Source organism: Verrucomicrobium spinosum DSM 4136 = JCM 18804 (assembly GCF_000172155.1).
GTDB classification, from domain to species: Bacteria; Verrucomicrobiota; Verrucomicrobiia; order Verrucomicrobiales; family Verrucomicrobiaceae; genus Verrucomicrobium; species Verrucomicrobium spinosum.
In genome coordinates, this window is the sequence record NZ_ABIZ01000001.1 from 6,681,039 (window position 1) to 6,738,709 (window position 57,671).

The 57,671-nt window shown below is 58.8% G+C and carries 29 protein-coding genes (2 of these 29 cut by a window edge); 10 read left to right on the plus strand and 19 right to left on the minus strand.

The features are described from left to right. From VSP_RS27190 to VSP_RS27200, 3 genes are all read left to right on the plus strand, one after another. Positions 1 to 373, plus strand: the 3' end of a protein-coding gene (locus VSP_RS27190) for a sulfite exporter TauE/SafE family protein (RefSeq protein ID WP_009964713.1). The gene continues 395 nt to the left of window position 1, outside the view; the window shows 373 of its 768 coding nt (coding positions 396–768); its start codon lies beyond the left edge, outside the window; its stop codon occupies positions 371 to 373. A 166-nt stretch (positions 374 to 539) separates the two neighbouring features. Next, positions 540 to 2,867, plus strand: coding sequence for an FdhF/YdeP family oxidoreductase (locus VSP_RS27195; protein WP_009964714.1), 2,328 nt, complete (start codon positions 540 to 542; stop codon positions 2,865 to 2,867). After that, positions 2,864 to 3,469: a hypothetical protein gene (locus VSP_RS27200; protein ID WP_029190801.1), complete on the plus strand. Its 606-nt coding sequence runs from the start codon at positions 2,864 to 2,866 to the stop codon at positions 3,467 to 3,469. Before VSP_RS27195 ends, VSP_RS27200 begins: the two co-directional genes overlap by 4 nt. Before the next feature lie 273 nt (positions 3,470 to 3,742). Here the strand turns inward: VSP_RS27200 and vccD are convergent, their stop codons facing one another. The 7 genes from vccD to vccA (VSP_RS27235) all read right to left on the minus strand — a co-directional run bounded on the left by vccD (position 3,743) and on the right by vccA (VSP_RS27235) (position 15,743). Beyond that, on the minus strand, positions 3,743 to 4,366 hold the full coding sequence (gene vccD, locus VSP_RS27205) for a Verru_Chthon cassette protein D (protein WP_172682516.1): 624 nt from the start codon (positions 4,364 to 4,366) through the stop codon (positions 3,743 to 3,745). After that, positions 4,363 to 5,454, minus strand: coding sequence for a Verru_Chthon cassette protein C (gene vccC / locus VSP_RS27210; RefSeq protein ID WP_009964717.1), 1,092 nt, complete (start codon positions 5,452 to 5,454; stop codon positions 4,363 to 4,365). The genes vccD and vccC overlap by 4 nt, the downstream gene beginning before the upstream one ends. A 15-nt stretch (positions 5,455 to 5,469) precedes the next feature. Next, positions 5,470 to 5,982 carry a Verru_Chthon cassette protein B gene (gene vccB, locus VSP_RS27215; protein WP_009964718.1) on the minus strand — a complete coding sequence of 171 codons (513 nt, stop codon included), beginning with the start codon at positions 5,980 to 5,982 and terminating at the stop codon, positions 5,470 to 5,472. Between the two features lie 483 nt (positions 5,983 to 6,465). Then, a complete protein-coding gene (locus VSP_RS27220; RefSeq protein ID WP_009964719.1) occupies positions 6,466 to 7,599 on the minus strand; it encodes a substrate-binding domain-containing protein in 1,134 nt (377 codons plus the stop codon). Positions 7,600 to 7,918: 319 nt separating this feature from the next. Beyond that, positions 7,919 to 9,193, minus strand: a complete 1,275-nt coding sequence (locus tag VSP_RS27225; protein ID WP_009964720.1) for a DUF1501 domain-containing protein — start codon at positions 9,191 to 9,193, stop codon at positions 7,919 to 7,921. Positions 9,194 to 9,259: 66 nt separating this feature from the next. After that, complete coding sequence (locus tag VSP_RS37670; RefSeq protein WP_232289512.1) at positions 9,260 to 11,476, minus strand: DUF1549 domain-containing protein; 2,217 nt, start codon at positions 11,474 to 11,476, stop codon at positions 9,260 to 9,262. A gap of 250 nt (positions 11,477 to 11,726) precedes the next feature. Next, on the minus strand, positions 11,727 to 15,743 hold the full coding sequence (gene vccA / locus VSP_RS27235; RefSeq protein ID WP_081452753.1) for a Verru_Chthon cassette protein A: 4,017 nt from the start codon (positions 15,741 to 15,743) through the stop codon (positions 11,727 to 11,729). A 370-nt stretch (positions 15,744 to 16,113) separates the two neighbouring features. Between vccA (VSP_RS27235) and VSP_RS27245 the strand changes: the two genes are divergently transcribed. After that, positions 16,114 to 20,655: a beta strand repeat-containing protein gene (locus VSP_RS27245; protein WP_009964726.1), complete on the plus strand. Its 4,542-nt coding sequence runs from the start codon at positions 16,114 to 16,116 to the stop codon at positions 20,653 to 20,655. A gap of 408 nt (positions 20,656 to 21,063) precedes the next feature. Here the strand turns inward: VSP_RS27245 and VSP_RS37675 are convergent, their stop codons facing one another. From VSP_RS37675 to VSP_RS37680, 5 genes are all read right to left on the minus strand, one after another. After that, on the minus strand, positions 21,064 to 24,696 hold the full coding sequence (locus VSP_RS37675) for a PVC-type heme-binding CxxCH protein (RefSeq protein WP_009964727.1): 3,633 nt from the start codon (positions 24,694 to 24,696) through the stop codon (positions 21,064 to 21,066). Between the two features lie 225 nt (positions 24,697 to 24,921). Further along, positions 24,922 to 26,148 (minus strand): acyltransferase family protein, encoded by a 1,227-nt coding sequence (locus tag VSP_RS27255; protein WP_044135029.1) that lies wholly within the window; start codon positions 26,146 to 26,148, stop codon positions 24,922 to 24,924. A gap of 316 nt (positions 26,149 to 26,464) precedes the next feature. Continuing rightward, entirely contained in the window at positions 26,465 to 29,011 is a 2,547-nt protein-coding gene (locus VSP_RS27265) for a polysaccharide lyase family 8 super-sandwich domain-containing protein (RefSeq protein ID WP_156344992.1), read from the minus strand. A 203-nt stretch (positions 29,012 to 29,214) separates the two neighbouring features. After that, positions 29,215 to 30,654 (minus strand): FecR domain-containing protein, encoded by a 1,440-nt coding sequence (locus tag VSP_RS27270; RefSeq protein WP_009964731.1) that lies wholly within the window; start codon positions 30,652 to 30,654, stop codon positions 29,215 to 29,217. Then, the gene (locus VSP_RS37680) at positions 30,651 to 31,346 is read right to left on the minus strand and encodes a sigma-70 family RNA polymerase sigma factor (protein ID WP_053332397.1); all 696 of its coding nucleotides are present in this window, start codon (positions 31,344 to 31,346) and stop codon (positions 30,651 to 30,653) included. Before VSP_RS37680 ends, VSP_RS27270 begins: the two co-directional genes overlap by 4 nt. A gap of 224 nt (positions 31,347 to 31,570) precedes the next feature. On the opposite strand from VSP_RS37680, the gene VSP_RS27280 reads away from it, so the two are divergent. Next, the gene (locus VSP_RS27280; RefSeq protein ID WP_009964733.1) at positions 31,571 to 32,311 is read left to right on the plus strand and encodes an AraC family transcriptional regulator; all 741 of its coding nucleotides are present in this window, start codon (positions 31,571 to 31,573) and stop codon (positions 32,309 to 32,311) included. Between the two features lie 37 nt (positions 32,312 to 32,348). Here VSP_RS27280 and VSP_RS27285 read toward each other — a convergent pair whose 3' ends face one another. Further along, complete coding sequence (locus tag VSP_RS27285; protein WP_232289514.1) at positions 32,349 to 33,044, minus strand: helix-turn-helix domain-containing protein; 696 nt, start codon at positions 33,042 to 33,044, stop codon at positions 32,349 to 32,351. 321 nt (positions 33,045 to 33,365) lie between these two features. Then, entirely contained in the window at positions 33,366 to 36,053 is a 2,688-nt protein-coding gene (locus tag VSP_RS37685) for a PVC-type heme-binding CxxCH protein (protein WP_009964735.1), read from the minus strand. A gap of 789 nt (positions 36,054 to 36,842) precedes the next feature. On the opposite strand from VSP_RS37685, the gene VSP_RS27295 reads away from it, so the two are divergent. The 5 genes from VSP_RS27295 (at position 36,843) to VSP_RS41785 (ending at position 45,787) form a co-directional block, all read left to right on the plus strand. Beyond that, positions 36,843 to 38,297, plus strand: coding sequence for a helix-turn-helix domain-containing protein (locus VSP_RS27295; protein WP_172682520.1), 1,455 nt, complete (start codon positions 36,843 to 36,845; stop codon positions 38,295 to 38,297). A 340-nt stretch (positions 38,298 to 38,637) separates the two neighbouring features. After that, positions 38,638 to 39,642 (plus strand): hypothetical protein, encoded by a 1,005-nt coding sequence (locus VSP_RS27300; protein WP_009964737.1) that lies wholly within the window; start codon positions 38,638 to 38,640, stop codon positions 39,640 to 39,642. 206 nt (positions 39,643 to 39,848) lie between these two features. Further along, positions 39,849 to 43,514, plus strand: coding sequence for a DUF1800 family protein (locus VSP_RS27305; RefSeq protein WP_009964738.1), 3,666 nt, complete (start codon positions 39,849 to 39,851; stop codon positions 43,512 to 43,514). Between the two features lie 67 nt (positions 43,515 to 43,581). Further along, a complete protein-coding gene (locus VSP_RS27310) occupies positions 43,582 to 45,168 on the plus strand; it encodes a DUF1501 domain-containing protein (protein WP_009964739.1) in 1,587 nt (528 codons plus the stop codon). An 85-nt stretch (positions 45,169 to 45,253) separates the two neighbouring features. After that, complete coding sequence (locus VSP_RS41785) at positions 45,254 to 45,787, plus strand: hypothetical protein (protein ID WP_157211085.1); 534 nt, start codon at positions 45,254 to 45,256, stop codon at positions 45,785 to 45,787. Between the two features lie 46 nt (positions 45,788 to 45,833). Here VSP_RS41785 and VSP_RS27320 read toward each other — a convergent pair whose 3' ends face one another. From VSP_RS27320 to vccA (VSP_RS27340), 5 genes are all read right to left on the minus strand, one after another. Beyond that, positions 45,834 to 47,408, minus strand: a complete 1,575-nt coding sequence (locus VSP_RS27320; protein ID WP_157211086.1) for a sialate O-acetylesterase family protein — start codon at positions 47,406 to 47,408, stop codon at positions 45,834 to 45,836. Between the two features lie 87 nt (positions 47,409 to 47,495). After that, positions 47,496 to 48,434 carry a hypothetical protein gene (locus VSP_RS27325; RefSeq protein ID WP_009964743.1) on the minus strand — a complete coding sequence of 313 codons (939 nt, stop codon included), beginning with the start codon at positions 48,432 to 48,434 and terminating at the stop codon, positions 47,496 to 47,498. Next, on the minus strand, positions 48,431 to 53,209 hold the full coding sequence (locus tag VSP_RS27330) for a polysaccharide lyase family 8 super-sandwich domain-containing protein (RefSeq protein ID WP_009964744.1): 4,779 nt from the start codon (positions 53,207 to 53,209) through the stop codon (positions 48,431 to 48,433). Before VSP_RS27330 ends, VSP_RS27325 begins: the two co-directional genes overlap by 4 nt. 746 nt (positions 53,210 to 53,955) lie before the next feature. Further along, positions 53,956 to 54,267, minus strand: coding sequence for a hypothetical protein (locus VSP_RS27335; RefSeq protein ID WP_009964746.1), 312 nt, complete (start codon positions 54,265 to 54,267; stop codon positions 53,956 to 53,958). A gap of 153 nt (positions 54,268 to 54,420) precedes the next feature. Then, on the minus strand, positions 54,421 to 57,671 hold the 3' portion of the coding sequence (gene vccA, locus VSP_RS27340) for a Verru_Chthon cassette protein A (protein WP_009964747.1). Its footprint extends 742 nt past the window's final position; the window shows 3,251 of its 3,993 coding nt (coding positions 743–3,993); its start codon lies beyond the right edge, outside the window — the gene reads right to left on this strand; its stop codon occupies positions 54,421 to 54,423.

The window sequence follows — 57,671 nt, forward strand, 5'->3', positions numbered from 1 at the left end:
GCTGGCGGAGTTGCACAAGCACCCCGTTTTCACCGCCATCTTGGGAATTGCCGCCGGCGTCGCCACCATGCTGGCCAACGCTGCCGGACCCGTCATGACTGTTTACCTGCTGGCCCAGCGGTTTGAGAAAAGCGAGTACTTGGGCATTTTCAGCCGCTTCTTCCTTTTTATCAATCTGGTCAAGGTGCCCTTCAGTGCCCAAATCGGTCTGATCACCGGCCCCACCCTGCTCACCAATCTCTGCCTGCTGCCTGCGGTATTCCTCGGAGCCGTCATCGGCTGGCGCATTGTGAAGGTGCTGCCGCAAAAGATCTTCGAGTGGGTAATGTTCGTCTTTGCCCTGGTGGCAGCCATCCGGCTGGTGCTGGCGTAATCCCTCTAGGGGAGACAGGGCGAGCGCCCGCCTCCCCCCCGACGTCCATTGCGCATCCCGCTTGACGATTTGCGTTGCCCCGCAAAAAGGGCTCACGTTCCAGTCTTGTAAGCCCGGCAAACCAAGTCCAAAATAACTTCAGGTTCGCTATTTCCCCCTGCCCACCATGTCTTCCCGCAACGCTCCCGTTTCAGAGCCTGTCCTGCCCGCCGCCCAGCCGCCGGAGGAACACACCGGCATCCACGTCGGCAGCCCATCTCATGCTGCGGCCGGTCTGCCCGCCGTGCTCTCCTCTTTGAACCACGTCTTCGGCCAGGCCGGGGTAGTGCGCGGGACTGAGGCATTGCTCAAGCTGAACCAGAAAAACGGCTTCGACTGCCCGAGCTGCGCCTGGCCGGATCCTGACAACCACCGTGCTGCCACGGAGTTCTGCGAAAACGGTGCCAAGGCCATTGCGGCCGAGGCCACCACTCGCAAGGCCACGCGTGACTTCTTTGCCAGCCATAGCATCACCGAGCTGGCGGCAGAGTCCGACTACTGGCTGGAGCAGCAGGGGCGCCTGGTGGAGCCCATGCTCCTGGAGGCAGGCGGCACCCACTACCAACCCGTCAGCTGGGATCGGGCTTTCCAAATCATCTCCACAGAGCTGAACCAGCTCCCCTCCCCGGACGACGGCATCTTCTACACCAGCGGTCGCGCCAGCAATGAAGCTGCCTTCCTGTACCAGTTGTTCGTCCGCCAGTTTGGCACGAACAACCTGCCGGACTGCTCCAACATGTGCCATGAATCCAGCGGCTGCGCCCTAAAGGCGACGGTGGGTGTGGGCAAGGGGACGGTACGTCTGGACGACTTTGATCTGGCAGACACCATTCTCGTGGTGGGACAGAATCCCGGCACCAACCACCCGCGCATGCTCAGCACCCTCCAAAGTGCGGTGCGGAAGGGGGCCAAGGTTGTCGCCGTGAACCCGCTCATCGAACCCGGCCTGCTGGGCTTCAAACACCCCCAGGAAGTCAGCGGCATGATGGGCCTCTCGACCAAGCTCACCACTCAATACCTGCAGGTGAAGGTGAACGGCGACATGGCCCTCTTTCGCGGCATCGCCAAGGCGCTCCTGGCTCTGGAAGAAGCCTCGCCCGGCAAAGTCCTGGATGACGCCTTCCTCCGGCAGCACACCACTGGCTTTGCCGAGTACGCCACCCTGGTGCGCCAGACCTCGTGGTCGGAGATCGTCGATGGCAGCGGCATGGCGCAGGAGGAGATCGAAAACCTCGCCCTTCAGATGGCGGGCGGAGAGAAGCGTGTGATCACCTGCTGGGCCATGGGCCTCACCCAGCATCGCAACGCCGTCGCCACCATCCAGGAGGTCACGCATGTGCACCTCATGCTGGGAGCACTGGGCCGGCCCGGGGCAGGACTGTGCCCCGTGCGCGGCCACAGCAACGTACAGGGGGATCGCACCATGGGCATCTTCGAGAAGATGCCGGACTCGTTCCTGGACAAGCTGGGGCAGGTGTTTTCCTTTAACCCGCCCCGGCATCACGGGTACGACGTGGTCCTGGCCATCAAGGCCATGCACGAGAGCCCGGGCAAGGTCTTCATCGGTCTGGGGGGGAACTTCCTCTCTGCCACGCCAGACACGGAATTCACCGCCACCGCCCTCAGGAACTGCAACCTCACCGCGCACGTTTCCACCAAGCTCAACCGCAGCCACCTCATCACAGGCAGGCGCGCCCTCATCCTGCCCTGCCTGGGCCGGTCAGAGATGGACTACCAGAGCGGCATGCCCCAGTTCGTCACCGTGGAGGATTCCATGAGCGTGGTCCACATGAGCCAGGGGAATCTGCGCCCCGCTGGCGATCAACTCCTCAGTGAGACCATGATCGTCGCCCGCATCGCCGAGGCCACCCTTGCCAAGCAAACCACCGTGCCCTGGGCACAGCTCGCTTCCAACTACGATCTCATCCGCGACAAGATCGAGGCCGTCATTCCTGGGTTCGAGAACTTTAACGAGCGTGTCCGCCGCCCCGGTGGCTTCTACCTGCCCAACGGTGCTCGTGAGCGCAACTTCGACACCCCGGCCCGCAAGGCCACCTTCATCGCCAATGCCCTGCAGTCCGTGCAGCCCGAGCCCGGCCAATTCCTCCTCCAGACGCTTCGCAGCCACGACCAGTTCAACACCACCGTGTACGGTTTGCATGACCGCTACCGCGGCATCAGCAACGAACGCCGCATCATCTTCCTGAACCCGGAGGATCTGCGCGGTCTCGGCGTGCAGCCCCTGCGTCCGGTGGATATCACCAGCCACTGGCAGGGGCAGACCCGCCTGGCGCGCAACTTTCTCGCCATCCCCTATGACATGCCACGGGGCAGCGCTGCGGCTTATTTCCCGGAAGCCAACGTCCTGGTGCCCGTGGACAGCACTGCAGAGCAGAGCAACACGCCCACATCCAAGTCGGTGATCATCACCATCGCCCCCGCTGCTTCCGCATGATGAAGTGGGGCATCGGCGCTCTGGTGCTCGGGGCTCTCACAGGGTATCAGACCTACCGGGCCCCGGTCTCCCACGCCCCCGGGGTGCTTGCCGGCAATGCACCCGAGCAAGTCACCCTCGCCAAAGAGGCGCTTCCCATTCAGAATCAGGGTTGGACCCTGAAGCCCCTCGCCTGGTTTAACCTCCAGGCCAGGGTCCTCTCCAAGGAACACTACGCTGGAGATTTCCCCTCCCCTCTCGCCCCCTATGATCTCGCCCTAGGCTGGGGACCCATGTCAGACACAGCCGTATTGGAGAAGCTCGATGTCTCCCAGAGCAACCGCTGCTACCACTGGCGCTACTGGGGCACCAGCCCCATCCCAGAGGCGGAGCTCATCCGCCACAGTGCCAACATGCACCTCATCCCTGCCACGCCTGCAGTTGCGGGAGTCATCGCCTCGTTCCGCACAGGCTCAGTAGTGAAACTCACCGGTTACCTCGTCGAGGCCACCCATCCCCAGGCCAGTCATCCTTGGCGCAGCTCGCTCACAAGGGAAGATACCGGCCAGGGTTCATGCGAGATCGTCTATGTGCAATTCGCAAGGGAGATTGAAGGAAAGTAAGTCAGGCGATGGGCGCAGCAGCCTCCACGACCCACGACAGCCGCCGCCATGAGGCAGAGACTCATCGCCCCCTCCATCCACCACTGCGGCACGCGTCACCTTGACGGAGTCGCGGCAAGGTTGTCGGCAACCTGCTTGGGTACGGCGGTGGGCGACCAGCATCTTGTTGGGCCTTGACGGGCTACCGTCTTGGAAAAGCGGTTTCGTTGCCGTTGCGGAGGTGTGATTAAACCCAACCCCAAGCCGCCGGATTGTTGCAGCGCGGCTGGAGGATCAGTATAACACCAGGGAACCGGTGTGCGGATTGAGTACAAGGGTGCGGAAGTTTGCCGGAAGTACAGCCGGTGCCTTTTCCAAGTCTGTCGCCAGCGCCAGCGTTACGCACCACTTCGGGTCCGAGGTCCCCCTCGGCAGCGTTGTTCCGCCCTCCGGCTTAAACGCAAAAAGCGGAGGTGTCGTGTCTGCATCATCCACTGCCGCAGCCGCAACCAAAGGTGGACGGGTCAGCAGCGTTGACCACAGACTATTCTCAACCATGATGGTGGATCGCTCCAGGAGGTTGCTCTCGCTGAAAGCCTTCCACTTGCCCGTCACCCGGTCCTGCACCATCAGCTGCCACGCTTGATAGTAGCTCACCCCGGTGCCGCCGACCTCCGGGGCTCTCTTCAGAAAGCGGACGCCCACCATCCGGTTCTCCCGAGTGGCAAGTTGTGCAGCAAACGCCAGTTCGTTGGTGAAGCGATTGGCTGATGACGTGAGTTGCTGGGCCGACAACGCCCCTCCAATCGAAAAAGAGGCAAGAGCCACCAGCATCGCCACCAGGGCGATGACCACCATCATTTCAATCAAAGTGAAAGCTGCCTTGTTGGCAGCAGCGCAAGAGAGTTTTTTATTCACGACTGTGACATGAGTTTGGCGGCAGGCATTTGCACCGCCGTGGAGAATATGCGAAAGCCAAGCTTGAGGTTCACAAGCTCTGTCTCGAGTTTTTTGACGTCTGCCTCGTACTTCACCGCAGAGGTGAACACCTCGGTGTTGACCAGCTTCTGGAGCTTCTCGGCCAGCGCGTCAGAGGCGGACACATCAAGCCGGGACCAGTCCCGCTCATCCAAAGCAACAAGGGTCAGCCGAAGCACGGGGGGAAGCTGATGCCGGCTCAGTTTGGAAAGAGCAGAAGACCCCTGCCACTGGTGGCGACGCGTATCATACACATAGTCCGGCGCAGCGCTGACGTCGGCCCCCGTATCGCCGTCAAGGACCGGCCAGACCGGCTGGATGAATACTGCAAGGATGTTCTCGGCCACAGGTTGGGACTCCTGCGCCAAATCCATGCGAAACCATTTGTAGAGATCCGCCTGGGTCTTTTGAGCCTCTATCCATGGGATTCCGCCATCCAGTTGGTAGAGTGACAACTTCTCTGTGGGCTGGCGAAACTCCATGAGGCGAAAGCGCTTCCTCTCCGGCTGCGCCGGGGACGCTACCAGGAAAGGGGGGCGCCGTGGCATGTCGCTTTCATACCTCGCATACCAACCCCAGGCATTGAGCATGTTTTGCAGTCCATAGGGCTCCGTGGCTGAGCCACTCAGGGCTCCGGCTCCCATGTTCTCGCCAAGCGGAGCCTGGAAAAACACGGAATGTCCAGCCGCTGGCAGGCTAGCACCCAGCAGCGTTGTCGCCGGACCGCTTACGAAGTGCAGTTCTGACTGTCGCTCGTACGACACTGGATTATTATTAATGTCCAGCTTGTATCCCCAGTATGAATTGAGCGTCGCCTGGGATAGACGCGATGCCATGGCTTCAAAGACGGCCCTTGCCTCCCGAAACTCCTCGGTGCGAGCCTTTGCCCTGCCCCAGGTAGTCTGAGTGTCAGACAAGACCTGGGTGAGCACCAGCATGAGCACCGCAAGGACAGCGACCGAGACCAGCAGCTCGATAAGGGTAAATGCCCGTAACTTGGGAGACGGATAGCGTGACGCCATGGACATGAAAAGGAAAATGGACTAGTTAGACGCGACAGCTGGGGCGGCGGGAACCTTGTCTGTCTGGGCGAGCAGGGAGTTTGCCTGCTTGCAGGTTTCCGGCCTGGCAAATGCCGCCTCTGGATCAGCGCTGCCGGTGACCTGGATCAGTAGAGATCTGAGACCGGGATTGCTTGAAGCCTGCCCGGGGAGAGGCAGGGCGCTCGCAACCGTGACCCGGGCTGTAAAGATGGTGGATGAGTCCCCATCCTTCACCCGGGTTCCCTGTCCGTCGAAGCTGTAATCACGGGTGGCCCCTTCCTCCTGTTGCTTGATGACTTCACCCCAGTCCCGCATTCTGTAATCTGAGGATACGGATTGGATGATCCTGGCCGCAGCAGTGGTGTTGGAGGCTTCCCGCAAGGTGTCCAGCGAAACTGGAATCAAGCCCACCAGGGCGACAAGTACAGTGGCTGCAATACCGACAGCGATGGTGGTCTCCACCAGAGAGAACCCACGACCACCGGGGGACGAGGAAGGAATGTTGGTTTTCATGGCGCGTGAAAGTTCGTGGAAATACGTTGGATTGCTGGAGTGATGATGAGAGCGGTCAAGTGAACCCCCTCTGTTCGGACACCCTGCATCTCCTGGAGGCCGAAGAGATCAACAGGCGCACCCCTTCCGTTTTTGCGAGTGGGTGCATTCATTTGGTTGCGTGTTCCATGACGATTTTTTGGAGCCGTCCACGCTGACAGAGTGGCCAGCAGGTGGCATGGAGCCACCGGTTTAAATTCTCCTCTTCCATCGCATTCTGTGGAACAACCGGCGTGATCAAGTAGCAGGACTTGGCCGGCTGAAAGCACTGGCTCGCGGTGCAAAGACCGTTAGACAATTCTTCATGCGTCCCCATTAGAACAGGACGCTTTACGCAATGATGTTGATCGAAAACGAACCGCAAGGAAAACAGCGTGCCACATTCGGCATGTTGCCCCTGTCCCTCCTCCACCTTCACCGCCGAGCCAGCTCGAAACCGAGTTGCTACCGCCCCGCAAATTCACACTTTATCCGCCTGTGCTGCCCAGGGGTGTGACCCACTACCTTTTTAAATACCCTGCTGAAGTGCTCCAGGTGCTCGTAGCCACAGCGTTCTGCAATCGCCACCATCGTCAGGTCGGTGGTTTCCAACAAGAACTGCGCCTTGCGGCATTGCACGATGCGGATCTGTGTCAGCAGCGTGCGCCCCAGGGCCGCCTTGAATTTTGTCTCAAGTTGACGCCTGGCAAGTGGCACCCTGCTTGCAAGTTCCGCGACGCGGAGTCCTTGGCACGCCTCCCGCTCGATGATTTTCAGCGCCAGTGATACATGCGAATCGTCGGCGACATGGACGTCGGTGCTGCCGCGGAAGGCTATGCCCAGCGGGGCAAGAGCGGTGACACCTGATTTCTTCACCTGGTCGCCAGCCATCAATTGCTCAAGAGCACGGGCGGCCAGAAAGCCGGCACCTTCGCCATTCAAGATCAAGCTGGAGAGTGGCGGCGTGGTCATTTTCGTCAGCGTAACGTCATTGTCCACACCCAAGACCGCCACATCATCCGGCACCCGCAATCCCCCTCGCAAACACGCGTTCAACACTTGCAACCCCATGGCATCATCACCAGCCCATACCGCCAGGGGGCGCGGTTGCTTCCGAAGCCAGTCATGAATCATCTGAACCGCCCGGTCCGCATACAAATCATCCGGGTGCAGGAGCAGCCGACGACAGATGTCCCCACGCTCGCATAGCAAGCGATCAAAATGCCGCAGGCGATCCAGTGACCACTGCTGCAGCGAGTCGCCTATGAAGGCGTGATGACGATGCCCTCTCTCATCAAAACAGCCAAGCGCCAGGCGCGCGGCCAGGACGGGATCTTGGACGAATGTAGGGAAATACGGATTCTCCAAAGCACCACTGACATTCACGACGGGCAAGCCCGTCCGCTTAAGCGCCACCTCCACTTCCAGGGAGTCCACTCGGGCGATCACCCCATCCCCAGTCCAGGCATTCAAGCACTCTGGCGGTAACTCAAACCGACGCCGCCTCACCAGGTGGAGAGACCAGGGCTTCGAGCTTTCCCGCTGGTGCCGCGCGATACCCTCCAGAAGATCCCGTGCATAGGACCCCGTGTCGTCCATGAGAATGGCAACATGCTTGTGCCCCGCTGCATTTGCTGGCACACCCCGGACTGGAGGGGAGGGATCGGAAGATTGGATCAGGTGCACTTGAGGCGAATAGTTCGACAAGCAGATGTGCGGCTGGCACCCGCTGTTCCAAAAATCTTCAGCTAGTGGCGACTTTTACCGCACGCAGAAGCACCTCTGGCGGAAGCAATGGGTGCCAGCCACTCCCTTTTCCAGTGGTTCGCATACCCACGCACCAGGCCAAAAAAGCACCCGGCCCTTCGGCCGGATGCTGCGCTGGACACTGCTCCAAGGGAACGAAACAGACTGACTGTCACGCAAACAGCTCACTCACCACCTTGCCCCTGTCGCCTACCGTGAAAGGTCGCCCGGAAGGAGACATCACCACTTCACTCACGGGAAGCCCCATGGCCGCGCCGATCGTGGCAATGAAGTCCTGGACCGTGACTTGTTTATCCGCCACTTCCCGGCCATCTTTGTCGGACGCACCGTGCACATAGCCAGCCTTCACCCCGCCACCCGCAAAGACGGTGGAGAACACTTTCGGGTAGTGATCGCGCCCATTGTTTTCGTTGATGTCAGGGGTGCGCCCAAACTCACTTCCCAACACCACCATGGTGGAGTCGAGCAGACCCGTGCGTTGGAGGTCAGTGAGCAGAGCTGAGAATGCGGTATCCATCCCTTTGCCGGTGCGCTCCATGGCACCGTCAACCTGCGTGTGCATGTCCCAGCCACCAGCCGTGACTTCCACAAACCGCACCCCGCTCTGAACTAGCCGGCGGGCCAGCAAGCAGCCCTGACCGAAGCCATTCCCGTACATCTGGCGGGTTGCGGCATCCTCCTTTGTCAAATCAAAGGCCTCCAGATCTTTGCTGGTCAACAGGTTGATGGTTTCATCATAAAATTCCGTGTAAGCACGCACCTCCGGGCTGCGAAACTTGTCGCGGAACGCGGTGTCAAACTCGTTCACAAGTGACAGACGCTTCTTGAACATGTCTTCGCCAACCGTTGGCTTGGCATATTGCAAACCATCCTGCGGGCTGCTGATGGGAACTGGAGCGAGCGCCGTTGGGAAGAAGCCCGCGTTTGCAGAACCCGCACCAATGGTCACACTGGAAGGGAGCGAAGGGTGGGAGCGACCTTTGAAGTGCTGCGCCCATGAGCCAAGTGTCGGGTGCAGGATGGTGCCACGACGGTCGTAACCCGTGTGCATCATGTAATTGCCCTCCTGGTGCGCGCCGGTTTTGGACGTCATGGAGCGCACAATGCTCAACTTGTCAGCCATTTTCGACATTTTCGTCATGTAACCCCCAAGCTGGATACCTGAGACGTTCGTGCCAATCGGGTCTTTATACCCTTTGGTCACGCCCGTTTTGGGATCGAATGTGTCGATGTGGCTCATGCCACCCGCCATGTAAAGGTAGATCACGGCTTTGGCCTTGCCGCCCGTGCCGGCGGGCGCAGGCTCCGCAGCAGCAAAGGATTTGTCCAGCCCGGAAAGAACACTGACACCCAGCGCTGCCTGGGCCGTGCGAAGCATAAACTCACGGCGCGAGCCGGGATCGAGTTTGAGATATTGATTCTTCATGTTGGAATTCGATGGTTACAGTTTTAATGCACAAAGAGGTGTACCCTTGAAGCCCCCCTTCAGGGCTTACTGAATGAAGCTGAACTCCCGGGTATTGATGAGCGCCCAGATCATGTTGGAATATCCGTCCTCACCATGAGCACTGAGCTGCTTCTTCGCGATGTCCTTCTCACGCAGAGTCGGGCGACGGTTGAGTATGCTCAAGAACATTGCTTCCACCTTGTCAGCGGGAGAGCTCACTTTCTCCATGTTTCGGAAGATCAATGAGTCCTTGCTCGTCAACATGGCCTGGGTCGGCCCGTTCATCATCATCAACACTTGAGGAACGCTTCCCTCTTTTGCACCACCATCGATCAACATCCTGTCAGACTGTCCAAAGTCCCGCAGGAAATGGCCATCAGGGGCAGGCTGCTCCAGCTCAGAGGCACGCATGAGTTTCATTTTGCCATAGCGGAGCACCTTGCCTTCCATCATGGAGTCATCACTGCCGGCCATGGCCAGCCCACCTGTCATCACGTTGGCATTCAGTTTCTTGCTGATGTCCCGCACTGCGTTCGCCTTCAGCAAAACCGTTTTTACGTCCACCGTGGCCAGATTCATGTCCAAAGAGCGCCCATAAAGGTCGGCCCCCTGGTTTTTCACACTGTCAGGGCTGCCCATCACCAGGGTCATGTAGGAGTCCCAGGCCTGTTCCGCACTCATGCGACGCAGCACCGGGCCCTGAAAGTAATAGGGTTCACCCATTGCCAGTGCGGTGGTGGTTGCCTCTCTCTGATAGGTCTTGGTGTTGTAGAGGATCCGCAAAAACTCCTTGAGGTTGAATTTCACGCGAACCATCTCGTTGCTGAGATGCAGCAACAGCTCAGGATTGTAGGCCTCTTCAGGGTGGTCCATGCTGCGCACGCTCGGGGTGAGCGCCAGACCAAAGGCGTGTGCCCACATGCGGTTGGCTATCGTCATCGAGAACCGCGGGTTTGCCGGGTGTGTCATCCACCTGGCAAAACTTTCCCTCAGGTTCTCCGTGTTCGCGGCACCGTCATCTTTCCTGCCCTTTCTTCCCCCTGAGTTCACCACATCGTAAGAAGGGTTCTTTTTGTCCTTCTCACTCCACATGATGAGCTTGGGCGCCACCGGCTCGTTCGGCTTTCCATCTTTATACTTGTAGTCATGAGGCAGGCGGATCCGGTTCTCCGGCACGTCTTTGATCACCACCTTGTTTGCCCCCATGACATCACGGACAATCTCCCCGTGAATCTTGGGGTCCAGTCCGTTGCTCTGCATGATGCGGTCGGCCTCTTCGGCGAGATGCTTGGTGGGATCTCCGTTGGGAAAGTCCCGGTTGCCCATGTAAGTGCTCGTCGCACCGAAAAAGGAGGCCATTTCATAGAACTGCCGCTGCGTCCAGTTTGCAAAGGGATGATCATGACACTGCGCACAGGCGACGTCCGTGCCGAGGAACACCGTCAGAGTGACGGCCAGATTGTCCAGGCGCATGCCCGAATCACGCAGCAAGTAGCCAGTTGCGCCATTGTTCCAGGCCTTGCCGTCTGCCGTGATCATGTCGTACACCATCTTGTCCCACGTGGTGTTCGCCTTGATCTGGTCCTTCATCCACTGGATATAGGGCGTACCGGTCACGTAGTCTGCCGTCTCAAGCCCTTCCTTGATGCGAAGCATCTCGGCAAAATAGTTGTACAGGTGGCTGGCGTATCCATCCGATGCCAGGAGGGTGTCAATCAACTTGGCACGCTTTTCTGCCGAGGCATCCTTCAAAAAGGCCGTGGCCTCATCGAAGTTCGGGATGCGACCGGCAATATCCAGATACACACGACGGACAAACTGTTCGTCCGTCATCAGCGGGTTTGGCGGCACTGCCACATGGGGCTTGGGCTTGACTCCGGACTTCTGGTCTTCCAAAGCTTTCTTCCTTGCCTGCTCCGCCAGCTTGATATTCCCCTTCTGAAGCCCTATCTCCACCAGTTGGTCAATTTTCGCCGCTGCCTGCGCCACAGACGCATTGGTTGGGACAGACAACAGTGCATTCGCATTCTCTGCCGGCGTCAGCGTCCTGGCAGCTTCCTGGTCTGCGGGTGAGAGTCTCGCAAGAGGCAGCGGAAATACCGTGCCATTGGCCAGCTGGATATAGACGGTGTCTCCGTCCAGCTTTACAAAGGCGGCCTCAACTTTGCGCCCCTGGCTGTCCGTCCATACGCGGGCGGCCGCAGCCTGGGCCGTCATTACCCCGAACATGGCCATGCCAAGTCCGAGAAGCAGGTGTTTCATCTTCATGTTTCAAGTGCAGGTTCGATGCTATTACGATGCACAAACTTCGTGCAGTGCAGCCACCCTTGAACGCGCCCCCCGCGTTATCATTAGACATCTTGTTGCAAAATCATCACTCCATGTTCACACGCCAATACTTTGCGGTTCATGTAACTACTTAAACACCGCCCCGGCACGTGAACATGCAAAAATCCCCCGCCCGAAACCAGGCGGGGACATTTCAAACCTCCTCTTGGAGCGGGGTGCCCCGTCAGGGCGCAAACGTTGTTTTCGAGATCACCCGGAAGCGGTACAGGTCATCCAATGACCCGTCCTGGGAAGGGGTGTCAAAGAAGTCAGGCAGGCTGTCTTCATTGGGGTCGAGGTAGCGCTCAAGGACCACGGACCCCCGCTGTTCGGCAGAAATGGCATCCCGGGCCTCATCCCACACTACCGCTGCGCTCGACCGGGATTTCTTCAAGACCTGAACCCGGTAATGCACAGTGAAGACATTCGACTTGGTGGTGAGCAGCGGATAGAGCTGGTTGTAGGGGGACTCACGCACATTTTCGCCGGTGAGTTCGAGCCCGTCTTTTTGTGAGCCCAGATCACCGTTCCACCACCTGATCATGGATTCATAGGAAGGTGACGAGTTGGGCACACCGGAAAAGTAGCGGCGCCTGGGCAGGGGGCTTGGCACCAGAAATATGCTGCAGATCTCAGAGGCACTTCGGAAGACGTCCCCCTGGTTGAAACGACGGTGCAGTCCTTTGACAGTCTCCTGGGCATTGACCCCATACACGGTTTCATACTTCAACCAATAGTCCGTGGACTTATAGCACTCCGTCTTGTTGTCGGGAGTTACGGAACGCGTTGTCGCATTGGCAGCCCATGCTACAGAATGGGGGAGTGCGGTGACTCTGACGCTGCGCAACGCCGCATGAATGCCCGTATCCCGCTGTATGTAGGAGAAGGGCATGATCTGGGAATTGAGATTGATCTTCCCCGCAGTCGAGAACGGCTCGCTGATCGCATAAGGTTCCACCACGGGAACCCAAAAATGATCGAGCAGCAGGTGATCAAAGGGAGGCTGAAAGCCCCAGTGATCTTGCGCATTCGGTTCCGCATCTGCGGGAGTGGATCTGGAAGCGGGATTGGGGCAGAAAAGCAACGTCTGCCACGGTGCACTGCTGGTACCGCTGGTGGGATTGGGGTGGACACCCGTAGGCAGTGAACCAAAGGCCACTGCGGAACAGATCTGGCGGTTCGGCGAAAAGGTCCTCCCCGTCGTCTCACCTGGGATCCCGAGCCGCGCAAAGTACCCCGCTCCCGCTGCGGCCGTGTTCTTGGTTATACCATTGTCATCTGGTTTGTTGATATAGGGGCCGTCTTCGATGCGCCCGACACCTGTGTCCCAATCCCCCGGGTTCCCCCCCGCATTATAGGCCCCGTCCAGACGCCTGGGGCCGGCCGGCTGGCAGTCCTGCCAGTAACTTACATCTCGCAGCAGCCCGTAGGATTTTGTCACCTGCCCTCCAGGCGTGAACTCATACCCTGCTATCTGCCAGATGCTCTGCCGACCTGTTTGGGAATTGTTGAGATACCCCACCCCATTGCTGCGGCCGTAGTGACCAGCCCAGGTGGATCCTCCGTGACGAAGACCATGCGCCTCCTCCTTGGCGGGATTTTGGTAGTCAAAATGAGGGGCGTAACAAGTCGCAGGAATGTCACGCAAAGCACACAAGAGCCGGAAATCTCCTCCAGTGTCACCCTTTGGATCAACGGCAACAGATCGGACCGTGTCACCAAAGACAATCAAATATTCAAACGGCCCCCCTCCCGTGGTGAAGCGGCGTTGTAAATCCATGTACGCTTTGGCATTGCCCCATGTGTTGTTGGATGGCATGGAGTTAGTGCCAAGCCGCACCTTAGGAACAGGCCAGGCGCCAGTCGAATTGGGAAAGTCCATGGCGGCCGATTGCACCAAAGTTGATTCGTCCAATGCTCCGGGGGCCCCTGCTCCGAGGTGCATCTCGATCGTGATCGGACCACCAGTAAAGGTGAAAGAATCTGCTGTGGACACGTCCATTTCCAGACTCACAAAGGGAAAAGATGTCGATTCATCCGCCCCTGTTCCCCCGGGAACCATCGTCTTCGCTGCGCCGTCCTTGTAAAACTGGTTGTTCAGAAAGGTGTATGCCGTGGTCTGCCCGCGATCGCCTGTCACGCTGGAAGTCGTCCACACACGGTTGACCGCATCCGCGGGAAACCCGAGATTCTGGCCGTTCACTTTCCATTGCTCCAACCCCTTGATACGGAAGCGGACATTGGGAGTGAATGGCGGTGTGCCTACGACAGGGGTAAAGGGCTGGAGCACCAGGAAGGCTCGCATACGATTTGTCTTGTCCGCCTGATTCAGCGGAGCGACGACGTCCACCGGAGAGCCATCGGTCTTGAGCTCCACGTCCGTGGCCATAAAGATGATGGAAGCCTCTACAATAGAGGGATACCTGCCGAAGGCCTTGAGCTTTTTCCCAAAACCCTCAGCGGCTGTCCCCTCAGCCACAACCGGGACCGCGGAAGCCTCCGCAGTTGCACTCGAACCAGCCCCAGTATAGACACCGGGGGGCAGATAGTGATAAACCGGCGGCTCGAAGGCGTTGTTTCCATTTACCCCCCAGCGAACCAGGTCAAACATCTGCAACAGGATCTGATTGCGGTTCAATGAACCGTATTTGGTATCGAAGGTCTCAATTCCAAACCCAGGCACAGGTGCCCTCGTCAGCTTCTGCAGATAGCCAAAGATTTTTTGGTTTTCTTCAAGCTGAAAATCTTGCGTTGGGCCCTGCGAAGACCCCTGGGCGGCATTGCTCTGCCAGGTCGAGACCCTTTGAAAGCCCCCCAGTTGTTTGCCGTAAGTGGAGCAATACGCGATGAGCTTGTCCTTGGCAGTACGCTTGGACTTATCCACTTGCAACGGCCATAGCGACACGCGGGGACGGTTGTACAGATTCACTTCAGGCGCCCGGCTGTGGGCGGTCATGAAGAAGCGCCCCATCTCAAGATCTGTCGCATCCAATGCTCCTCCAGCGGCATTGGGCCTGCGCTGGCCCCCAGCAAACGCGGAACCATAAAACATCTCATCCAAGGAAGCGAAAAGGCGCTCCCTCTTCAGGGGAATTCCGGCGTCAGACGGCACAATCGTGCCTCCCATGGACCCCTGACCCGCATCTCCGAGCTGCACACGTGGCAGCAAGCTATAGATCCCCCTCAGCCAGTCTTGGTAGGAAGTCTTGTTGGATACGGTCCCATCAATCTGCACCTCGGGGAACTGATAGGCGTACTTGGGATCAAAGGCCTGGAGCACCGGACTGAGGCTCACCATGGCCGGATGGCCCGGAAACCGCTGGAACTCATTCTGGGCTGGTGGGAAGTAGGCAAAATTCCGGTCAGACCAACTGGTGGAGCGCGGCATGTTCCATCCCGTACCTTCGCTGGCCGTGTTGATGTTTATTTTGCAGCTTTCGTCATCCGTCCAGAACGCTATGCGGCCCACTACGGGGTTGCTGGACGTCACCTCCGCGCTGTTAAAGGTGGCACTCCCCCCGGTACCGCCGGACGGTGCCACAACCCTGCCGTCCTGCAGGACATAGAGCCACCGGACAGGCATGGGAAACGGATGATCCGCAGTCGCAGCGGGAGCGCCCCCAACGGAGACACCAAATCCTTCCAACTTCTCAGACTCCGCCGCCGCCGCCTTCAGCGCCCTGGCATCCAATACGGGAAAGACGCGGTGAATGTTGCCACCTGGATCCAAGCGCGTCACCGGTTCATTGATGTCCGTAAAATGCGCCGGATCACCCTGCCATGTAGCCAACGACGCAACCTCACCAGCAGCGCTGAAGGTTGCCCCATCTTCCGACATCTTGTCTGACGAATACAACCTCCATGCGCTATGGAGCTTGGACCTGCCCGCCACCGCACCAGCCTCTGTACCAAACACACGAATCATCCCAGGCTGGGAACTCCATGTTTTTGAGATTCCCAAGTTGGAAGTGGCCCCCCTGATCTGGGCCATGACAATGCTGACCGGCATATCCGTCAACTGGCGAGCCTGTGCCACCTGGCTGATGGCAGCAGAAGATCTCGCCTCTGATGAGCCCATCGAAAGCAACGCCAGCACCAAGCCCATAAGCAACGCAACAATTGCCAGCACCATCACCAGAGCCATGCCAGCACGGCGATGGACCCACTTGATTCGGGAGGGGCTTTCAGATGTCTCTCTCATGGGAAGTTGCTCTTTAAATTGGGACGCAACGCAGCTTTTCACGAAGCCATAAAGGACTCAAAATTTACGAGAGCCTTCCAGCCCCAAACAGGACGGATCACGAGTTTGTCTTGACCAATCACGCAGTCTTTAACTCCCCCCGCGCGCGCGTTCAGGGCGCAAACCACCGCTCCCTCAACTCGCAAACTCTGGAAGGCTGATCCGAGATACAAGCTCAACTGCTGCTCGCATTCCCCGCGAGCCCCACCTTCTGCACCCCAACTGCGCTTTCCGTCAATATCATCGCTTGGAGAGTCATGGCTTCATACGAGCGGGCGGGCCACCTTCAATGTCCCCCTGTCCACCCAAGTTCCTCCGGTTTCATCATGCCATGAACAATTCAAGCAATGCTCATAAGTTCTCCGTTTGGAGTTTGCCCGCAGTCTTTGCGTTGAGTCTGACAGGATTTACCCTCCATGCAGCAGACGTCAAAAAGGCTGACAATGCCAATGATTTAAATCAGGCAACCAGCTGGGTGTCATCCGCCCCATCCGCTGCCGACATCGCGGTGTGGGACAATGGTGTGACCACTGCAAATTCTGTCTTGCTGGGTGCAGATGTGAGCTGGGGAGGAGTGAAAATACTCGATCCCGGTGGCACAGTCACCATCGGCGGGCCCCATACTCTCACCACGGGTGCCTTTGGCATCGACATGTCCTCCGCGACACAGGACTTGGTCATCACCTCCAACCTCACCGTGCTGGCCAACACCCACCAAACTTGGAAGGTAGCCACCGGCCGCACCCTGCAACTGAATCCTGGCCTCTTCACCCGGAGCGCGGGTGCCACACTCAATGTGCAGGGAGCAGGAACTGTCGCAACCTCAAGCATTGCCAATGATCCCACAGGGATCATTGGGAGCTGGGCAAGCATCGGCACCGGTGCAACAACCCGGTATGCCACAGTGGGTGCGGGAAACGTCATCGGGCTGACGGGCACCGCAGCCGCCACTGCTGCTGACGTCACAGACACCACTGGCGCGCTCAACTACGACGTGGCAGCCGCTGGAACCTTGGGCGCAGGGGCATCATTCAACACCCTGCGTTACACGGGAGCCGCCGGCAGCATCTCTGGTGCCTTCACGGCCAATGGTCTGATGAACGTGGGAGGCGGCCAGCTGTCATTCAGCAATGGCGTCACGATCGGAGCGGCCAATGAGTTGGTGCTCAATGCCGCCAACGGCGGCATCACGCTTGCAGGGGTGGTGGGGAACAACGGAGCCAATGCCTCCGCGCTGACGAAGACCGGCTCAGGCACAGTGACCCTGGGAGCCGTGAACACCTACACTGGAGTGACCGTCATCAATGAGGGCACGATGAAGATCTCCGCTAGTGCGGCCACTTCCTCATCGGCAACATCCGCTCTGGGAGATGCAGCCGCCGGCACCGTCGTCGCCAGTGGTGCCACACTGGACCTGAACGGTCAGATGCTGGCAAAAGAAGTCATCACCATCAACGGCGCAGGGGTGGGCGGAAATGGTGCCCTTGTAAACACCGGCGGGACGCAAACCAATGCCCTCAGCTACATGACCTTGGGGTCTGATGCTTCCATCGGCGGAACAGGCCGCATGGATTTTCGCGGCAACAACCCCGTCATCAACATGAACGGATTCACCCTCACCAAGATGGGCTCAAACTACGTTGGCCTGGTGGGAGGATCAGTCACCAATGCCGGTCATATTGTGGTGGCGCAGGGCGAACTGGATCTGGCAGCCGGAGTCAATCTGGGTGGCAATGCCAGCAACTCCATCACCGTCCGGAACGGAGCCACCCTTTCAGTCTTCGGACAGTCAATCGCAGTGGCTTGGACCCTGAATCTTGACAACGGCTCGCTCCTTGAGGTCGAAAGCGGCAGTGGGACGGCCAACACGTTCTCGGGGCCCGTCAATCTTGGCGGGGTTGTCACCTTGGACACCCAGTTTGACAGGTCCCTGACCCTTACTGGAAATATCAGTGACATGCTCTCGCCGGGCCGTATCAACAAAATTGGCACTGGCTTGGTCATCCTCTCAGGGACAAATAGTTTTACCGGCGGAATCCAAATCAGCGGCGGTATCATCTCCCTCCGTAACACGTCCTCCCAGCCTGCGACGGGAAGCATCACCGTGGGAGCCTCCGCCGGACTGGCCCTGGGCGTAGGGGGTGCGGGATTCTACTCTGCCAGTGACGTGGACTCCCTCTGGAGCAACACTCTCACCGGAGTAGTGATGGATGCCACCTCTGCGGTAGGGATAGACACGACCGCTGGCAACTTCACGTACAGCACCTCCCAATCCACCCGGGCTCTGACGAAGCTGGGGGTGAACACCCTCACACTCATGGGAGTGAACCGCTTCACAGGGGCGACCACCATCAACCAGGGAACTCTCAAGATTGGCGTGGCGGGCGCCCTCTACGCCGACAACACCAAGGGCAATCTCGTTTTCGAGAGCACCAACGCGGGGACGCTCGACCTGAATGGATTTGACGTTTCCATCAACGGCCTGGTGCAGACCACCAACAACACCAACAGCAGGGTGGTCAACAATGCATCCGGCACGAACAGCCTCCTCTTCCTGGGGCATGGCGATGCGAACGCCATTTTCCATGGGGTGATCGCCAACAACACGACAGGAACCGGCACTGTCACGGTGACCAAAACCGGATCCGGCACCCAGACCTTTCGAGGAGTCAACACCTACACCGGCGGCACCACCATCCTGCGCGGGACGCTGCTTCTGGACTTTGCCAATACAGCCAACGGCGTCAACACCAACCTCCTTTCCTCCGCTGGCACGGTCACCTTGGGCGGGCGTGTTAGAACCCAGGGCCAGGTGGGGCTCACCACCGTGACTCCCACCTTCTCCATGACCGGCAAGGCCAGCACGACCCAGAGCCAGACCATCAATGGGCTGACACTGAATGCCGCCAGCAGTGTGGTGCAGGTGACGGCGCACGCGACCGCGAATTCGATTGTGCTGAACCTGGGCGACATCACCCGCCATCCTGGCGGCCTGGTTAATTTCATCAACCCGACCGGCACGCTTTCCGCCACCAACGGCATTACCACGACGAGCACCGTGGATGGCACGACCGGCATTTTGGGCGGCTGGGCGGCAGTGGGCGGCAATGACTACGCAACCAAAAACGGCAACAACATTGTGGCCTACTCCGGCTACACTGCACTGGCAAATGGCGGCACCATCGCCAGCAACACAGCGGGGCACCTGCGGGTCACTACTGCGGCAGTCAACGCCTCGACAGCGGATGGTGTGACGACGGACATCGCCACCCTGAGCCTCGGCACTGGTGCCTCAGGCGAAAACATCATGACCATCGGGAGCGCCGGTACCGGTAGCACGGGCATTCTTCGTCTGGGTGCTCAAGGAGGCATTCTCATAGGATCCGGCACAGCTTCCGGCACCAGCCTCACGATTGGGAACGTCGTCGGGAATGGGAAATTGACTGCAGGAGGCACTGACAACACTGCCGGAGAGATAGCCATCATGAACTTTGGATCGGGCGCGACCAACAGCGTCTCCATCAGATCCACCATTGTTGACAACGGGACGGGGGCGGTGCGGCTGGTGCTAGGACAATATTCTGGAGGCAATGCTGGATTCATTCTAGGAGCCGCAAACACCTACTCGGGCGGCACGTGGCTCAACTCCGGTCGGCTCCGTCTGGACAACGCGGGCGGTCTTGGAACCGGTGCGGTCCACGTGGCCACGGGAGGGCAGGTATGGCTGAATTTGAACAACGCCACCATCGCTAACAACTTCAACATTGCCGGTGGAGGCGCATCGCTGGGCAACGACACCCCTGTGGCGATTCGCCTTGGCAATAACAACACGCTCGCGGGCACGATCACTCTGGAGGCCGATGCGGCCATCGGAGGCGGCTCGGGAACCGTTAGCGGCGTGATTCAGGGTGACTATCAGTTGACCATAGGACGAGCGGGCACAGGGGGAGCCGCCACTTTGATCGTCACACTTACCAATGAGAACACCTACACTGGGGCCACCAATGTCACCGAGGGGATTCTGCAACTGGGCAATGGCGGGACCACCGGCAGCATCGCCAACAGCAGCAGCATCAGCCTCTCGAGCGGCGCGACTTTAAAGACCCATCGCAGCAACAACATCGCGCTCACCCAGGTCATCTCTGGCGCAGGCAGTGTGGAGGTGGCCAACACCACCTCAGGCATCACGCTGCTGTCCCATGCTGATAACTCGTACACTGGCACCACCACTGTGGTGAGCGGAGCCCTCCAGGTCGGCAGTGGCGGCACGGGCAGCACAGGCACGGGTGCCGTCACAGTACAGAACGGCGGCTCCATTTTTGGTACAGGCACGGTCAAGGGAAGCAGTTTCATCGCCCAAAATGGATCAAAGGTCTATGCGGGAGACAGCACCGCCTCAGGCACCCATGGCACCCTCAACTTTGCCCCCGTAACGGGCTCTGGATCGTTCACCTTTGAGTCCGGCAGCATGGTGTTCCTGGATGTGGATTCGGGCGGAGGCTGCGACAAGTTGGTCTTCACCGGCACAGGCAGCAGCGACCTTTCGTTCACCGGCACGCTCACCGTGGGCCCCACCATACTCACGCCGACGGTAGAGAGGATCTTCGATCTTCTGGACTGGAGCGGACTTGCCAGCACACCCTCTTTTGGCAGCCAGTACACTCACACTGGCCTGCTCTATGGCAACGGCGACGAGAGTCCAGGGCTTGATCTGGCGGACGTTTCCGGCACCGGCTTCGCTTGGGACATCAGTAACTTCACCGTTGACGGCACCATCGCCCTCGTCGCTGTGCCTGAGCCTGGCCGGGCATTGCTGGCACTTCTGGCACTTGCCTGCCTTGCAGGCCGCCGCCGTCGTAAGGCAGGCTGTTAATTTCCGCCCCCCGGGGCTCGGGCTCAAGCAAAACGAAAAGCCCTGGATGATGGATTCATCCAGGGCTTTTTGTTATTGGAGCTTCTCTGAAAGACGGCTCCCACCGCCGGCTGTAAAACAGGCGCCCTTTGCAACGCACCGGGTTCGATTGAAGCGTCAGCCAATACTTGTGCTGGCTTGACGCTGGCACCCGCCTTGGGTCTGCCCCTCAGTCCGCTTGCTGTCACCAGGACCTGAACGGCAACAGTGGAAGAAGGTTTCAGAAAGGATGGGACTCACATGCCTGTTGCCCCCCTCTCACTGCGGAGGGGGGGCATGGGCGCTTCACCAGGGAACAAGAGCCCGCAACAGGGCAGCATATTCTTGACGCTGCACCTTTGCGCCCGCCGGGAGGGGTTGACACGCCTGTTATTTCATCGTCTTCATGTAGGCGGCTAGATCTGCAAGATCCTGAGCGGTCAACCCCATCTCCTCCGCCGATAGCATGAGCGATCGGTTGAGCGGGGCCGTACGATCCCGCAGCATCTCCCTGGGGATCATTTGCGTCAGACCACCCGTTGAGCGCACCGTGATGGGATCTGCGGCGCTGATCACAATACCCTGAACCTCTCTGCCGTCCTTCAGTGGAACACGCTCCCCTTCAAATCCCAGTGCAATGGTCTCCGATGGATTGACGAGGGCCTTGATGAAGGGAACCGCCCCCTGGTTTGCCACCCAACCCGCGAGGTTTGGGCCGTAGTCAACCCCCGCCCCATCGATCCGGTGGCACATCATGCAGCGGGCAGCCACTTGTTTGCCCTTCTCGGGATCTGCAGGAAGATCGAGTATCTTCGCGACAGGCGGCAGCTTGAAGGTTTTCTGGCGCTCTGGCAGACGCATCTCCTGAATGACCACCTTTTCCGGATCATAGATGCCTTCGTCCTTGAGAGCGGCCCTGCCTCCAAACTCCTCCCACTCGTCGGTCGCGCGGATCAGAAGCCAGGCAGTGGCTTCCTCCGCGATGGCCGCCTCGGCCTTGCGCAGGGCAACCATGGCCTCCAAGGCAGATTTAGACCGGGTAAAGGCCAGTGTATCCATCGCAAGCTTGCGGTCGGCAAATGGCAACGCCGTGCTCCGCGCCCTTTGCAGCAGGTCCTGGACCGCAACCACCGGCTGCAAGCGCCAGGTGATGCGTGCAAACGCGGGAGTCCATGCCAGAGGCTGTTGTGACCCCAGTTCCTGCTTTACCCTCTTCCACACGTTTTCCTCGATGCCCTCCGCAGCAAGTCCGCACGCTTCCAGATAAGTTTTATCAATGCCATCATAAGTGAGAAAGAGCTTCACGGCCAGCGGCTCCCGATAGGCGGCGGGCAACTCACGCAACATCACCGCCACTTCGCGCCGCACCTCAGCGCTTGGATCCCTGACCAGCGCCTCAATCTCCGCAGCGTGGGCTGCAAAGTCATAGCCGGAGTTTCTTAGAACCCGTAGCGCCAGGAGGCGTGACCCGGCGTCGGGGGCAGTCAGACCCCGTTCGGCCTGAGCCACACCGCTCTCCCCCAGAAAAGGCAACAGCCACATGGCACGAGCACGAAATTCTGGAGCCGGATCCTTCAACATCTCATCAACAACGGGTCTCGCCGCCGAGGGGTCGCGCAACGCCAGCGCTTTGAGCGCGGTGAAGCCGTCGAAACGAACGTTGGGAGCAGGGCTCTTGATCAGTGTCGCTGCGCCTCTGGCTGTGAGAGAACCGTCCTTGGTCAACTCCGGCTGCTCAATTTGCGGGCGGTGGTTCTTGGGAGCGATACGATAGATGGCACCAGAAAGGCTGTCATCCTGGGTCCCGTGACCACCGACTCCCAGATCATACCAGTCTGCCACGTAGATAGCACCATCCGCTCCTACCATGACATCACTGGGGCGGAACTGGGTGCCCGGCACCACCTTAAGGAACTCAAAACGCTCCAGCTTCTTTCCGGAACCCTCCACTGCCGGGTAGTAGCCGTAGAGAGTCTGCCGTCGCGCCTCCGCGCTGAGAAGCAGCCCACGATACTTCTCCGGGAGAGCCCCGTTCTCGTAGAAGGCTATCCCCGTAGGCGAGCCATTGCCATAGACATCACCAGGCGGCAACGTCCCGGGATCTTCCTGCCGCCAGTGGGCGGTGGGTATGGACTGCCCGCGCCGCCGGTCTGCCTCCCAGGTCCGTCTCCCACTCCGCGAGAAAAAGCCCATAAAGCCGCCTTCCATCAGCCAGGTGGTCCGGCATGCGGGTGGATCATCATTGTCATTCTGATACACATCCCCATTGGATGACAGGCAATGCTCATAGCTGTTGCGGAATCCATGCCCGATCATCCGCAGTTTGGTTCCATCAGGATTCATGCTGGCGGCAAATCCCCCGGTCCAGATCCTGCCATCATCACTCCTTGCTCCCGACAGGGCTGTCCCAGATGCATAGGGCCCACCCACACGGTACCTGACCCCGTCCCGGGTGGTAAAGTCGGCACCGGTGTTGCCATGGTTGAAGTACCATCTCCCGTCAGCTCCTGCCACCACCGCGTGCAGGCTGTGATCGTGGTTGGACCCAAAAAATCCGCTCAAAAGATATTCCTTCTTATCCTTCGCCGCATCAAAACGCCTGTCGCCGTCCACGTCTGTGTAAACGATGAGATGAGGCGGCTGCGCAACCACCACTTTGTTGCCAAAGACGGAGACTCCCAAGGGAGAAATCAGCTCGGGATCTTGCACGAAGACATGCGACGTGTCGGCCTTGCCGTCACGGTCAGCATCTTCCAGCACCACAATACGGTCCCCTTGAGGTCGCCGGTCCCTCTTACGACGGTAGTTCACTCCTTCCGCCACCCAGATGCGTCCCTCCCTGTCCGTATCCATGTTGGTTGGATTGAACAACAAGGGCGAAGAGGCCCACAACGTCACCTCAAGGTCTTCAGGCACCACAATCTGGGCTGTAGGGACAAACGCTGCCGGCGGTGTATGGGTTGACGCAGCAGGCAGGGGTGCGGGTGCGGGTGCAGATGCTGCGGGCGGAGCGGATTCCTTGGCTGCCTTTTGCTCAGCCTTCGCCTTTGCCTCTCTGGCCTCTTTGGCGGCCCTGGCCGCTTCCGTCTGCGCCTGGTGCTCTTCCGGAGTCGGCACTGGCATTCGTTTGAGCTGGGTAAGCTCTTCCTCCTTGGGAAGAGTGATCCGCGGATTCGGGCGCCCGTAATCAAACAGATTGCTATTGAGTTCGTCTTCACTGATCGGCAGCGAGTGCACCCCGTCTGGCGGCACATCCATTCCTGCCACCCAGACGATGGCATTCAGCACCAACCGCCGGTAGTCATTGATGGCCCAGTTCCGGTGAAAATGACCACCTGTGAAACCCACCCCGCGCCCGCCACCTTCACGCTCGGTGCCCCACATCAATGTTTGACGGGTGCCCAGCGCTTCAAAACCCTCTTTGGTCCACAAGTTGTTTACACGCACCATGTTTTCCCGCGTGGGTGTGGCAGTGGCCAGGTCCAGCACCTTGGACCGGTCAGGCCGGAACCGCATGTTGTAGTAAAACTCATCATACGCTCGGATGGGACCTTTGATCCCGCGTGACACGGGATGTTCAGGCAGGGCCTGCATGTCCGCCACCCAGAATGGATTGACGGAAAAGCCGGACTCAAAGGCACCTCCCGTCCAGGGCTGGAAGTACTTTTCTCCGTTGGCCTTGTCGGGATGGACCGCATAGTGAAGGAACATGAGCCCGGTGCCCGCCTTGGCCAGCGCGTCCAGCCGCTGCCAGTTTCTGCCAATCAGGCCGGTGCCATTTTGATAAAATACCAGCGCGGCAGTTCCATCCAGAATGGCGTCGTTTTCAGGCCACGCCGTGAGAACCTCAGCACGTACCGGCAACCCGCTCTGTTCGTTCAGAGCCTTCGCCAGCAGGAGGCTGCCCGCCCGGAATTCGTGAAGGCCGGACCCATGGCCAACCGTGCCGGCAAAGAAGATGATCCGCCTTGGCTGAGGAGGCTCCACGGCCTCCACAGGCTTCAAGCCCAAACTCAAGGTCACCGTTCCCACAAGAAGCCCGCAACCCCATAGGGTGGCGCACCGCCTCAGGACCCCGCGCGCCCGGAGGCACCATAATCCACTGTTATAGGTTAGAGATGTCAACGTATTGCTCATAGTTCTACTGTCGTTTGTTTTTGGGGCATGACGCCCCACTGGGGGGAAAGCTTAACGATCGTGGACAGCAGGGTTCCCTCTGCACAGTCCGTTCGAGGCAGTTGTCCGGCATCACAGCCGGATGAAGAGGTTGCGCTTGTAGAGGAACCGCACAAACAGCACCGGCAGCAGGAGTGCGACCATGGCGATCACAAACCCGCCTGAGCCAGGTCTGAGGCTTGCATCGAGAAATCTTGCCACATCGCCACCGACGATCCGCGCCGCAAGCGCCTCACAGTTCACAACGCTGACAGCGATATAGACAACAAGCGCATTCCCTCCAATCCAGAGAAAGGGAGCGCACCACCGCTGCCATCTCCATAGATCAACGACCAGATAAAACAAGCCCAGCAACACGGCTGAAAATCCGGCGGCGACCATGCAGAAAGAAGAGGTCCAGAGCCGCTTGATCACAGGGAACTCCAGCCCCCAGAGCAGCCCTATCACCACACCTGCCAGGCCTGATCCAACCAGCCACCCCACTTTCCACCTGCCACTCCGCCGCCCATGCGTGAGCACCCACCCAGCCAGGACCCCAAAGAGGGTGCTCGCCACGGCTGGGATGGTGCTCAGAAGCCCCTCATTGCTGTAGTAGAGATTGCGTTTCCTGCCCGGCAACCAGCACGCGTCCACGTAGTGGGCAAGATTCAGCCCCTCTTTGAAGGTGCCCTTGGTGGTGCTTGCCGCCCCCGCAAACAACTCCTCGCGGGTCTTCGCCTCCACCTGCTTTCTGGCACCGGCCGGGGTCTTGATGTCAACGTTCGGAAAGGGCACAAAGAGCATCAGCGCCCAGTAGCCCAGAAGGCACGCTGCGGTGGCGATCACGATGCCCTTGCGAGGCAACAAGACATAGAGCGTGGCCGCCACCAGGTAACACAGCGCGATGCGCGGCAGCACTCCTGAAAGTTGCACGTCAGGCCAGGGGCGGGCAATGCCTCCGTAGTAGAACACCCCCACTGCAAAGAGGAGTGCACTCCTCCTCACGATGCGAGCCAGCGCCCTGCTCCGGCCAACACGCGCCACCATGCGATCCACCGACAACACAATCGACACACCGACCAGGAACAAGAACAGGGGGAAAATGGCATCGTAAAAGCGAAACCCCTCCCATTCGACATGTTGCAGCTGGGACGATATAAAGGAAACAACCGGGCCACCTCCCAACGCCTCCAGCGCCCTGGCCGCAGTCTCGCCTCCAATGATCCAGAACATGTCGAACCCACGAAGCGCGTCCACAGACAGATACCTCGTGGGGGGCTCTGATCTGGGGGCATCGCGAGAAGGCAACGGAGTTTCCATAGACGTTAGTTCAGATTCTTTGATGTTCATTGCAGCGGCAGGCAGGATCGCAGCCACATGGTCCCAAGGTGAAGGCGCACATCGAAGGGAAGCACAGCGGCACTGCCACCATGAGCAGGAAGCCCTGTGGAAAGTTGATCGAGTCCATGGATCGTCACGCCTGAAACAACGCGCGAACCACTGGCAGATTCCGTGATCAAACCGCCAGAATATATGGTGATCCTGCCAATCGAGCACCCGCATCGGGAGACGGGGTTCAGGAAATCTCCCCAGCCTCGTTTTACCTGCCAAAGCCGGAACTGAAGCACGTCGCGAGCTACTCTGCCGGGCGAAGGTGAAACTCCACACTGCGGGCATCAGCACACGGGACGGTGACCACCGTGTGGCCCATCGCATCCACCTGGCTCCGCAGCCCCCCTTCTGGCGCTTCCACCTGCCACTTTCCCTTGAGAGTAAGGGTAACGGGCGTTGCCACCGGCGACATAGGTTCAGCATCCCCCTGTTGATTCCACTTGCCGTACTGCAAGCCCTTCGTCCAGGCCAGGTCAGGATGACAAACGCTGATGTTCACCCCGCCCTGCGGATCTTTCCGCGTCATCAACAGGCAGGGCGCATCCGCCCGGTCCAGAAACGGGTCATCCAGAGGGGTGAAAGGCTTCATCACCGCATAACCGGTAAGACCAAGCCGGAGATGGCTGACCACATGGGCGACCTCATCCTTCCTGCTGACCCTGTATTCTTGCGCCGCCCGGGAGGCGAAGGCCTCCAGCCCCTTCTCTCCAGACCTCACGAGTATGACATACTCCGCTGAGTCGTTCTTTGGATCGGCACCATGATCAATCCAAGCTGTCGTGAAAAGCCCCTTCGTCTCTTTGGAGGCGGACTCATCCATCGAGACCTGCTCCATCCTGGTTACCACCACCTTCTGTCCCGCAGGAACATAGTAGCCGTTGTCAGCCGCATCAATGAGGACAGCCGCCTCCGCTCCAGACAGCGTCTCCCCACGGTGCAATCCTGCAATCGGCCTCCCCTGGACATAGGTGGAGTGCTCTGCGGATGGAAGCGCCGTCTGGAACAGGTGGGTGCCCACAGCATGAACGCCGTCACCGTCCCGGATGTTTGAGGTCAGCATCACAATCTGCTCATCAAAGAAAAATGACGACTTGATGGCACGAAGCGGCTTCACACGCCGGTCAGGCGCAACCTCTGAATAATCCATCGCAAAAACTCCATGCCTTCCTTCCAGGGTGACTCCGCCGACGAAGCCCGCATCGCTGTAGGGCCGGTTGAAGCTACGCCCCACAGTGTCCATCTCCAGCATTTCACTGACGGCAAGGTATCGCGTCGTCGTGCCCGGGACGCGGCACCAGTCCCAGCCCTGCCTTGCGTAGCCGCTGTCCGCAGCATTTACGAAAGGCTGGCCCGATGAATAGATCAGGATGCTGGCCGATCCATCGTGAAATCCAAACACATTTTCCTGCCGGGGATAGTTGCGATCATCCGTGAGGGACCTTTCAAATGCCCACCAGTAGCGGCTGTGCCCTTTGATGCTCACCATCCAGTTGTCACGGCGGTGAATTTCCAACGGCCCGTAGTTGAATGACCAATGGCCCTGCGGATCCTTTTCCGCGCCAGTCTTTCTGGCGGACTCCAGCGTCCGTATGAAATGCGAGATCGCGCCCGGCCCCGGCGGCACTTCATTGCGTGACGATCCGAAAGGCCGCCGCCCCAGAGGGCCATTCATGAACTCAGTATCTGCCAAACGTGCAAGGATGGCCTGGAATGTCGCCTGCCTCGGGTGGCGCATGTCCGCAAGATAGCCGTAGCTCAGCATAATCTCCGGGATCGACGAAAAATGGGAAAAACGCCCGCCGAGAGCCTGATGCATGTCATACTTCTGCGACACGATTCTCAACGTCTCCAGGCCATGCGCAATGTTGGCAACGGTTCCCTCTGTGAGGGCAAAGCCTGTGTCACGCATCAACCACGCCGCAAAGGCCGTTTGGGCCAGCGCGTTCGCGCCGTATCCACTCGGATAGACCCCGCGGTGATGAAAACAGAGCCCGTCCGGCTTCAGTGTGTCCAGGGCGTTGGACTCCGCAAGCATGGACCGATCCAGCTGGTGCTTCAGCCAGGCCAGCCGGTTGACATTGCCCTCAGCCAAGGCTGCGGGCAGGCTCAAATTGAGTACTACCCTCAATCCGTCAGCCTCGAGATAGCCTGCTCTGAGATCTCCGGTCTTCTCGCCATGGCTCTCGATCTCCCAGCAGGTTGCCAGGGTCCGCTCCAGGCGGCCTGTAGCCCGCAACTCGTCCCTCATGAGGAATGCGGCGATGGCATAGCCAGACATTCGCAGGTTGAAGTCCACGATCATCGCCTGGTCCGCCGCCGGGTTCTTTATCTGCGCGGCTTTCCACGGCAGTTGCATCGGTTTTCGGAAGCCTCTTTCATGCAGCCGGTCGAACGTCTTAAAGAGTGCCGCCTTCACCTTTTCGTCATGATAGTAAGGGTTGGGCCGCCGCTCACTCCCTTTCAGGTGGTAGGCGATGCTGAGGGTGGGCAACACCTCAGTGATGAGGCTCCTCAACTCCGCTTCATCCGGGCCTTTTTTTACCGTGTTGTAAAGTGAAGTCTCCTTGGCGGCCGGCCCAGGAATGTCCGCTTGCAGAAGTGCGTTTTTTACAGCTCTGGTCGCTGAACTCAGACGAAGTTCGCCATAAGGGGTTTCATAAGGGGACACAGTGCCCTCGAGAACCCATTCCAGATAGCGTCCACGCAAGACGTCCAGATCCTCCATGTTGGCCGCAGACAATTTTCCAAGCAGCATCAACGCTGCGACGAGGCAGCACGCGATATGTTTCATAGTGTTTTTCGAAATTGATTTCAAGGGCGGACACAAAGAGGTCATCCGCATCAAGTGCCGGATGCGGAGCAGGGTCAGACGCCCCTTGCCAGACTCGCGGAGCGCGCCCGGCAATCCTGCCCCGCTATTTCTGCGGGGACCGCTTGTCCTTTCACCTTACAGACCCACAGCTTCAGCCGCGGGCTCACGACGCATGCCGCACATTATTGATGGTTCTCTGTAATAACGGACACACGCAGTTTTGTGAATGAAAAGTCCCCGCCCTTGCCGTTCTTGACACGGACCCTGTCGAAGCGCAGGTCGGGGTCGGTCAGACCTTTGGCAATGGGCACGCCCCGCACCCCCCAGCCCCGAAAGACTTCAAAAGCCCCGGTCCGCTGGCGGTACCTGATCGTGAAAGTCGCTTCACTCCCCTGAATGGCCAGATCATACGCCGTGCGGCGCTCGTTGGGTCCACGGTAGCCCTTCCCATAAGTGAGCACCTCCCAAGAATAGGAATCCGAACCCTTGTCTCCGAAGAAGAGAACCTCGCCTTCCCCATCAAACAAACTCACCCCGGCAAACCCTTTTGAGTGGAAGAGGGAGCGGGGTGAAACTGACTCAAAAGAAAGCAGCACCACGGCATCGCTGCCTGGCTCGACCGCTCTCGAGAAGTGGCCCATCATAGAGGCATCCCGGCCTTGCGCATCAAAGCGCCCTTCACGCACCACCGGAGTTCCTTCCAGTACCGACCACGCCCCCTTCGCCGGCTGTTGCTCCGCAAACACCGCCGCCGGAATGCCAGCAAGGTTCTCGTCAAAGATCACCTCCATATCTGGCGCTGCATCGCGCAGTTTAAAGCTGGCATCACTGTTGCTGATCAATGTGCGGCCGGTGGCCAGGCTGAGCATGCTTTCCCCTTCACCAAGAGTCTGCGGCAGGGCGCTGTCATTTTTCATGCGGACTTCCACGCGCCCCTCTTCAACGTGAACTTCGTGCACCTCTTCTTCTGCTGAAACGGTAAATATGGTGCCCAAGTCCACCACCTCCATCCACGGCGTCTCCACCGTGAACCCTTTGGCATGATGGGGAACAACGAACCGCCCAGAGCCGCGTTCAAGCTTGATCTGGTTCGCACCGGTGACGGCGAATCGCGACGGTCCCTGGATCTGAGCCTCGACACCGGAGCCAAGCCGGATGTTTACTCCACCTTGCTGCATCACCATTTCTTCACCAAAGCGCAATTGCCCATCATCTCCGGCCCCACCAGCGACCATCTCAAAGACCGCTGCCGGCGTGAACTCCACCAGAGGCAACCTGGAAGCCGTCGGTGGAAGCGTTTGTCCGGATTCCGTTTTCATGAGCCACGCGACCGTGGCTGTCAACGCCAGCATCAAGACTGTCACGACGCCCAAAAGTCCAAGGAGGGGCCTCCGGGAAATGGCCTTTTGAGGCGCAGGCTCAGCGCTTCCCATTCCGTCCCAGTCAAGTTCCAGCAGGAGGGTGTCAATCCGCACTTTTTCGAGGTACTGCGCAAGCAAGTCATCGTCTGTCTTCAACCTCGCTTGCAAGTCCTTCGCTGAGGCGTCGTCCAGCAATCCCTCGATCAGCAAATCGATCGAGCGACTCAGTTTGAAGCGTTCATATGGCGTGTTTTCACTCATGAGCGTGGCAGGCGAGACTTGAGGCATTTTCCAAGGGCTTCCCTGAGGCGAAAAAGCCTGGCTCTCAGCATTCCTGTGCGGACTCCCTCGTGTTCAGCATATGTCTCCAGCGAGACGTTTGTTCCATAGCGAATGTGCAGAAGCTTTTGGTCCTCAGAGTTTAGTTTCTTTCTGCACATTTCCAGGGCAGCCAATTCGTCCTCGATGAAATCGGGTTCTTCCGCCACCAGCTGCCGGGCCATATGGTCCATCAATTCTTCGTCTATCAGGACCACTTTTGATCGTGCCAGCTTCTTCCGGTGATTCAGAACAAGATATCTGGCGGTCTGAAAAGCCCAGGCCTTGAAGTTCGTGCCAAGGGTGAATTCAGCGCGTTTCTCCCACAATTTCAGAAGAGTTTCCTGTGCAATGTCATCCGCGTCTGCGCAACCGGGCAATAGAGACCTCACATAATGGCGCACAGATGGGGCATGGCGGCGCAACGTTGCGCCAAACTCCTCCTCCCCCTTTGGACCTACGCCTGATGCAGGAACTGCGGGGGGGCAGGTCCCTCCGCCTCCACCCGACCCACTCAGCACGTTGCCCGTCGTCGGCCAGCATAAGGTGTCTAGAATGTTCTCCATACTCAATATCAAATCGTTGTGTCCGTACCACGTCGCCCCAGCAGGGCCATGCGCCTGAGCCCTCCGCATTCAACAAAGCCGTCCCGGCGTCATCTCATCTGTATGAGCCGACATCGGCATTCGTGTAACCATGCGGCTCCTGCAGCATTGCATTCCCACGGTCCGGAATTCAGAAATCAGCAGTCCGGCCAGTTCGATAAAATGAGAGTTTTCGACAATCACGTTCAAACAAACGCCCCCCTGAAACGTTGTTTTCGTGATCAATCTGCCATAATCTGTGATTATCCTGCCATATGAGGTGCCTCCTCCAAGACGAATTTTTCTCAAAAGTTGAAGAGCCCCAGGCCGTCAGGCACATTTTCGAGCACATCCCTGAAGTGTTCTTCTTTGTCAAAGATCGCCAGAGTCGCCTCATGGCGGGCAGCAACAACATGGTACAGCGGCTTGGGTTGAAGCGGGAGGCAGATCTTGTCGGGAAAGGAGATGAGGAGTTCTTCGATATTCACCTCGTCCAGGCGTTTCGCAGGGACGATGAACTCGTGTTTCGCACCGGAAAGCCTCTCATCAATCGATTGGAATTGTGGTATGACGAACAGCGGAACCACGCCTGGTTTCTCACCACTAAAACCCCCCTTCGCGGTAAAGGTGGTGAAGTAGTGGGTTTGATGGGAATCACCCGGCGGGACGAAAGTACTCACAACTACCACCCGGCGGGCGTGGTGGCAAAAATAGTGGATTATCTCAACAAGAACTCCACTCAAGCTCTGAGCACCGCAGATCTGGCCCGGACCTTTTTCATGTCTGAGCGTACACTCCATCGTAAAATTCATGAATCCCTGGGCATTTCACCTTATGAGCTGATGATTCGGATTCGTATTCAGAAGGCGGCCGAAGCCCTGGTAAAATCCAATGCCAAGGTGATCGAAGTTGCCATCGAACATGGCTTCTGTGACTCGAGCAGTTTTACCCAGCACTTCCGGAAGAGAATCGGCATCACCCCCTCCCAGTTCCGAAAGCGTCACCAATCCTCTTGAGACATCTCCAGTTGGCTACCCAGACCATTTCCAGCCCTCAAAGCTCATCCGTGTGGCGTACGCGCGTCGGGTTCAGCCTCGCCCGGCGGTAGGCGCGGGGAGTCTCTCCTGTGTACTTCTTAAATTGGGCGGTGAACACGCTCTGGTCGTAGAAGGCATGATCCACGGCTATCTCTCCAATAGGCTTGTCCGTCGTAGCGAGCTCATTCCCACTGGACTGAATTCGCAGCCGGATGATGTACTCCTGCACACTCATCCGGAAAGTCTCCTGGAATTTGCGGTTGAGATGCCGGCCGGACACATGGGCCATTCCAGCAAGGATGGAAACCGCGATCCGGCTGCGATAGTTTTGCCGGATGAAAGCAACTACCTGTTCAAGCTTCGAATCCCCCGAACTCTGGCTTGCTCCAGGTTGGAAAGGCCGGACCGTTCCCATCACTCCAATGACCTCGTCCTTTGAATTCACAATCGGGATTTTCGTGGTGAGGAACCAGTCTTTCGTCCTCGACCTTTTATAGAGAGCTTCCACCCGGTCAATCAACGGCTGCCGGGTCTTCATCACCTGCAAATCGTCTTCACGAATGGCCCTTGCCACATTTGCAGGATGAATCTTGTCGTCACCCGCACCAATCAACTCCTCCTCATGAGCCAGTCCAACCCTGCGGAGAGTACCCGCGCTGATGGCCACAAAACGACTGTCCCGGTCCTTTGCAAAGTAGTCAACATCCGGCATGAGTTCGATGAGCTTACGAAATTGCGAAAGCCCCCCCATTTCATTGAAGAACCTCGCTTGATACTCCCCGGCTGACATAGCCTGCCCGCCCGAACTCCTTGAGTCGCTCTGGACCTTCTGACTGGAAGTGCCAGGAAACGGGTCAACCGTGCCTTTGGTCGGGCCATAGAGCCCTAAAGGTCTCCTGGAGACTTCACCAGGTTCGGAATGGAGCATGTCACTCTTATCGTACGATTGCATCTGGTGATTCAGGATTGCTGAATGTTCATTGGGCAGCCTTCAGCCCCATCAGAGGAGCCAGGTCTGCCGGGGAAGGGTTGTTCAGATCGACTTCAGATACTCCACCAAGTCCCTAAGATCCTGATCGGTCAACCCCATCTCTGAGGCTGGCGGCATCCATGAATGATCCTTGAGAAACTCCACCTTGATGCCGCCCTCGCGGAACAAGATCTTTTTCATCTGCCCGCCGAACACTTTGATGTTCAACGAGCCAGCGTGGTGGCTGTAGTTTGAGACCAACCCCTCCACGATATGCTTGCCGTCCCGGGACCTTAGACGCGCAGGCTGATCAAACCCATGGGCGAGACGTTCGGAGGGGGCGATGAGATCTGTGAGGATCTGTTCAGTGGTGCGTGCAGCGGCCCAGCCGGCCAAGTTGGGGCCGAATGGGGTACCCTGGGCACCAACCTGATGACAGACGTAGCACACAGCGACCTTCGCCTCCCCTCGCTTGGCATCGCCATGCAGCCTGGCGATGGTGGGAATGTCGGACAGTTTCGTTCTCCCTCCCAGGCTCTGCGGGATTTGGAGACTGTGCGCAAGGGAGGATTCCCCTGGTAAGACGGTCAGGTCACGGGCCAGGACTTCACTGAGCGTTGTTTGATACCCTTCCCCCCCGAAAGAGGGCTCCTTCAACAAAGAGGAGAGTGCGTCATACCTCGCCAGACGCTCCTCCTCACTACGAAAACATGCGAAGGCCATGATGTAGTGCCGGAATGACGGGACGTCGGGCCTGGCAGCTTTGATCCAGTTCAACAGATCCTTGGAAGCTTGCGGTGAATTAAGGCGCCAAGCAAGGTTGAGCGCTGTTTCAGGCCACTCGGCTGCAGCCAGACTCGCGACCTGAGGGCGGACGAGCTCGTCATACACCTGAGCCTCCTTGCCCACTGACGCAGTGCCGAGAGCCTCCAGTGCCCACCGGTTCTTTCCATCATAGGCACGGAGAAGCTGAGTCAGCACCCCTTTGCACTGACTAAAAGGCATATCGCGCAATGAGAGTGCCACCTCACGACGAACCGCCATGGAGCTGTCTCCAGCCATCTTCCCAGCCAGCTCTGGCAAACCCGCAGGATCAGCCAGACGCAAGCACCGGAAAGCCAGCACCCTTTGTGATTCCACTTTTGAATCCAGCAACTGACGGACCCACTCACGCCCCTGTGGTGCGGCAAATGCGAGCGGCCACACTGCCCGGGCTTGAATGTAGGGATTGGTTTCCGTTTCAAAGAAGTGGATGAGTTGCGCGACAGCGTCTTCCCCCTTCTTCTGCAAAAGTGCTGCCGCGTGAGACCGCACGTTGACCACTGGGCTGCGCAGCGCCCCTACAAGCCCCTTGGTGGTCTCAAAATCGACTCTCTCCACCGCTGGCATCTTGACGTTCCGGCGGGAGATCCGGTAGATGGTACCCGGCGCTTGATTGGTCCGACGGCTTGTATCATTGTAAAAATCTGCAAGCAGAAGGCTGCCATCCGGCAGCAACGCCAGATCAGTCGGCAGAAAAAACTGCCCCCGCTGATCTCTCTTCAATGACAGGAAAGGAAACAGGCGGCCGATCTCCACCTGCGCCTCCCTCATCTCTGGACGGCAGGCCATGATCTGCTTCAGCACCATGTCTGTCACCAGATAGAGTCCGCGGAATTCTTCGCCAAGTTCATCCCCTTCAATGAGAACATTTCCAGTGGGTGAGCCTGTCCCATACACAGTCCCTGGCGGCATCGTTCCGGGATAGTTCTCCCGCCAGTGGGAGGATGAAGAGGCATTCCCGCCGGCGTTGGCAGGGCGTGGCTTTTCCCAGGACTTCACAATCTCCTCCCAGGACTTCACGCCATTTTCAATGTCTGCGTATCCCAGGTTGCCATACTCCATCAGCCAGGACACACGGCAGTGTGCTGGATCATCATTGTCACTCTGGAACATATCCCCAAACGAGCTCACAAACATATCGTGAGGATTGCGCATGTTCTCCCCCACAGGCACGAGGCCCGTACCATCGGGATTGATACGAAACGCCATACCAGCGACATAGAGCTGCCCATCCGAACTGCGCTGGCCGACCAGCTCCGCGCCACCGTAGTATGACCCGGCGATGAATTCACGACCATCCTTGGTCTTCACGCTCAATCCCTTGTTCCCATGGCTGAAGTACCACTGCCCGCTTGGCGCGCCGACGACAGCATGCAGGGTGTGATCGTGAGCCCCACCCAGAAAGCCGGTGAGAAAGACCTCGCGGGTGTCAATTCCCGGATCAAACACTGCGTTCCGGTTCGAATCCGTATAGATGATGATGGAGGGCGTAGCGGAAACGACAATCTTGTTGTCAAACACTGCGATACCAAGAGGAGCAGCGCGCAATTCTTTGTCTGTGATGAAAACATGGGAGCTGTCCGCCTTGCCGTCCCCGTCCTTGTCCTCCAGAACCATGATCGACTGACCGGCAGCAATCACAGGCTTCTGACCATAATCAATGCCTTCAGTCGCCCACACGCGCCCTTGCGCATCCACGTCCATCGCCACAGGCGTGTAAATTTGGGGGGTGGTGGCCCACACCTGGATTTGGAGGTCCTGAGGCAGTGAAGAGTCAAACTGGAACGCCTCCACCGGCACCCCGCCTCCTCCAGGATTCTTCTCCGCAAAAGTCAACCGATCAGGGGCGGGAACAATGGCCTCTGCGGCAGGAGCCGTCGAAACCAGCAGCAAACAACTGCCAAGAAGGATGGGAAGATGGTAAGACATATCAAGATTAAAATGGGCACCCAGAGCGTCAGAAATTGTTGGGAGCCACCAAAGTGGGACTAAGGGGTGTGCCCTCCCATCAGTTCTCCCACTACACATGTCCCCACTCCTACGCGTGTTTCAGAAAAAAGCGCCACCGGTGCCGGGGCCACGCCTCTGGCGACACCCGGGACACCGCAAACAGTCAAAAAATTCCGCGCCTATCGTCCTTCTCCCGGCAACCCAAACCTGAAAGAATGCATGGTATTTACTACTTGTTATTCTTTTTCAATAAGTTCTCATCACCCTTAAATCACGTGTACCAGATGCCAACAAGACTTGCCTCACACGTGCATCCGGAAAATCCGGCTCGTGCCACCTGGTTGCCGCCTGGATGCAAGTTCGCTCTTCACTCCGCCTTCTAACTCTGCTGCGGCTCTGGGTGGGCTGGATCTGCCGGAAAGCGCCTATTTTTTCCGGGAAGAAGCTGGCTGGGCCTGCGACATCGGTCACAGCAGCCGTCAGTGTCTATGGGAAGATTTCTGGTCCACCCTCGACTGTACTCCCCCACCAGACCTGCCCTCCCTTTCCGCCACGCGATTTCACCAGCTTTCAATCACACAAGTCGCAACCTAAAACCGGAACACTTCCGCTCTTCACATGCAAGCTGGCACTGATACTGCACCGCCACCGGCATCGGACGACACTTGTGGGGCTTCTCAATCAGAAGATGCGTCCGGCAGCGAGCTTCAGAAGCAGTTTTTTAGAAAGCTGGTGGGTACCTTCCACTTGTTCAAGCTTCTCTCACTGATGTCAGACGCAAGCTACTTCGTGAAAGACAGCAGAGGCCGGTTCATGGCTGCGGGCGGCGGTCTTCTCCAACACCTGGGCGTAAAGGGAGAGGAAGACCTGCTGTCCTCCACGGATTTCGCCTTCTTCCCACCTCACCTGGCCCACGCGATGCGCATGGACGATCTGCGTGTGATGCAAACGCGCCAACCTATGGTGGACCGGCTTGAGCTGCTCCATAGCAACCGTGGCACCAAACGTTGGCACTTGACCACCAAGTTGCCACTCATTGGCCCTGACGGCACCCCCATGGGCATCATGGGAGTGGTCAGGCCCTGCAACGATGCCAGCGATCCAGCCGTGCCTCAACAGGTCCGCAAAGCCGTCGCGTACATCCATGATCATTTTTCTGAAAGTCTCTCCACAGCTTTCATGGCGAAGAAGGTGCATGCCTCAGCCCGGCATCTCAACCGGCTTTTCCACAATGCTTTCGGCATGGGGGTGCAGGATTTCATCCTGCGCACCAGGGTGGCTGCAGTGTGCCAATGCCTCCTCTGCTCCAACAAGCCTGTGGCTGACATCGCCTATGAACATGGCTTCTACGATCAAAGCGCCATGTCCAGATATTTCCGCCAATACACCGGCGAGAGCCCCCACACCTGGCGCCACCGCCACCGGAGCGCCGGAAGCAGGCCTTTGCCGGCGAGTGGCACGGCACACTGTGCACAAGCGGCTGCCAAGACGCTCCAAGATGCTTTTTTCGCCCAGTTGTCCAGTCATCTGCCGCTCCGACAGTTGTTGGAACATCTCCCGGACATGGACTACTTCACCAAAGATTGTTCGGGCCGTTTCACAGCAATCCGGTCCGCCACGGTGATCCGCCTGGGATTCCGCTCCGAAGAGGAAGCATTGGGTATCACGGACTTTGATATTCATCCCGCGAAGGTGGCAGAAGCCATTCGCAATGACGACTTGCATATCATGCGCACGCGCCAGCCCATGATTGACCAGCTGGAAGAACTCTACACCCGCCCAAGCGTCAAAGGCAGGTTCCTCACGACAAAGCTACCCGTTACAGACCGGAATGAGCAGGTCATCGGCGTCATGGGTTTTATTCGCCCGGCCCCGGGGGAGTTGCTCCAGGTTGCCACTCGTACACCTGTGGAGTTAGTTGTGGCTCACATTCGTGAGCGGCACTTTGAGAAGCTTCTCATCAGCGATCTGGCATCCATTGGAAAGGTGTCGCCTCGTCAATTGAACAGAATGTTTCAGGAATCTTACCGCCTGAGTGCCCAGGACTTCATCATCCGCACCCGTGTCCAGGCAGCCTGTGCAGACCTGGTGTCCACGCGAAATTCGCTGGCGGAGATCGCCTGTGCCCACGGCTTCTGCGACGCCAGCACCTTCACCCGGCAGTTCAAGCATCATATGGGGGAGACCCCTCTCATCTACCGGCGGCGGCGCACCGCTGGCTAGCACCTTCACGATTACAGCGGGCACTGTCACACAGGGTTATTTGAACTAACACACCATGCCGGACGCCCTGTTGCACCGGACAGCCCTCCCATCTTAAAACGGGCACCTGGCCGACGGACACAAAAACTTGGCCCGGTCAGCCAATCAAAATTTCCGGGTTCCCCTCATTCTCTGTGCACGCAACAAGTCCAGCCGCGACGCCGGCACGGGACTCCTGGCAAAAGCTCGGGCCATCGGCTGCCAGCCGATGTCACCAAACCTCCTGATCACAACAGCACCCACTCCATGATTGTTGTTTGTTTCCTATAACTTAACCACAGCCACCCATACTCCCCACCCCATGAAACACCGCCTTACCATTGCCTGCCTCTTCATGGCCGGCCTCTCCTCCCTTGCAGCTCAAACCCCGGGCTCCGTCTCGTCCAAGCTCGCCGGCATCCAGCGCTTCACCGTCCCGGCCGCCTCCTCCCGGCCTATAGGAGTTAACTTTGTCCGTCCCCCGCTTGCTGCGGGCCGGATGGACAGCCGCACCTCCACCACCTTCACCGACAATCAGGTGAACTTCGGCACTCTGCTTGCCGGCAAAAGCAACCTCTGGCTGGAACTCACCAACGGAAACTACCGGGGCATGGCCACACCCGTCACGGTCGCCTCCGCCAACACCTTGAACACTGAGGACAGCCTCGTGCCCTACGCGCCCGGAGCCGCCGTCTTCGAGGTTCGCGAGGCCCACACGGTCGCCACGCTCTTTGGGGCGACCAATACTGCGGGGCTTCACCCCAGCACGACCCTCAACCTCTCGGGCAATCCGGATGAGATCCACATCCCCGATGGCGCAGGCGGCTACCACCGCGTTTTTTACTCCACTCCCGCCGGGGGATGGCGGCAGGACGGCGACGAAATCAGCGATGCCTCCGGCATCCCCATCTATCACGTCGATGCGGTCATCATCCATCGCAAACAGGCATCAGCGCTCACCCTGAGCTTTGTGGGCTTTGTGCGCTCTACCCCGACGTATTTCCCTGTCATCACCGGCACCACCACCATCTTCAACGCCGCCTACCCTACCGGGACCACCCTCACCAGCAGCGGTCTGGCGACCCAGGTCAAACAGGGCACAGAATTAACCGCAGACATCATCAGCATTCCCAACAGCAGCGGGGGCTGGGATGCCTGCTACTATGCCACCGCCTCACCGCCCTCCATCAGCGCAGGGTGGAAACAAGTCGGCCAGGGTAATACGGACAAGGGGACTGTCCCATGGGCCTCAACCTTTAGAATCGAACGCCGCGGTGTGACCGCAAACGTGAAGCTCCTCCCCGGCCCATCCTACTCAGGTCTGTAGGATACCCCTTTCAAATTTCAATCCGTCTTATCTTAACCCGGAGATCTCCCGGCCGGCACCGTCTTGGTGTCTTCTGGAGCTGAACCAGATCGACCTGGTCCAGCCCCATTGAGAGTCCATGGCTTCAGGCAGCCAGCCTGCTTGCCAGCCCGGCGTCCCTGCCACTCATCATCCACACCCCCTTCCATGCTCAACCATCACATCCTATGACGACCTCTCCGTTACCACCCACCAGGAGAACGCTCCTCGCAGCCCTAGGGCTCGCGGCGTGTCTGCTGCCCGCTGCAAACGCTGCCACTGACTACAACAACAACGGCTACGACGACATCTGGGAACACAGGTACAACATCCTGGGCGTCCCCAACCACCCCTATGACTCGGACCGGGACGGTGATGGTGCCACCAACCTCATGGAGAGCATCGCGGGCACCTCGCCAGACAACCCCCAGGATGTCCTCAAGATTCAGGAAATCACCCTCACAGGCAGCAACCTCCTGATCTCCCTCAAGACTCATGCGGGCAAACGCTACGTCCTGGAAAGCAGCGGCACCCCAGACGGGCCCGTCTGGACGGCGGAAGGCTCCCCACTGACCGGCACCGGCACCCTCCAGTCCTTCACCATCCCGGCGGGTTCGGGCACTGCCCCCAAGTTCTTCCGCGTCACCGCCTCCGACGTGGACACCGACGGCGATGGCGTCTCCGACTGGGCGGAGGCGCTCATGGGCACCAATCCCACCCTGGCCACCTCCCCCTCCAACGCCTCAGGCGGTGCTGCGCCGGATGGCGAGGTGCTTCGCAGCCTCGTGTCCTTCACGGCCACCGTGGTCACCCCCTCCTCCTATGAGAAGGAAGGCACCCGCGCCGTCGTGCGGCTGACCCGCACCTACGGATCCATGCCCCTGACCCTCAGGTACTCCGCTGCGGGCAACACGGACTCCACCCGTGGCTCCGCGTCCTCCGGGGACTACCTTCTCAAGAACTCCTCAAATACCACGCTGAACTCCACAGGGTTCCAGTTCCCGGCCAACACGAGCCAGTTTGACGTCCAGGTCGCACCGACTCTGGACAGCCTGAATGAGGTGCCTGAAATGCTGCGGCTTACCTTCCGGGCGACCAGCGGCAGCGTGAACTCACCACTGGGTACCACCCAGACGGTGGACATTCGTGATGCCACCAACACCCAGGCCAACCGGCGCCTCTTCGTCGCGTATCTGGGCAGGGAGGGCGGGGCCGTCACCACTGCCACTGGCCTGGCCACCCTGTTGCTCAACGGGGACAATACCCAGGCGGAGGTCAACTCCAGCTTTAGCAACCTCACCTCCCCACAGAGCGCCTCCCACCTCCACGCCGCTCCCGTAGGTGATCCTCTGGCCAGCGGTCCCATCATTGAAAGCCTCGAACTCGGTCAACTGACAGGACGCACCGTGTCCATTGACCCGGAGCCCGCCGGAGGCTGGACCACCGCGCAGGCCACGCTTACGGCCCTCTTTGATGGGTTCTTGTACATCAACGTCCACACCGCCAACTACGGAGCCGGTGAGATCCGCGGGAACTTCGCACTGGCCAACGGCTCCGTGGCCGAGCCCCCGGTGCCAGCCGCCCCACCCGCCTACGGCAGCCCGGAGTGGCCGGCCCTCACCGGTGCCGCCCTGGACCGCGACATAGCAAGGTTCCTCACGCAGGCCACCTACGGCCCCACGGCAGAGAGCATTCAGGAGGTGAAGGATCTCATCACCGCCAACGGTGGCAACGCCCTCGCGGGATATACCGCGTGGATCAACAAACAGATGGACCTTACCCAGACGCCCTCCCCCAACTTCACCCGTCTGGTGCAGGCCGCAGACATGGAGGAGTTCTTCCTTCGTGGCAACAAACCCATCAACTGGCGGAACGCTCCCTGGTTCGGCGATGGCGGATCCCGTTGGAACGGTTCGTCCTGGGTACAAGACACGGGCATCAAGTCGGTTAACTACACAGACAACTACAATCGCCGGAGAGAATGGTGGACGCTGGTACTCCAGAGCAGGGACCAGTTGAGGCAGAGAATGGCACTCGCCCTGAGCGAAATCGTGGTGGTCGCAGAAACCGACCTCAACATCCGGTCAATCCACTATGGAATGGCCAACTACTGGGACCTCCTCGCAGGGAACGCCTTCAGCCGATATCGCAAAGTACTGGGGGACGTGACGCAAAATCCGATGATGGCCCACTATCTGAGTTACCTCAAAAACGCCAGGGCTTCAGGAAACATCCTTCCTGATGAGAACTATGCGCGCGAGGTCATGCAGCTCTTCTCCGTGGGTCTGGTGAACCGCCACCTGGACGGCACCCTTAAGCTTGGGAACGACGGCCTGCCCCTGCCTACCTACGACCAGAATGATATTCGTGAGATGGCCCGGGTGTTTACCGGATTCGGCTACAGCAAGCTGCACGCCAACATCCTGGCCCCCCTCTATCCGAATCCCGGCTACCTGCAAATGGGCCCTCTACAGGACAACTCATCCTTCACCGCCAGCGCCTCCTTGTTCTCCTACTACTGGCAGGGCCCCTGGATTGAGCCGCTAAAACTGTTTGATGCCTATCATGACTTCAATGCCAAGACCCTTTTCAACGGAAAAACCGGTCAGGTGGCACTGCCAGCAAAGACGAATTCTGCCACGGAATCTGAAGGCCTGGCGGATGTCAATGACGCGCTCGACGCTCTGGCTGGTAAGGACTCGCCTTCTGCCGCCTATGATGGCCATCCAAACACTCCGGTCTTTATCAGCCGCCTGCTGATCCAGCGGTTCACCACCTCCAACCCCAGCGCCGGGTATCTTTACCGGGTGGCCACGACCTTCAAAAACACCAGCGGCAATCTTGGGGAGGTGATCAAAGCGATCCTCTTGGATCACGAAGCCCGCAGTATCGCCCTTGCAGACGGTTCTGTGGCCGTTGGCAAGATCAAGGAACCTCTTCTGCACCTCACAAACCTCCTCCGGGCATTGAAGTGCTACACCGGCCTGCCACTGGTGCACCTCACCACGGTGCCGCTCAACTTCACATCGCTCGAATCCCCGGTGACGGAGCCTTACCCTCTGTCGGAGTACAACAAGTTCCCTCCAGGGGCGGTGCGATTCAGGTTCTACGAGACTACTTTTGGCATCACGCAATCCGCGCAGCGCGCCCCCAGCGTCTTCAACTGGTTCCTTCCAGACTTCTCGCCGCCGGGCCCGCTGCCCCGGGTTGGGATGGTGGCACCTGAAATGCAGACCGCAACGGAGTCCAGCGTGGTAAATTTTGCCAACACCATTCATGGTCTGTCACTGGGCTCCAACCCGCCGACACACAGCTCGCCTGGGAGCGGGCTGGAGGACCTGCCCAGCCTGCTGGCGTACCGCAACGCCTCCGGTGTCCAGTTCACCCTTCCCCAGTGGGCGGTGGACAAGGGCTACTTTACCGCCACCCAGTTCACGCCGGGAACGAATCAGCCAGCCAGCCTCTACAAACAGGTGGACAACTTGGTCCCCCGGTTCGATGACCTGGTCAGCCTCTACACCAGCACTTACACCACCGCCCTGGCTGCCCAGTATGCCCCTGCTGCGGTCCCCGTCACTCCAGGCACGACAGAGAAAAGCGCCGCCCACGCGGAAGCGGTCAAAGCAGTGGTGGATCAGTTAGACCTCCTCCTGGCCTCAGGCTCTCTCAGAGCCACCACGGCCAGCTCCCCCGGAGGCCATCCACGCACGGCCATCCTTGATAGTCTCAATGCTATCGCGGCAAACAACCGGCACACAACAGACGCCACCAACTTTGCAGCAGACGCCCTCACCCGGGTGAAAAACGCTGTGTACCTGGTCATGACCTCCCCGGAAGGGCTCGTCTTGAAGTAGTGCCCGATGAACCGCTCTGGGGCACCCCGCCCCAGGGCTTTGTTTTAGAATCTCAGAACGTCTCATCATGAACTTGATCCTTCGCAAAAAGAACGAACTCACCCGGCGTCAAATGCTCGCCAAGTCGGGTTGCGCCGCCATGGGCCTGACGGGTCTCACCAGCACCCTCGCTCATCTCCGGCTCATGCAAGGCGCCCTCAATGCCCAGACCGTGGGGGAAGGCTATCGGGCTCTCGTCTGTGTCTTCCTCGCCGGCGGCAATGACTCCAACAATCTGCTGGTGCCCGCAGGTCCCAGCGCAGCCCGTACTGACTACGAGACAGGCCGGTCCATTCTTGCCCTTGCGCCCCCAGGGGCCAGCCAGGGGGTTCTACCCTTGAACCCCACCCACCTTGCCGAATGCGATCCCCTGGGGGGATATCTGGGCACCCTCGGCGTGCATCCCAGCTGCGCCCATCTCCAGACCCTGTTCAATGCCGGTGAACTGGCCTTCATCTCAAATGTGGGCACCCTCTCAGAGCCAGGAGTCACTCGCGCCACCTACGCCACCGCTCTAAAACCCAATCGTCTATTTTCCCACTCGGACCAAGCGGTGCAGTGGCAAAGTTCCGTGGCCAACGGTCCCTTCACCAGCGGCTGGGGGGGGCGCATCGCAGACCTCATTGATGCCGCACACAACACGGCCTCTGGCGGTGCCTCCATGTCCATCTCCATCGGCGGCACCAACTCCTTCCTGGTGGGCTCCACCGGCCAGGTGACCACTTATTCCATGAGCAGCGCCGGCATCTCCTCCCTCTCCGGCTACGGTTCCAACTACGCCTCTGCGGTAAATGACCCCAACCTCCTCTTCCAGTCCAGCAACTACAAAAACACCCAGGAAGGCTGGCGCTTGCGGGCGTTTGAGAACCTCATTCAGCTCACCGGCGCCACCATGATGGAGGACGCCTACAACAGCGTGAGGATGAGCGCCCGGGTGACGGACGGGCAGATTGGCACAGCCCTCCAGACTACAGTGGCCGGCGGGGGCTCCACTCTGGACAGTTATTTCAACAATGCCTTCAGCGGCTCCGGCGTGGGCTCCAACAATGAACTCTCCAATCAATTGAAGATGGTGGCGAGGCTTATCGCAGGCCGTAGCGCCCTGGGCAACAACCGGCAGATCTTCTTCGTCACTGACACCGGCTATGACACCCACGCCGCCCAGATGGGGGCCCATGCCACGCGGATGGCCACCCTCGCTTCTTCACTCAAGGGATTCCGCGACTCCCTCCAGTCCCTGGGCGTCTTTGACAATGTGGTGACTTTCACCGCCTCAGACTTCAGCAGGACCTTCGCTCCCAACAAGCCTGATTCCTCCGGAGGCAGCGACCACGGCTGGGGTGGCAACGCCGTGGTCATGGGCGGGGCGGTGAAAGGCCAGCGGGTTTATGGAAAGTACCCCGTGCTCAAGCTCAGTGACGCCCCTGACTCGATCGATGCCGTGGGCACCCGGGGAGTCTGGATCCCCAGCACCTCTGTGGACCAGTACGCCGCCGCGCTCGCCCGCTGGCTGGGTGTAGCCCCCGGCATGCTCGGCAGCATCTTCCCAAACCTCAACCGCTTCGTCACCCTGCCCACCATCACCTCGGGGAACATGGATTTCCTCGAGGCTTGAGATTCCTCCCCCTGGCGGCCTCCTCCCTCCCAAGTCCGGAATGGGGAGGCCGCCAGTCCAGAAAATTGAAGTGCCCTCCCATCTCATGGCCCCGCCTTCCCCCTCACGCCTCACCCTGTTGACGGCATCCGTACTCGCTGTCGCTTTTGGAGTCATCTTTGTCTGGCTGCGGCACAGCGCGTTCCGTCCCTCGCCCCCCCCCACAGAGGTCCTCCCCAATGTCAAAGTTCCAGCGCGCCCACCAGCCCCCCCTCCAGTGGTCCTGCACGAACTGGCCGCAGAATACTCCCAGCTCATCAGCAACCCGGACCAAACCTCCGAAAGCCGCATCAACAACCTCATCTCCTTGCTGGAGCTGTACCGGCGCGCTTGCGGCGGCACCCCTTGCGGGCACAATGAATTAATTGTTTCCTCTATTCTTGGCAGCAATGAGAAGAACGTGCAATTGCTGCCCAGCGACAGTCCAGCGATCCAGCGCGGAGAGCTGGTGGACGAATGGGGCACACCTTACTGGTTCCACACCCTCACGGACCGCTATATCGAAGTGCGGTCTGCAGGCCCGGACAGGGAGCTCTTCACCTCGGACGACATCACAACACACCCCGGCACAGGGAGTTGAAAGGGCGGATGTTAAAGGCCTCGGAGACGCCTACGCGCCGTCCTGTTCAACGAGCAGGGCGGCTTTTGCTGCTCCAGTCATCCGTGCGGAACGTTTGTGCCGGCAGACCAGCCTGGTTGAACAAGTTTGCCCAAGGAATTTGGCTGGACCACGCGTAACGCACCGCCACGGGAGTGGGCACGTTTTTGCTGGAGACGATGACCTCATCCCCTGCAATCACCGCATCCGCCCAGAAAAATTTCCTGTCCTCTCCTGCAATCTGGAAACCTTGCAGCTTCTCACTGTGCCGGACGGCCAGCCCCTTGCCCACATGGGTGAAGGCAATCCGCACCGTGTTCCCTTCGATCTTGTGCGATGAATAAAGGGGACCGCTGTACTCTGCCGCGTGCCCATACACGAAGGCAAGCGCCACCCGTTTCGCCCGCTCTCCGTAGCCAGACTTATTGGAGGGGTGAGTCTCCCCACCCAGATCAGTGCTGCTGACCATGGCCGTGTTCAGATAGGTCTGAATCTTCAGGTACATCTCCCTCTGTTCTCCCCACACGAGAGGCGGCACCTGAGCTGGCAAAGCGGCAAACGGGCTGGCATTCTTTGTGATGGCATCTGCCAAATCCCACGCTGTGCCGCCACCACTGGGCTTTTGCACGTAGAGGAACGGGAAATCACGACCCCACGAATCACGCCAGCCTTTGATGAGGGCACCCATGGCATGGTACTGGTCGAGACCCGTAATCCCGGTTCCACCCTCCCCCTGATCCCATAGCACCCCGCGGATCCCATAGGGGACCATGGGCAGAATATGTTTCTTGTAAAGATGCCCCAGCTCCGCCTTGCTGCCCCCAGGTGGCAGCGGACGGTCAGGCTCGATGCCTGGATTTTGTCCAGCCGCTCTGGCTGCTTCAGCCTTCTTCTTCCAGTCAGCCAGCTGGATGTCGTACTTTTCCAACGCAAGGTTGAGGTCGTACGTTTTGGCAAACTCCTTCACTGCGGCTTGGGCAGACTCGTCAGCCAGATACATGTCCTCCGTAAACCAATAGCCGGAGGGCGTGCCGCTGACTGCTCCCACCATGAGCCCCACCGGTCTTTTGAGTTCAGAGAGGAGCCCTGCGCCAAAGTGGAAGAGCAATGCGGAAAAATTACCGACAGTAGTCGGCGTCGCCTCTGTCCAGCGGCCAGTTTCCTGGTTGAACAAGCGCAGCCCTGGAAAGGGTCCGGCAGCGAGCGCTTTCTTTGAGCCTTCGTCTCTACCCTTGTAGTCATTGATCCTGCCCACCATGTTCGACTGCCCGGCACCCAGCCAGACTTCGCCCACCAGCACATCCTTGACCTCGATCTTCTTTGACCCCTGGACGGTCAGCACCAAGCCCTCCGCGGTCTGCAGAGGATCCAAGTTCACCCGCCACTTCCCATCGGCCGCGCCTTTCGTGATCTTGGTCTGCCCAGCTAACGATACAGTCACGGTTTCACCGGGGTCAGCCATGCCCCAAATCGGCACCTTGATGTCCTGCTGCAGGACCATGTGGTCAGAGATGACCGGCGGCAATCGAAGCTCCGCATGAAGAAGCGGCGTCGTTGCCCAGAGAAGAACAAGAGGAGCGTAGGAGAGGGTTCGCGAAATCATCTGCACAGGTGATTTCCACCCTCCTGTGTTTGTTGCACAATATTCCCCTCTGGAGTGTCTCGTTCATTTCAGGCAACCGCCCTGTCTCTACCAGTGCCTGGCAACTTCATCCATCGTCGTGGCGCGCAGCGTCTCATCGCCAATGGCACGGGCCAGGGAGAGAGCGGCAGCCCTGTCTGTGGCGGCCAGGATCGAGGAAAGCACCCTTGCAGACTCGTCCCGCAGGCTGCCGCCGTCCTGATTGGCCAGCCACGTGCCAGGTCCGGATGGGTCCTGGTGGATCCAGACCCGGAAGAGTGCCTCAAGATTGCGTTGGCGGAGATCGGTCTCCGGGAATGCTGCGGCCCATGCCCATGCAGCGGGTGCATCCGATTGGGCCCAACGCTGGATGATTTCAGGAATCACTGCCCTGCGGGTGTCATCATCAGGCATTTCAGCCCTGACATACTGGGCGGCAAAGCCGGGATCCTGATCCGCCACCGCAGGCACCACCCGGCGCTCAATGGCTGCACGGAGCGGGCCTTCGGGAAGAGAACGCACCCACTCGATCGCGGCAGCAGGGTCTTCTGATGCCCATTGGGCGCTGACGAAGGAAAGCGTTGCATTTCGCTCGGGAGTGTCCTGCATTTTCATCGCCACCCTGCCTGCGGCCTCAAAGTCGAACCCCGCCAGCTCTGTGGCAAGGGTGGCGAGAGCCAACTCCCGCTCCCCCTCCGCAAGCGACAGCGCCCAGCGCTCCGCGGCTTCGGGATCGGACTTCGCCAGGTTCGCGGCCTGCCGGGTTACCACAGCCCATCTCTGCTGTGTCGAGGGAGGAGACTGCCCCTCGGATTCTCCGGGTCCCGCTCCGCCATCCTGTTCACTCCACGAACTCCGGGTGCCCCCCTGCCAGGACCCGCGCTCGGTCAACACGACCGGCACCACGGGCACGACCTCTGGCGAGGTTGAGAAATCCACGCCTCGCCAGATCACGACTCCAGAGAGACAGCATCCAGCAAAGGCGATGGCAAAACGCAAGGGATTCACGGAATGATGGTAAGGTTGTCAAAGGTCGCTGAAGCGGCGGCAGCCGCATCCCCGCTGCTCACCACAAGCCCGACGCCAATCTCCGCAGCCATGGAGAGGGTGTAGCTGGAGACGGTTGTCCAGGCCAGCCCATCTGTGCTCTTGTACGCCGTAACCGTACTCCCGCTTCTCACGATTCGAACCCAAACAGGGGGGCTTTGAGTCCCGTTCTGCGCCGTAAAGACAGATCCACCAGGCGTGACCCGCACCTTCGTGTGGATGGTACCGGCACCGCTGCGACCGCAGAAGTAAGATTTTGCATTCACCGCCAGGGTCTCGCGAATCATCACTCCTGCCACTGGGTTTGGGGTGGTGCCACTCATCGACGCGATTCGGGCCCGGACCTCTCCATCCCCACTCATGGTTTGCCAGGTAAAGTGGATCTGCTCGGCAAGGTTGACGACACCGTTCCCCGCTCCGGTAAGGGTGAAGGTGCCGCCGCTCTCTGACGAGAAACCGGGTACCTGAGAGGAGCCGATGTCCTGTGCCGTCCAGCCCGCCGGCAACCCGCTGACCACATGGATCTGCAGGACAGCCGTGTCCGACAGCCCTTCCGGGTCGCTCGCTCGCACAGTGAAGGAATTGAGCCCCACGTTCGCACTCGCCGGTCGGCCGGACAGCTGGCCATCTGCAGTCACCGCAAGCCAGCCAGGGCCGCTCACCTTGGAGTAAGTCAGGGGGCTGGAGGCGTCCACATCCGTGGCTGCGCCCAGGAGCGTTCCCGAGTACAGCCCCCCCTGCGTGGCACCCGGCAGCTGCACTGGGTCCACGGCAAACACTGGCGCATCATTCACCGCATTTACCGTCACCGTCACGACAGCCGTTGCAATGACCCCGCCATCAAGAGCAGCCACATAGCTGAAAGTGTCAACGCCACTCCAGTTTGCAACAGGGGTATAAGTAATAACACCTCCTCCGACTGACACGGCCCCGTGTGAGGGTGCCGTTACGGATTGCACATCGAGCGTGCCCCCCACTCCTGCATCATTCGTCAGCACAGGGATCGCTACGGGCGTATCCTCTGCCGTATTCGCACTGTCGTCCTCCGCGCTGATTCGGTCGTCAATCGGGACCGTTACGTGAATGGGCACACTCGCATACAGCACCGCCTGGTAGTTGAGCGCGGCATCATCCGTGGGATCTGGCAGGGGGACATTGACCATGACGCCTCCTGACACCTGACTGACAGTCACGGTCTCACCTGGACGCTGCACAAATCCGGGCAGGGTGTGACTGTAGGATCCCGTTTTGAGGGGAACATTGGTGGTGATGTTGATCGCCGTGGCGTTGAGTTCGTGGATCGGATCCGTCACACCCAACTCCCAGTTCAAGCCGTTCCGGCGCAACTGTACGAGTGCAGGACGATCTACCGTGACGCTGTATCCAGAAGCTGCGACAGCGGTGCCCGCAGCATGGAATGCCAGTTGGATCACCTCATTCTCATGATCATAGATACCCTGCACGTTGTCCCCGTTGGATATCACCTCGATTTGGGCCATTGCCGAAGCCAGATGGCCGGGCATTTGCCCAGCCGTCGCATTCGGTATCACCATGTAGTGGTACTTGGTGAGACCGGCGGCAACAGGGTCTGTACCATGCCCGAGGGCAAAGTGAATGACACTGGCGGATGAGGTGGTGGCGGGCGCGGCATCGATCACGCTGGCACCTCCCCGAATGTAAAGCTGCTGAGCACCGTGTGGGAAAACGAGGTACCCTATGCCCCCCTGGTGAATCCAGGTCGGTCCCGTGATGGGAACGGCCATGTCGGTACTGACCCCCTGAGCGATGGATACAGAAGGGGCTCCACCGACCGAATAAGTCACCGCACCGACCCAACGGGTCTGATCAAGTGTCGTAATGATGGGCTGCCCCTGCCCCGCCGCCCGGCGCGCCACGTTGCTCCCGAGGGCGACAGCTTTGTCACCACTGAAGAAAAAGCCCTTGTCAGCCTGGGCTGCGGCATACGTCACGGTGGACTTGGGTCGATACCGCATGGCCGCAAACCCAGTGGAACCATCCGAGGCCATCCCCGCATACGGGTTGCCTGTGGTCTGCTGCACATTCTCCCAGATCATGGCATCCGTACGCCATTCCTCCGTCAGCCCGGGCAGCGCGTGCCAGTCCCAGCGGTTGCGCACGTCGAAGTCGTACTCCGTTCCGCTCACCTTGGTCTGAAGCACCCCGCTGGCGATGTGGTACGAGTGAGTGCCATCATCCGAGACGGCGACGTTGTTCGCCATTTTGACAGAGAAGTAGTGGGACTGGGAACTGGCATTCTGCCCGCCTTTGCGCTGGACCATGGAATGACCTACCCAGAAGGGGAAATTCCCGGTGGCTTCCTGTGTACCATTGGCAATGGCGTTCCGCCAGTTGACCAATTCAGCCTGTTTTGTGATCTGGGTCGTGCCTTGCTTGGCGTTGATCAAGCGGTCGATCACGCCAGGAAAGCCCTTCACAAGATTATTTCTGGTGTTCTCGTAGTAAGAAATGCCAACGGTGGCCATGTCAAAATCACCCTTGTAAACGAGTTTGTCATAGGCGTAGAGCAATCTGTCCGCAATGAAGTTAAACCCCTCACTGCCCAGGTCATAACCACTGTTCTTCAGCATTTCATAGCCGTCAAAGGGAGCAGTGAGCCAGCCATACCCATAACCCCACATGGCCGAGTCAGACGTGCCCGCAAAGCAATGGTGGCTGACGAACCCATCCGGATGGAAGCCGGGCTGACCCCACTTGTGCGAGTCACGGTGCGGATTCTTCGTCCAATACACGATATCTTCCAGCACACCTTTGGGAGTCCAGCCCGGTTTGAAAAGCGCCCCGGGATATTTGGAGTAGTAGTCTCTGTACCAATAGGGGGCATAGGTGATCGGCCGGTTGTAGTCCGCCCAGATGGCGGGCAAAGTCAGCCAGCCACGAACTCGAAGACCGTAGTTGGCATCTGAATGAGCTCCTCCAGTATGATTGGGATCCGTGAGGGGCCCCCATTCTCCTCCGCTGTTGGGATTGCGGTAGGAAGCGCGGAGCATACCGAAACTCAGTTGAAAGAAATCCAGCAGCTTCTGGTGCACCTGTGTGGCAGCGGCATCCCCATTTTTCATTTCGGCCATCAGATCAGGCATCAACCACACGGCGGGGCCGGTCATAGGATCTGTCCAGATCCACTGGTGCGAAACATCCGTGTACGAAGCGATCCCTTTTTCATTCAGGGCAAAAACGGTGTCCCCAATTTCAGTGCCAATGGGCTGCCCATTAATGATCACTTTCGCGGGGTCCATCGGTATCCGGTCTAAAAACGTGTTGATGGCCAGATAGAGGGCGTTCTTGAGACGGAGCCGCTCCGCAGGAATGCCCGCCGGCCCATACTTGGACGACTTGCGGTAGGCGTTGGCAAGGCCGCCGATCTTGATGGCAACGCCCTGCCATTGAGTGGATAGATTGGGCGCAACGCTCACCGTGCTCACGTAACTTGCAATTGATCGGGTGTAAAAGTCGTAGCCGCTGAAGCGCCCACCGTTCGTTTCCAGATCCGTGATCCAGCTCGCCACGGTGGCATCATCAGGATTACTGCGCCCATAAAGCCGGTCCCACGACTGGCATAGGTTGGTGGCAAAGGTCAGGAACCCCGCATGCAATGTCTGAGGCACAGCCCGCACAACCACGGGCACCGTCCCGAGGGTGGCAGCACCGTCGGAAAGTTTCACCGTCAGAGGATAATCGGTCGCCGTGGCCGCGACCGTCTTTCCCGGCTTGACACGGAGCATCCCGAAAAGGCGGCTCTCCGAATCACGCTGGTTCACCAGCTCAAAGATATCCGATGGATCGGAGGTGATGGAGAAGGCAAAACCCGCGGGAACAGGAATGACATGCGCATCCATATTGCGCATCAAATTCACTTTTCCCATGACTTCTGTGCCTGCGCCACTGCCGGTTTGGATGTCAAAGTAGCTGGCCAGAAGATCGTGGGACACGGCGCTGACAGTGAGATTGTCCACATCGAAAGTCTGAGTGCCGCCTAATCCCGTAACAATCCGGATGCCGTCGTCCGCACCATTTTGCCAGTTGAGAGCGCTGGCCATGTTGACGGAGAAGTTTACTGGCGGGTTGACACCCGCTGCATCCTTGATCGTCCCAGCGACGTCAGCGCTGCCCTGCCGAACGGTCAAGGTAACACGATAATATCCTGCCGTATCATTCTCCGTGGCTGTGGTGGAATAGTTTCCAAAATCAAACCCTGGTGCCCAGTTACCGCCAGAAAGCCCCATGGGATTGGCCGCGACACTGCCAGCACTTTTAACTGCATAAAATGCCAGATCTTGCGCAGAAGCATCCGCATCAAAATTCCCGTAGCCGAATCCAACAGTCACGAGCTCCGTATCCCCATCGTAAAGGCTCACGCGGGGCACGGAATTGCCTGCAGAGGACAGCAGGCTCCTGACCCGGATGTCGAAGCTGACGACAAAGGTCATCTTGTCATCGATAGGTGCCATGCGGCTGGTTGGAATCCGGATCGATGTCGCGGAGGCAGTTGAGTCCATCAGCACAAGCGCACCTGCACTGGGTGCAGCAGTGTGGCCACTGGCAATGGCGGCATTGTAGTCGTCCCCACTTGACTCCCGATAAAGGTAGGTCAGGGCGGACCTACCATCATAGTTGTCCGACCAGAGGGTGTTTGCAGTGGAGGATGTCGCAGCCAGGAGAACCCCGCACGCGATCAATGGCAGTGTGCTTTTCATGGTAGGTCGAGGATAAACTTGAAAAAAGGCCACTCGCTATTGGCAGCCCAGTTTGTCGGTAGTTTCGGGTAAGGAGGACACAGCAGCATGGAGTCGCCCCCGGTCGCAGCACCTTGACCGTGGATGTTGGCTGGAGCGAAATGCATGCACATTGAAAGGATGTGGCATCATGCCAGAAAGCATAAAATCCCGCTTGGCTCCCCAGGACATGTAATTGTGCCCATCCGCCTGACTCAAACAATGGCAGATGGATCACAAGGATTTGAGGGGGCAACCTGGCGAAGCCCTGAAGTTGCTTGGCAACTTAATTCAGAGATCGATGGAGGCTTCTGTAAATGGAAGCATCCTTTTCGTCGGCTGGGGGCAGGTCATTTTTCACGAACATCGTGGCTGACAGATGTTGACGACCGGTTGGATTCAATAAGCTGAAACAACATCCAAAACCCAAGTGCTACGGAAGCGGTTGCTGCCACCAGGAGCAAGAACGCAAACAATGAAGCCAGAAAAACTGAGCGCTTGCCCCTGCTGGCCTCCCCCCTTTTTACGTACCTTCGTGAGGAATTGAATGTAGTTGTCTTTGGCTCCATCATCCAGTTAGCCCGTCCCAATTCACTTCATAGACAATGAACATTCCAGTGCCATAAAGCCTGCGCTAGAAGCTGGGTTGAAGCGCCGATTGCGGCCTTTTCCCGAAAACGCAGCAAGGTTGCAACACTCTTCAAAAGCAAGCGCGACGCCCCCTTTTCTCAAGTTGGCCAGCGCCTCGCGATGCCACGCGACACGGCTCGACGAGTACCGGCTTCGAGCCGCATGGGCAAGGTCAACCCGGGAATGCCCCAGTGGACGAATCTCGCCCGCACGTAGTTGATGCGGCTGGTACTTAGACCTGTTTCGTGGCGGATCTTGGAAAGGAGCTCGCCGCTGGCGAGCATGATGATCGCAACGGCATGACACGACTCGTGGTTCTGCAACGTTTCTTTACAATAGCTTTCCGCCAGCCGATCAAGCTGGGTCTTGAACCGCTCCGCCATGATATTAAAGGTGGTTCGCGCTTTCATGCGATAAAAATGCCTCGTAGCCGGGTGCGTATTGGGTCAGACCAGGGTTGGGCTTCACCTTGAAACAAGCTCTGAAGCGATCCAGGCAGCACTCCTGTATTCACTCCGTCATCTTGCATCTCTGTTAGCATGCTGTGTCAGGGCCGGCGTGCGTTAGGGGGCGAACGTTTTCTTGGAAATAACACGGAATCTGTAGTAATCATCCAACGATTCCCCCGGCAGTTCCGTTTTGATGAAATCTGGCAGCTTCTCGTTGTTCGGATCAAGGTACCGCTCCAGAAGCACCGCCCCCCTCTGTTCTGAGGAAACAAAATCTACCGACTCATCCCAGGTGGCGGGGGCGCTGGAACGGGCCTTCTTCAATGTCTGCACGCGGTAGTGCACGGAGTAGGTGTTCGACTTGGTGGTCAAGCGCGGGTACAACTGGTTGTAAGGCGACTCACGCATATTGTCTCCCGTCAGCTCAAACCCGTCCATCTGGGTGTTAAGGTCACCGTTCCACCAGGCCACCATGGACTCGTAGTTGGGAGAGGAACTGGGCAGCCCCCCGGGGCGCGGGTAGTAGGTGCGGCCCGCGAAAGGCTGGGGAACTAGGAAGATGTCACAGATCTCAGAGGCACTCCGAAAGATGTCCCCCTGCGCAAAGCGGCTCCTGATCCCCTTCATCGTCTCCCTGGCATTGACCTCATACACGGTTTCGAACTTCAACCAGTTGTCATAGGCCTTGTAACATTCCAGCTTCTGTGTCCCATTGGCACCGCTGGCCGAGGCATCCTTGGACCAAGCCACCTCCGCGGGAAGGGCCGAGATTCTCGAACTGCGCAGCACGGCATGAAGGCCGGTGTTTCGCTCGATGTAGGAGAACGGCATGATCTGACTATTCAGATTGATCTTGCCCGCCGTGGATCCCGGCTCGCTGATGGCATACGGCTCCACCACCGGCATCCAGAAGAAGTCGAGAAGCAGGTGGTCATGGGGGGGGCGGAATCCAAAATGGTCCCCTGGCTTCGGCTCCTCAAGCGCGGGAGTCTCGCGAGAAGGCGGATTGGGGCAGAAAAGCAGCGTCTGCCAGGGCGCAGGGGCAGGGATGCCCTTCGGAGGATCGGCATGGATCACAGAAGGGAGCGAGCCGAAGGCTACCGCCGAGCAGATCTGGCGGTTGGGAGAGTAGAACCGACCCGTTGCCTCCTCCGTAAGACCAATTCGCGAGAAATAACCATTTTGAACATTTGTGGTATCTCCAGTGACCCCGGAGTCATCGATCTTGTTGATGTACGGGCCATCCTCGGTCCTCCCAGTGCCCGTGTCCCAATCCCCTGGCTTCCCATCCACATTATACGCGCCGTCCAGCTTTCCAGGAGTCGCAGGTTGGCAGTCCTGCCAGTACTTGACATCCCGGAGCAGACCATAGGACTTCAACACCTGTCTGCCGGGTCCTATCTCATACCCTGCTATCTTCCACGCATGCTGCCTCCCATGTGTGTAGTAATTTACGTCGTGGCTGCGACCATAGTGGCCAGTGAAGGTTGTCCCAGCGTGCCGTAGGGACTGCGCCTCTTCCACCGCAGAATCGAAGTAGTGTTCGTGGGGAGAGAAGTACTCCTTCGGCACCTGTTTGAGGGCGCAGAGAAGGCGGTAGTCTCCTTTAATCGGGCTGGACGAGCCTGAGACAACTGAACGCACCGTGTCTCCATAGCAGATGATGTTGTTGAGGATGTCTCTGGTATTCAAACGGTTCTGGATATCCATCCGATTCACTGCTGTGGCCCAGTTGGCATTGGAGGTCATTGCCGCAGCGACCCTCACCGTCGGCACCGGCCATGCCACAGCATCGGGAAAGTCGAGCCGGATCGTCTGCACCAAAGATTCATCAAGAAACGAACCAGGAGCGCTTGAACCGGTGCGAATCTCAATAGTCAGGGGCCCTCCGCCAAACTGGAAGGTCTTGCCAGCAGAGACGTCCACCTCCCTGCTCACAAACGAAAACGAGGCATCCTCATTGGCGCCCACCCCACCGGGAGCCACGATCTTCATCATTGCTCCAGCATCTCCAGTACGTGCCTTGTAGAATTGCGAGTTGAGTGAGGTGTAAGCCGTGGCAGACCCGCCATCACCCGTGGCACCAGAAGATACCCACGCGCGGTTGGTCAACCGCGGGCCAAAGCCCAAGGGACGGTTGTTCACCTTCCAATTCTCCAACCCCAACACCCGATAGCGCACATTGGGATTTCGCGGCGGCATGCCTACAGCCGGTATGAAGGGCTGCAATACCAGAAATGCCCTCATTCTGGTGGTCTTGTCAGACACATCCGTGGGGGCTTCCACGTCCTTGGGCTTCATGGTGCCAGTTCCGTCATCGACCATCTCTACTTGTGTGGCCATGAAGACCACTGCCGCCTCCACCACAGAAGGGTAGTGGCCGAAGGCCTTTAGCGGGATAACATACGGCTCGGTCGGCGTGCCACTCGCAGTCACCGGCACCGCTGTCGATTCAGCGAGCCAATCAGGATTAAGATTGGTGTAGGCCCGGGGAGGCAGGAAGTGGTATTTGGGTGTCTCGTAAGGATTGTGCGCATTCACCCCCCATCGGACGAAGTCGAACATGTTCAACAAGATCTGATTGCGATTCAAGCTGCCATACTTCTCGTCAAAGGTGGCACTGCCAAATCCCGGCGCAGCCATTTTGGTCAACCTCTGCAGATAACCTAGCAGCTCTTGGTTACGTCCAATCTGAAAGTCTGCCGTCTGACTTTGGGACGATCCTTGTTTGTTTGTGTGGTTCTCCCATGTGGACTCTCTCTGGAAGCCGCCTGCTTTGCCTGCCGTGCTGGCGCAAAACTCGAGCAGCTTGTCTTTTGCTGTACGCTTGGCCTTGTCCACCTGCACGGGCCACAGCGAGATGCGCGGGCGGTTGTAGAGATTGACCTCCGGGGCCCGGCTGTGGGCTGTGACGAAGAAACGGCTGGCCTCCAGCTCCCCGCTGTCAATGGTGCCTGACGGAGCGTTCGGCTGTCTTTCGCCTTGGGCATCGAGCTTTGAACCGTAAAAGAACTCGTCCACCGAACTCAAGAGCCTCTCACGCTTCAACGGAATGGCGGAGTTCGGGACCTCAGTACCGCCCTTGGACCCCTCGCCAACTCCACCAAGCTGAAGTCTTGGCGTCAGGTTGTAGAGCTTGTTGAGCCATGCTGAGTAGCTCTCTTTATTGACCACCATGCCGGTGTCAACCACCTGCGGATACTGGTAGGTGTAGGTCGAGTCAAAAGCCTGGAGCACCGCGCTCAGGCTCGTCATGGCTGGATGGCCGGGAAATCTTTGAAACTCATTTTGCGCAGGCGGGAAATAGGCGAAATTTCGATGCGACCAGCTCGATGACCGGGGCAGCTCCCAACCCGTCCCCTCGC

Excerpts from the sequence above, each read along its gene's own strand:
- VSP_RS27195 (WP_009964714.1), top strand. The coding sequence starts at position 540 with ATGTCTTCCCGCAACGCTCCCGTTTCAGAGCCTGTCCTGCCCGCCGCC.
- VSP_RS27200 (WP_029190801.1), top strand. The coding sequence starts at position 2,864 with ATGATGAAGTGGGGCATCGGCGCTCTGGTGCTCGGGGCTCTCACAGGG.
- vccC (WP_009964717.1), bottom strand. The coding sequence starts at position 5,454 with ATGTCCATGGCGTCACGCTATCCGTCTCCCAAGTTACGGGCATTTACC.
- vccB (WP_009964718.1), bottom strand. The coding sequence starts at position 5,982 with ATGAAAACCAACATTCCTTCCTCGTCCCCCGGTGGTCGTGGGTTCTCT.
- VSP_RS27220 (WP_009964719.1), bottom strand. The coding sequence starts at position 7,599 with ATGGACGACACGGGGTCCTATGCACGGGATCTTCTGGAGGGTATCGCG.
- VSP_RS27225 (WP_009964720.1), bottom strand. The coding sequence starts at position 9,193 with ATGAAGAATCAATATCTCAAACTCGATCCCGGCTCGCGCCGTGAGTTT.
- VSP_RS37670 (WP_232289512.1), bottom strand. The coding sequence starts at position 11,476 with ATGAAACACCTGCTTCTCGGACTTGGCATGGCCATGTTCGGGGTAATG.
- vccA (WP_081452753.1), bottom strand. The coding sequence starts at position 15,743 with ATGAGAGAGACATCTGAAAGCCCCTCCCGAATCAAGTGGGTCCATCGC.
- VSP_RS27245 (WP_009964726.1), top strand. The coding sequence starts at position 16,114 with ATGAACAATTCAAGCAATGCTCATAAGTTCTCCGTTTGGAGTTTGCCC.
- VSP_RS27255 (WP_044135029.1), bottom strand. The coding sequence starts at position 26,148 with ATGGAAACTCCGTTGCCTTCTCGCGATGCCCCCAGATCAGAGCCCCCC.
- VSP_RS27265 (WP_156344992.1), bottom strand. The coding sequence starts at position 29,011 with ATGAAACATATCGCGTGCTGCCTCGTCGCAGCGTTGATGCTGCTTGGA.
- VSP_RS27270 (WP_009964731.1), bottom strand. The coding sequence starts at position 30,654 with ATGAGTGAAAACACGCCATATGAACGCTTCAAACTGAGTCGCTCGATC.
- VSP_RS37680 (WP_053332397.1), bottom strand. The coding sequence starts at position 31,346 with ATGCGGAGGGCTCAGGCGCATGGCCCTGCTGGGGCGACGTGGTACGGA.
- VSP_RS27280 (WP_009964733.1), top strand. The coding sequence starts at position 31,571 with ATGAGGTGCCTCCTCCAAGACGAATTTTTCTCAAAAGTTGAAGAGCCC.
- VSP_RS27285 (WP_232289514.1), bottom strand. The coding sequence starts at position 33,044 with ATGCCGGATGTTGACTACTTTGCAAAGGACCGGGACAGTCGTTTTGTG.
- VSP_RS37685 (WP_009964735.1), bottom strand. The coding sequence starts at position 36,053 with ATGTCTTACCATCTTCCCATCCTTCTTGGCAGTTGTTTGCTGCTGGTT.
- VSP_RS27295 (WP_172682520.1), top strand. The coding sequence starts at position 36,843 with ATGTCAGACGCAAGCTACTTCGTGAAAGACAGCAGAGGCCGGTTCATG.
- VSP_RS27300 (WP_009964737.1), top strand. The coding sequence starts at position 38,638 with ATGAAACACCGCCTTACCATTGCCTGCCTCTTCATGGCCGGCCTCTCC.
- VSP_RS27305 (WP_009964738.1), top strand. The coding sequence starts at position 39,849 with ATGACGACCTCTCCGTTACCACCCACCAGGAGAACGCTCCTCGCAGCC.
- VSP_RS27310 (WP_009964739.1), top strand. The coding sequence starts at position 43,582 with ATGAACTTGATCCTTCGCAAAAAGAACGAACTCACCCGGCGTCAAATG.
- VSP_RS41785 (WP_157211085.1), top strand. The coding sequence starts at position 45,254 with ATGGCCCCGCCTTCCCCCTCACGCCTCACCCTGTTGACGGCATCCGTA.
- VSP_RS27320 (WP_157211086.1), bottom strand. The coding sequence starts at position 47,408 with ATGATTTCGCGAACCCTCTCCTACGCTCCTCTTGTTCTTCTCTGGGCA.
- VSP_RS27330 (WP_009964744.1), bottom strand. The coding sequence starts at position 53,209 with ATGAAAAGCACACTGCCATTGATCGCGTGCGGGGTTCTCCTGGCTGCG.
- VSP_RS27335 (WP_009964746.1), bottom strand. The coding sequence starts at position 54,267 with ATGAAAGCGCGAACCACCTTTAATATCATGGCGGAGCGGTTCAAGACC.